Raw genomic sequence first — 53,863 nt, 5'->3', positions numbered from 1 at the left:
TTTAATGAAATACCTAAAAATATTATTAATTAGCCTGTCATGCTTATGGTTGACGGGATGCGGCCCCGATCCGAAAGCCTATCTTGGCGAAAATATTGCAATGTGGAATACGACCATCAGTGATATTGAAAACATGATTACGCAAATATCTAGTAATGACTCGCGCGAGTTTCTTGCGGATTACAATGATAATGTGCTTCGCCATAAAAAAGGTGTTCAGAACCGTCTGAAGATCTGGCATGAAATGGAAGAAAAAAAGGGTGTACCCGATGATGCCCGAGATCTCCAAAACGCAACATATCAGTATTTAGAACAAGTCATTAAATCAGATGAAAGCCTGGAGGCACTCACTGTACTGGCCGGTGATAAAAATATTAAAGATGATGAATTCCAGATAAAAAAAGAACAACTCTCACAATCTTTTGAGGAAATCAGCCAGCAAGCTGATGTGTTAAGCAAAGAGCAAGAAAAATTTGCAAAAGCGCATAACATTGAAATCACAATCGCTCGCTGGTCTGCGTATCATTAATAACAGATTAAAACAAATTGCCGGACTCAGTCCGGCATCACAGCAACAACAAATCTACTCTTTACTCAATTCCGCACGCGCATGCGCAGATGAAATATATTGCCCCACGATTTGCGATAGCGTTACAGCATCGAGCTTAACTTTCTTCCCCTCTTCTTCACAGCAAGGGCTGCTGACAACGACGACGACCCGGCTTTCCTGAGGTTCATAACGGAATATCTGCATAAAGCGTTTGGTGGTGATATTCAGCTTATCGCCATTACGCACATAAAGATGGAGCATCGCGACGCCGGAAATGACGACGACCTCATAACGTTCTACGAATTCGAGCGGGAGTGGCTGCGGAAGATAGATGCTGGTAATGCTTTGCGGCGTCAATGTGAACAACGGCTGACGAGACCGCTGTAATGACACGTTCCCCAGCATACCCAGCGGGACACCTATCAGCATTAAGAGCCAGCATATCGCGCTAAGGTGTAGAAAGATGGCCAGATAGCCGCAGCCAAATATCAGCACAATACCCACGATCATCATGGTCCAGGCCATCGATGAGGAAGACCATATAGCTTTAGCTTCTGTCGCCAGTGCTGCTTCTGCCTCTATTTCCTCGCGTATCTCGGCGCGCAATGGTTCAATCTCCTGAGATATCTCGCAAGATAATGCGCTGGCAACGGGCGCGAATAACGCGGGGAAGAAGAGGTTCTCTTCTGGTACAACGGCACGAGAGGCGCGTGACAGCAGCGATTCATCGAGGGAAAGATTCAGGGCAGTGATACGCGTGCGGGTCGTGGGATGGCTATCCATGGGATGCGCAATTTCACTGTCGATGCTGGCAAGGACATCAAGCGGCCCCAGCTTTTGTAACGCAGAGATCAGCCCTTCCGTCCAATTGGCACTGATCTTCCGCCCGCGAAGAACGTCCTCCAGAAAGCGCTCAACGGGCTCATTCAGCGCCGATATTCTCAGCAATGCGCAGGCGAAGGCCGAAGAGGATGATACGCGAGCTCCGGTTTCATCGGCGGCCAGTTCCCGGAGGCGGCTCCAGTGGTTCACCGTCTCATGGAATGTTTGTAAAAACCACATTGCCATATCCAGGGCGGAATACAGCACAAGGCGATCTATCCAGGCATCCTGCATGTTTTTGGCCATCTGTTGCAGGCTATTTTGCATGCCCGCGTAGAGGGGGGCGAAGCGCAAGCTGTACTGCGTATCCTCGCCGGTAAAGTGACCTAACTCATGCCCCACGACAGCGGCAATCTCCGCTTCATTAAGGAGTGACAGATACGTCAGCGGTAAATAGAGTGTATTCCCCGTTAAGCGCTCGCCCTTTTCAATTTGGACAGGGTTAGCCGTAACATAAAAACAGTCAAAAAACCCCACGACAATGTTATCTGGTGGCGTAAGCTGCGCCTGAGAGGTAAGGATCCGAACCCACTGCCAGAGTTCAGGCGCCTGCATTTCTGGCAGATTGACGCCTATCACCCGCGAATCTTCAGGCTCAAACAGGGCAAAGCATTTACGCACAGAAAAGAAACTTTTAATGATCATCCAGAGTATGGCAAATACCGCTAACACCATGGCGAAGAGCAATTTTATCCCGCCGCCATTCATCTCTACGTGACCCATTGTCCAGATAATTTCAGAAAGCACTAAGGCAACGGTCGCGAGGCCGCAAAAAAGAATGTCTCCAACCATCATAAAGGGCAGCAGTCGTCGGCAGAAATTAAACTTTTGGATGAGCACATCCTGGGAACGTCGCGAAGTGCGCGCACTGGCCTTACACACCATAACCGCGCTTCCCAGAATAAACATCGCCACCAGACTTAACAGAAGCGCCAGCATGGCTAATCCAAACTGGATAACTTCTATATCATCAGTATTATCACTTGCCCGCCAGCATTTCCATAATCCATATATAAAGAGAAACAGCGGGGTATAAAAAAGATTAAGAACCCTTTTTCTTTCCATAGAAAAACTCATCCATTTAAATTAAGAATATTATTAAGTAATTTAATTGCAATGCGATATATATTTAATGAATAAATCACTTTGTAAAATTTATTACAAATTAGCAAGGCGGTGAAATTAATTTTTTATTATAAAAGAAAAGAGTTGAAAGGGAAGAAAAACAAAAAGTGGCTGGAAACACAAATCGTAATCTGCGCTTCCAGCCATTCTATTACTCGATACCTTTGCTACGCAGGTAATCTTCGTAATTACCGCTGAAGTCAATGACGCGCTCCGGCGTAATTTCAATTACACGCGTCGCCAAAGAGCTAACAAACTCGCGGTCGTGAGAAACGAAGATCAGCGTGCCTGGATACATTTCCAGCGCCATATTCAGGGATTCAATGGATTCCATATCCAGGTGGTTGGTCGGTTCATCCATCACCAGCACGTTCGGTTTTTGCATCATCAGTTTACCGAACAGCATGCGGCCTTTTTCACCACCGGAAAGCACTTTCGCCGGTTTCTTGATATCGTCCTGGCTGAACAGCAGACGACCCAGAATACTGCGCACCGCTTGTTCGTCATCGCCTTCCTGTTTCCACTGGCTCATCCATTCGAAGACGGTCAGATCATTTTCAAATTCGAATTCATGATCCTGCGCGTAGTAGCTAATTTGTGCGTTTTCAGACCATTTCACCGTGCCTTGATCCGGCGTTAAGTCGCCGACCAGGGTTTTCATCAGCGTAGATTTACCCACGCCGTTGGTGCCGAGAATAGCCAGTTTCTCACCCACTTCCAGCAGCAGGTTAACGCCTTTAAACAGCGGGCCGTTATCAAAGCCTTTGCTGAGCGCTTCCACTTCCAGCGCGTTGCGGAACAGCTTTTTATCCTGCTCAAAACGAATGAACGGGTTCTGGCGGCTCGATGCTTTGACTTCGTCGAGCTTGATTTTGTCAATCTGACGCGCGCGGGACGTTGCCTGGCGAGATTTAGAAGCGTTGGCGCTGAAGCGGCTGACGAAGGATTGCAGGTCAGCAATCTGCGCTTTCTTCTTGGCGTTGTCGGCCAGCAGACGTTCGCGCGCCTGGGTGGCGGCAGTCATATATTCGTCGTAGTTACCGGCGTAGACGCGCAGCTCACCGTAGTCGAGATCCGCCATGTGGGTGCAGACCATGTTCAGGAAGTGACGGTCGTGCGAAATGATGATCATGGTGCTGTCGCGCTCGTTCAGCACCTGCTCCAGCCAGCGAATGGTGTCGATGTCCAGGTTGTTGGTCGGTTCATCGAGCAGCAGAATGTCCGGGTTAGAGAACAGTGCCTGGGCCAGGAGCACACGCAGCTTCCAGCCTGGTGCCACTTCGCTCATCGGGCCGTAATGCTGTTCCAGCGGAATACCCACGCCCAGCAGCAGTTCACCGGCGCGCGCTTCAGCGGAATAGCCGTCCATTTCGCCGTATTTCACTTCAAGATCGGCCACTTTATAGCCGTCTTCTTCGCTCATTTCGGGCAGTGAGTAGATGCGATCGCGCTCTTGTTTAACTTCCCACAGCTCACCGTGCCCCATGATGACTGTATCCAGCACGCTGAACTCTTCGAAGGCGAACTGATCCTGACGCAGCTTACCGATGCGTTCGTTCGGGTCGAGAGAGACGTTGCCGAGCGTCGGTTCAAGATCGCCGCCGAGGATTTTCATAAAGGTGGATTTGCCGCTCCCGTTAGCGCCAATCAGGCCGTAACGGTTGCCGCCGCCAAATTTGACGGAGATGTTTTCGAACAGCGGCTTACTGCCAAACTGCATGGTAACGTTGCTGGTAACTAACACGGAAGTATCCTGAGGAATGTGACAAACCGCCTATTATGCCACAATTCCGAATTAAAATCGCCCGCCTTCGTAACGGGCTAAACTGTCACCTAAGTGAAAAAAATGTGATTTCGTACACATCTGAATTCCCTGTTGCCGGGAATGCACATATAATGCGCTTCCATCATACATCCGATTTTCCAACCACAGCCTGAGTGGCACTGATATCTCGAACAACATGAACATGAAATTAACAACACTTTTCGCTGCGGCGCTTGCAGTCGTTGGCTTCTGTAAAACCGCTTCCGCAGTGACATATCCGTTGCCGACGGATGGTAGTCGTGTCATTGGTCAGAATCAGGTGATCACCATCCCTGAGAACAATAAGCAGCCGCTGGAATACTTTGCGGCGCAGTATCAGATGGGTCTTTCCAATATGCTGGAAGCTAACCCGGGCGTGGATACGTATCTGCCGAAAGGCGGCACTGTGCTCACTATTCCGCAGCAACTGATTCTGCCGGATACCGTACATGAAGGCATTATCATCAACAGCGCGGAAATGCGTCTGTACTACTACCCAAAAGGCACTAACACGGTCATCGTGCTGCCAATCGGTATTGGCCAGTTAGGAAAAGACACCCCGATTAACTGGACGACCAAAGTAGAACGTAAGAAAGCGGGCCCGACCTGGACACCGACAGCGAAAATGCACGCGGAATATCGCGCGGCGGGTAACCCGCTGCCGGCCGTGGTTCCGGCTGGCCCGGATAACCCGATGGGACTGTACGCGCTGTACATCGGCCGCCTGTACGCCATTCATGGTACCAACGCCAACTTTGGTATCGGTCTGCGCGTGAGCCACGGTTGTGTGCGTCTGCGTAACGAAGACATCAAATTCCTGTTCGAGAGCGTGCCGGTCGGTACCCGCGTACAGTTTATCGATGAACCTGTGAAAGCGACCACGGAACCAGATGGCAGCCGCTTTATCGAAGTACACAACCCGCTGTCCGTGACCGAAGCACAGTTTGAAGGCGGTGAAATTGTTCCGGTAACGCTGAATTCTGCGGTGCAGAAAGTGACCTCTCAGTCTGATGTAGACCAGGATGTGCTGAATCAGGCGATTCAGAGCCGTGCGGGTATCCCGATTCGTCTGAACTGATTAGGTTCAGATACAAAAATGGCGAAGCGGATGCTTCGCCATTTTTTTTGGGGTTAGTGCGTTTTTTTTCCCTCACCCTAACCCTCTCCCACAGGGAGAGGGGACCGTTCGTGCCCGCTTTTCTCCCTCTCCCTGTGGGAGAGGGCCGGGGTGAGGGCATCAGCGCACAACTATCACCCATTATTCACCATCACAAACCCGCCGTGGTCGTAACGATAATGGCAGTGCGCGTACTCCAGCGGCGTACCGTCTTCCAGATAAATAACCTGCTCCAGTTCCAGTACCGGGTCGGTCTCATCGCAGTTGAGATACTCTCTGTCGCGCGCATCCGGCTTACAGGCTCGCACTACGCGATAGGAACCCATCATCTTTAAGCCCAGCGTTTCCCGCACGTAGCGGAATACCGAACTTTCGAGATGTGATTTATTCAGCCCCGGCACCAAAGATACCGGCATTACTGTCATATCCAGTGAAATCGGTTCACCGTTAACCAAGCGCAACCGAATAAAATCGTATACCGGCGCGTCGGCGTTAATCAGCAACGAGGCCTGCTCGTTTTCATCCGGGAACCGCACCTCAAAGGCAATCACCTGGCTTGTCACCTCGCCAAGGTGCCGCCAGGTTTCGGTTGCGCCAAAGTAGTCACTGCCCGAGACATCCCACTGCGAAAGCTGGCGGAAGTTTTTGCGCACAAACGTCCCCTGCCCCTGACGCGCGTAAATCATACCTTCAACTATCAGCTGGCGCATCGCCTGCTGAATCGTCATGCGGCTGGTCTTGAACTCAGCCGCCAGCGCCAGTTGATCGGGCAACGGCTCCGTCGCCGGATAACGCTGACTTAAAATGCGCTGCTTAATTTCCTGCGCGATGGAGAGGTACTTCGCCGCCATCTTCCACTCCTTTTTTGGTGTTACATCTCTTCGCCGTTGCTGTGGATCACCCGCTTCAACCACGCATAGCTTTTCTTCGGCACGCGGCGCAAATCCTTCAAATCATGGTTTTCACGGTTCACATACACCACGCCATAACGCTTACGCATGTCGCCCTGAGAGCTGAGAATATCAATTAACCCCCACCCCAGATAGCCTATCACCTGTGCGCCATCCTCAAAAATGGCCTCTTTCATGGCGTTGATATGATCGCGATGATAGGCGATGCGGTAATCATCAGCGACGGGTGTTTCGCCGTCCCAGGATTCAATCACCCCGATGCCGTTCTCAATCGGGAAGACCGGGAGACGCCAGTCGTTATAGTAGCGCGTAATGATACTCCGAAATCCGAGGGGATCGATTTGCCAGTTCCATTCCGTGGCTTTCAGGTGGGGGTTTGGTGTATCGCCAAAGAGCATATAGTGATTGACGGCGGTGCCTTCCGGAATGGGATCGCTACTCAACGTGCGGCTCGCATAGTAGCTAAAGGCCATATAATCATTTTTGAGCGTCGAAAGCGCCGCGAGATCTTCATCGTGATAAATGTCCCCCAGACCTTCACGCTCGACAAACGCCATCACTTCCGGGCTGTAACCCTGCCCCGCAAACGCACGTAACAGATTCTGATTGAAATATTCGTCGAGCTGACGGGCACAAAACACATCGCGCGGTTTGCAGGTTGCAGGGTACACCTGGGCGTGCGCCAGCATGCCGCCCATCAGCTTTCCTGGTTTGGTTTCATGCAGATAGTGGGTGAGATGCGCGTGCGCCATCATCACGTGGTGCTGGATTTGGTAAAGCTCCCGTAACGTTTTCTCGCCCTGCATATAACCCGAAATCAAAAACGCTTCAGGCATATGGTAAAGATTCTGTTCATTAAAGGTGAGCCACCAGGTCACCTGGTCGCCAAAGCAGTCGATCATTTTTTTGCCGTAGCGGATGAACGCCTCCATCACCCGACGGTCGGTAAAGCCGTTATATTTTTTCGCCAGCGCCAGCGGCATGTCAAAGTGATAGAGGCAAATCATCGGCGCGATGCCGCGCGCCAGAAGCCCATCGATAAAGCGTTGATAAAACGCGATACCTTCTTCATTAAACTCACCATCGCCATCCGGGCAAACGCGACTCCAGGCAATCTGGAAGCGGTAACAGTTCATGCCCAGATCCTGCATTAAATCAAAATCCTCTTCGAAGCGGTGGTAGCTATCGGTCGCGACCTTCCAGTCCGAGGCATTCTCTTTCGGCTCGCGAATGTCATACACCGACATCCCCTTACCGCCCTCGTTCCATGCGCCTTCGGTTTGCATGCTGGAAACGGAGTTTCCCCAAAGAAAATCAGCTGGCAGTTTGTTTATCATGACGCCCTCAAAAATATGACTAGTCAAATAATATATATGACTAGTCATATTAGAAAGCGGTACAGGACGCAACGAAAAGGCTCACGTTTTGTGAGCCTGTCCGAAAATCAACGTTGACCGAGAAGATGGAGCAAGCCGTAACCGACCAACGCCGCCCATACCAGCATGGGCAGAGAATAGAGATGGAAACGCCACCAGATACGGCGATCGTTCGCCATGCGTAGCGCAATCAGGTTGGCAAGCGACCCGGGCAGCAATCCAAAACCACCAACGTTCACCGCCCAGGCAAGCAGAATGGAAGGCGGCACATAATTAAGCAGCAAAATCGTTGACGGCACGTTGCTGATTACCTGCGAAAGACCGATCGCCGTGAGCCATAAAGAACCGTCCGACAGTTGCCCGACACCATGCAGCGAATGCTGCAAAGCAGGCAGTTGCGTAAGCAGATGCACATCAATAAACATCGCCATAAAGACCAGCAGCAGCGTCCAGTCGACGCTGTAAACCACACGCCGCTCAAGCAACAGAAAACCCGCCGCCACGCACACCAGCCCCCACAGTTCGAGTTTTATCTCCAGTGCTGCGAGGAAAACCAGATAGAAGGCCAGGCAACTCCACACAAGCTTTGGCCGCCATGACGGTGAGGCGTCGCTACTTTGAAAATGCAGTTTTTTCGCCGGGAAGCAGAACCAGCAAAGCACGAGCAGCGTTGCCATCATCGCCAGCGCCAGCGGCAACATTTGCAACGTAAAGGCCGGGAAGCTCAGGCCGGAGCGGCCCCACAGCAAAATGTTCTGCGGATTGCCGATAGGCGTCAGCAGTGAACCGGCGTTCACCGCCAGCGCCTCGAAAATAATCAACCGGTTAACCGGAATGGCGCACCACTTTTTCAGCGTCAGGGTGAGCGGCACAATGATAAACAGCGCCACATCGTTGGTCAGAAAGGTCGATAGCAACGCGGCCGCCAGCACCATAAAGACAGCCAGCTGTCGCTCGGTAACAAAACGACGCGCCATCTTACGCCCGAGCACGTCAAAATAACCGCTCTGCTCAACGCCTTTGGTGAGCAGCATTAACCCGCTCAGGGTAATAATGGTGTGCCAGTCAATCGCCGCAGGCCAACGCGCCGGGGCAAACGGAACCAGAAAAGTCAGGATGACGCCAATGAGCAGCAGCAGGTGCAGAAAACGATCGCGCGCCAGCGACCGAATAAAAGGAGGTGTCATTCAATGTACTGCCCATGTTTTTCGGTAAACTGTCGGAACATGTCCAGCGTCTCTTCGCTGACATGATGTTCAATGCCTTCGGCATCGCGGCGGGCAGTATCCTGGCTGACGCCCAGCGCCAGTAAAAAGCTCTCAACGACCTGATGACGCTCGCGGCTCTCCTGCGCCAGCTTCTCACCTTCAGGAGTCAAAAACACCCCGCGCCAGGGGATCTGCTCAATCAACCCTACACCCGCCAGGCGTTTTAACATTTTCGCCACAGTTGGTTGTGACACACCCAACCGCGCGGCCATATCCACCTGACGCGCCTCACCCACTTCACGGATCAAATCGGAAATCAGCTCAACGTAGTCATCAATCAGCTCACGACGGTGCGCTTCCCGCACCTGACGAAACCCTTCAACGTGTTCTTCCACATTCACCAGCTGCGTCACTTTTTTTGTTGTTGGCTTACCTGCGCGGCGGTTCATAACACTTCCTCATCGGTGTGACGCGTCAAAGCATCTTAAAAATTGTCTCCATTGTAATGGATCGTGCTCTGAGTACAAAAATTTAACGTTTAGCCATAGCTATAAAATATAGCCTGTGCTATATCTGTATGTAATGCAATCACTCATCACGGAACGACGAGCGCAAAAGCAGGAGGTTAACATGAACGAATTCAAGAGGTGTTTACGCGTGTTTAGTCACTCTCCTTTTAAAGTCCGCTTAATGCTGGTTAACATGCTGTGCGATATGATTAACAGCAAACCGCAGCAGGACAACAAATCACACTAATGCGGCGTCGCGGTACGCCGCTTCATTTTTTTGAGTCATTTTTCTGACTGACTCGCTCGTCATGAGCAAAACCCCACATTTCTTCCGCTTTTGTAATCATCTTCGCAAAACATTTTGTTATGGGTAGTTGACCAAAAACAGCGTGCGCTTTATCTTCGTGCGGCCCTGCACTTTTGCGGCTCGCAGATGCGAAGCTTACCCTTCTCTTTACGCAATAATGTCCGGCAAAAAGCCCCTTGACGCCAGGGGACGCACATGGCGTTTTTATAGTTGCGATTTATGAATGTCACGCTGAAAGAAACTCTCGCCGCCCGTGGAATTACGCTGAGTCCGTGGACGGGCCTCTATTTCCTGCAATCACTGCTGATCAACCTGGCGCTGGGTTACCCCTTCAGCCTGTTGTATGCGGTGGCCTTTACCTGCGTGCTCCATTTATTGTGGCGAGCCGCGCCGAAAGTACAGAAAACTGTATTGGGTCTTTATTCACTGGTGGCGGCGCTCTATTTCCCGTTCAGCCAGGCCTACGGCGCGCCGAACTTTAATACTCTGTTGGCGCTGCATTCGACGAATGTCGAAGAATCCACCGAAATGTTTACCATCTTCCCATGGTACAGCTATCTGGTGGCGTTATTCATTTTTGCGCTGGGTGTGATTGCCGTGCGCCGCAAGGCCAGCCCGGTAAAACGCTGGGGTAAAATGGAAACCCTGTGTCTGCTATTCAGCGTCGGCACCTTTTTCGTGCAGCCGATTCAAAACCTGGCATGGGGCGGCGTTTTTAAACTTAAAGATACCGGCTACCCGGCATTTCGCTTTGTGAAGGATGTCATCGTTAACAATAACGAGGTGATTGACGAACAGCAGCGGATGGCACAGTTCGCGCAAATGAAAGATACCTGGACGGTGACAGCCGTGAAGCCGAAATATCACACCTATGTGGTGGTGATTGGCGAGAGCGCGCGTCGCGATGCTATGGGCGCGTTTGGCGGCCATTGGGACAACACACCGTTTGCCAGTTCGGTGAATGGCTATCTGTTTAACGATTATATTGCCGCCAGCGGTTCAACGCAGAAATCGCTGGGGCTGACCCTTAACCGCGTCGTCGATGGCAAACCGCAGTATCAGGATAATTTTGTTACCCTGGCTAACCGTGCAGGTTTCCAGACCTGGTGGTTCTCAAACCAGGGGCAAATCGGTGAATACGACACCGCCATCGCCAGCATCGCGAAACGGGCAGATGAAGTGCAGTTCCTCAAAAGCGGCGATTTTGAAGCCGATAAGAACACCCAGGACACGGCGCTGCTGAAAATGACCGCACAGGTCTTCGCGTCGCAGCGTACACAGCCGCAGCTTATTGTGCTGCATTTGATGGGTTCTCATCCGCAGGCCTGCGACCGCACACACGGAAAATACGACGTCTTTGTGCAATCGAAAGAGACCTCCTGCTATCTCTACACCATGACGCAAACCGACGATCTGCTGCGCCAGCTTTACGATCAGCTACGCAACAGCGGCGACAGCTTCTCGCTGGTGTACTTCTCCGATCACGGGCTGGCATTTAAAGAGCGCGGCAAAGAGGTGCAGTATCTGGCACACGACGATAAGTTCCAGCAGAACTTCCAGGTGCCCTTTATGGTGCTGTCGAGTGATGACAAAGCGCATAAGGTGATTAAAGCGCGACGTTCGGCGAACGATTTCCTCGGTTTCTTCGCCCAGTGGACGGGCATCAAAGCGAAAGAAATTAGCCAGCGCTATCGTTTTATCTCTGAACAGAAAGCCGGGCCGGTGTACATCACCAACTTCCAGCTCCAGAAGGTAGATTACAACCATCTGGGTACGGATCTGTTTACGACGAAGAGTCGTTAAAACACGCCGGATGGCGCTTCGCTTATCAGGCCTACGAATCGATACAGTTGTAGCCGGGCAAGCGCAGCACCTCCGGCAAAATACAGGCAAAAAAAATCCGCCACAAGGGCGGATTTTTCATATCACCGAAGTGATTAGAAGCGGTAACCAACACCGGCAATCCAGGTGCCAACGTCAACGCTACGAATACGAGACTGCTCATAAGAGAAGTCCAGAGCAACGTTTTCGATCGGGTTGAACTGCAGGCCCGCACCGTAAGAGAAACCGTAGTCGCTGGTGTCGTGTTTGTTCGGCAGATCAGCAGTCTGGAATTTACCGTAACCAACACCTACTACGCCGTAGATGCTTGCCCAGTCGTTCAGACGGTAAGCAGGACCTGCGGTGATGCCGTAGTACTGTGATTTATGGTAGTTGTTGTCGCTGGAGCTACGGTCTTTTTCGGTGTAAGTAAAGGAACCGATAACGCCCAGCGGTTGGTCGTCCATTTCATAGCGGTATTTCAGGTTGAAACCGTTAGCTTTGTTAGCAACGCCCTGCATATCGCTCTGAGCGTAACCGCCAGTAACGGTAGAAGTTGCAGCTACTGCAGTACCTGCGGATACAGCCAGAACAGCGGCCAGTGCTGAAAGACATGCAATTTTTTTCATAACCACCTCAAATGTGCTTCAAGTAAATCCGTAAGTTTTAAATATATCAAAAATTGTTAGGAAACTCTTTCGAACTTGTGATGTCTAAACCTTCCTTTGATGTAACTAAAAATTTCCGGGCTTGGTTATCTCATTCAAACATCACAGGTTTTCCCGAAATACCAGACTAGTATCACACAGTGATTTCATCACAATATTCCAGATAATTCCTAGTTTGACAGATTAATAATCCATCGACTAAGGACATTCTAACGGTTCGCGGGCGATTTTTTTTCAACAATTCCTCAACCGTAGCCTGGTATTTCATTTACACTGCTTTTTTTACTCCGTTTGACACAAATTGACAGGAAAAAGATGTCTGGTTTGCTCCGTAAATCTCCCGCATGGATGCCCGTGTTGGTTCTCATCGTGTCGATGCTTTCCATTCAGAGCGGTGCATCGCTCGCTAAGTCACTGTTTCCATTGATTGGCGCGCCGGGTGTCACCGCCCTGCGTCTGGCGCTTGGCACGCTGATTCTGGTTATCATCTTTAAGCCGTGGCGACTGCGTTTTGCAAAAGAGCAGCGTCTGCCGCTACTTTTATATGGCCTGTCGCTGGGGGCGATGAACTACATGTTCTATCTCTCTATTCAGCGTATTCCACTGGGGATTGCCGTTGCCCTGGAGTTCACCGGGCCGCTGGCCGTCGCGCTGTTCGCCTCTCGCCGCGCGGTGGACTTTATCTGGGTTATCCTTGCCGTGCTTGGCCTTTGGTTCCTTCTACCGCTGGGCCAGGACGTGGCGCACGTCGATCTCACTGGCGCCCTGCTGGCACTGGGGGCAGGCGCAGGCTGGGCCATCTATATTCTGAGCGGCCAACGTGCCGGCGCGGAGCATGGCCCGGCGACGGTGGCGATGGGTTCATTAATTGCGGCAGTGATTTTTGTGCCGCTTGGGGTATTACAGTCTGTTGATGTGAGCTGGCACTGGTCAATTCTGCCGATCGGCCTGGCCATTGCTGTGCTCTCAACGGCCCTACCCTATTCACTCGAAATGCTGGCCCTGACTCGCTTGCCAACACGCACCTTCGGCACACTGATGAGCCTCGAACCTGGCCTCGCCGCCATTTCAGGCATGATCTTCCTCGGCGAGACGCTGACGGGCACGCAAACTTTAGCGCTGGCCGCCATTATTGCCGCGTCGATGGGGTCTACGCTGACAATGCGGCGCGATACAAAAATTCAGAAAGTAGATGTGAGTTAAAGCTTAATGTCGCTATTAGACCGATAGGCAGAGTCAGAATTTTCTATCCGGAACTCGGTGCTATACTTATTGCCAGTTAATACTGGAACGCAAAACATCAAGAGGATATGAGATTATGAGTACCGCTAAACTGGTCAAATCAAAAGCATCCAATCTGCTTTATACCCGCAACGATGTCGCTGACAGCGAGAAAAAAGCCACTGTCGAGTTGCTGAATCGCCAGGTGATCCAGTTCATTGACCTGTCTCTGATTACCAAACAGGCCCACTGGAATATGCGCGGAGCTAACTTTATTGCCGTTCATGAAATGTTGGATGGCTTCAGGACTGCGCTGACCGATCACCTGGATACTATGGCTGAACGTGCTGTGCAGCTGGGCGGCGTGGCACTGGGAACAACGCAGGTCATCAACAGCAAAACCCCGCTGAAAAGCTATCCGCTGGACATCCACACCGTTCAGGATCACCTGAAAGAACTGGCTGACCGTTACGCTATCGTCGCTAATGACGTGCGTAAAGCGATTGAAGAAGCGAAGGATGAAGACACTGCGGATATCTTCACCGCGGCTTCACGTGACCTGGATAAATTCCTGTGGTTTATCGAAGCTAACATTGAATAATCATAGGTTATTCTTATGACCCTCTCATCACCCTGATGAGGGGGTTGCACCATCCGGGTGCGCCTTCCTGTTAAAGTCTCTCGCCAAAGTAAACTATTTGTAATAATCACCTCACACAATCGTTAATAAAAGATTGTTTTGTCACCGTCACTTGCGTTAAAAAACAGCATGAATCGTGAACCCGTCACGCTGCACCATAGCAAAGCCCCATTATGGTGCAATCAGGCCTGACGATCGCCGAAATCGTGCATCACTGTCTTCAACTTTTGTTATAAAACAATAAGTTGAAAACTTGGCATGATTTTTTCATAACTCGTACGTTCTCGCAGGGGATTGCCCCGTGGATATAAAAGGAAATGTTATGAAGTCTCTGTTTAAAGTTTCCCTGGCTGCACTTACCCTGGCATTTGCCGTTTCCTCTCAGGCTGCTGAGAAGAAACTGATTGTGGCAACCGATACGGCGTTCGTTCCGTTTGAGTTCAAACAGGGTGATAAATACGTGGGGTTCGACGTTGACCTGTGGGCCGCTGTCGCTAAAGAGTTGAAGCTGGACTACACCCTGAAACCAATGGATTTCAGCGGCATCATCCCGGCGCTGCAAACTAAAAACGTTGACCTGGCGCTGGCCGGGATCACTATCACAGAAGAACGCAAAAAAGCGGTCGATTTCTCTGACGGTTACTACAAAAGCGGCCTGCTGGTGATGGTGAAAGCCAACAACAATGACGTGAAAAGCGTGAAGGATCTGGACGGAAAAGTGGTTGCCGTGAAGAGCGGTACCGGCTCCGTGGATTACGCAAAAGCCAATATCAAAACTAAAGATCTGCGCCAGTTCCCGAATATCGATAACGCGTACATGGAACTCGGCACCAACCGTGCTGACGCCGTGCTGCACGATACCCCGAATATTCTCTATTTCATCAAAACCGCAGGCAACGGCCAGTTTAAAGCGGTAGGTGATTCACTGGAAGCGCAGGACTACGGCATTGCCTTCTCCAAAGGCAACGATGAGTTGCGTGAAAAAGTGAACGGCGCGCTGAAAACCCTGCGCGAAAACGGCACTTATAACGAAATCTACAAAAAATGGTTCGGTACTGAGCCTAAATAAGATTGACTGAGATTATCGTGCCCGGTTGCGCACTGCGCACCGGGCACGTTTTTTAGCACACCCTTTTAGTGGGCTATTGTTCTTCCACCACGGTAACAGGAACACATTATGCAGTTTGACTGGAGCGTCATCTGGCCGGCCATTCCAATTTTGCTGGATGGCGCCAAAATGACTCTGTGGATTTCGATCCTTGGCCTCGCCGGAGGTATTGTTATCGGTCTGTTGGCCGGTTTAGCACGAACCTATGGCGGCTGGATTTCAAACCACATTGCCCTTGTTTTTATCGAAGTGATTCGCGGCACGCCCATCGTCGTGCAGGTGATGTATATCTACTTCGCCCTGCCGATGGCCTTCCCGGACATCCGCATCGATACCTTCACCGCCGCCGTGATCACCATCATGATCAACTCCGGTGCCTATATTGCGGAAATCACCCGAGGTTCAGTTCTCTCGATTCACAAAGGCTTCAGTGAAGCCGGGCTGGCGCTGGGGCTGTCTCGTCGCGAAACCATTCGCCATGTGATTATGCCGCTGGCGCTCCGTCGTATGCTGCCAGCGTTGGGTAACCAGCTGATTATCAGTATCAAAGACACCTCGCTGTTTATCGTTATCGGCGCTGCCGAATTGACCCGCAGCGGCCAGGAAATTATCGCCGGTAACTTCCGCGCGCTGGAGATCTGGACCGCCGTCGGCGTTATCTACCTGATCATTACTCAGGTGCTGAACATCGTGCTTCGCATTCTTGAAAGAAGGATGAAAATCCTGTGATTGAATTTAAAAACGTTTCCAAGCACTTTGGCAAAACCCAGGTGCTGCACAATATCGATCTCAACGTGAAACAGGGCGAAGTCGTGGTGATCATCGGGCCATCCGGTTCCGGTAAATCCACCCTGCTGCGCTGCATAAATAAGCTTGAAGAGATCACCAGCGGCGATTTGATTGTCGATGGACTGAAGGTCAACGATCCGAAAGTGGATGAACGCCTGATTCGTCAGGAAGCCGGCATGGTGTTCCAGCAGTTCTACCTCTTCCCGCATCTCACGGCGCTGGAGAATGTGATGTTCGGCCCGCTGCGCGTACGCGGTACGCAAAAGGCAGATGCGGAAAAACTGGCGAAAGAGTTGCTGGCGAAAGTGGGCCTCGCGGAACGCGCGCATCATTACCCGTCTGAACTCTCCGGCGGCCAGCAGCAGCGCGTGGCAATCGCCCGTGCACTGGCGGTAAAACCAAAGATGATGCTGTTCGATGAACCAACCTCTGCGCTTGACCCGGAATTGCGTCATGAAGTACTAAAAGTGATGCAGGATCTGGCCGAAGAAGGCATGACGATGGTTATCGTGACCCATGAGATTGGCTTTGCCGAGAAAGTCGCGTCGCGGCTGATCTTTATCGATAAAGGCCGTATTGCGGAAGATGGCGACCCGCAGACACTGGTAAAAAACCCGCCGAGCCAGCGTTTGCAGGAGTTTTTGCAGCACGTATCGTAATTATCCCCCTCACCCTGGCCCTCTCCCTCAAGGGAGAGGGAACTGTCCGTGCAAGCGGTGAGGCCGGGGCGATTATTCTCCCTCTCCCCGTGGGAGAGGGTCGGGAGGAGGGCAACAACGCGCACCGAGTCCCGGTATTTCTCCCAAAATCCTTCCCCCTTCTCCTCGCAATCTATACTTAACCCTTTGTGATTGTTGCTTTCGGAGGGACTCGTGCCATACATCCTGCTGTTTTTGCTCGCCCTTATTAGCACGCCGCTGCATGCAGTGACCATCCCCGGCGTCACATCAACGCCCAGCGACACTGCGGCCAGCGAACCCGATGCCGCGCAGAAAAAAGCGGCCTATTCTGCGCTTGCCGATGTGCTGGAAAACGACACATCGCGTAAAGAACTGATTGAGCAGCTTCGACAAGCCGCAGCCACACCGCCCCCGGAAACCGCGCTCACCCTCACGCCTCCGGAAGTGAAAGAGGAAAAAACGGTACTGGAAAACGTTACGGATGTGACGCGTCACTACGGCGGCGAGTTCGCTACCCGCTTCGCCCAGCTATGGCGCAACATCTCTACCGCACCGCACAAACCGTTTCACACCGCGACCTTCTTCAATGCCGTGACCCATTTTCTGATGCTGGCAGCGCTGGTCTTTGCTTTTTATGGCCTGGTACGTCTGTGCGCCCTGCCGCTGTATCGCAAAATGGGGCGCTGGGGGCGGCACAAGAACCGTGACCGCAGTAACTGGTTGCAGCTTCCGGCGATGATTACCGGTGCACTAATTATCGACTTACTGCTACTGGCGCTGACGCTGTTTATTGGCCAGCTACTGAGCGACAATTTAAATGGCGGCAACAGCACCATCGCTTTCCAGCAGAGCCTTTTCCTCAACGCTTTTGCACTGATTGAGTTTTTCAAAGCCTTATTGCGTCTGATTTTCTGCCCGCGCGTGCCGGATCTTCGTCCCTTTGCAATCACCGATGAAACTGCGCATTACTGGAACTTACGCCTCAGCGCACTGAGCAGTTTGATTGGCTACGGTTTGGTTGTCGCCGTGCCAATTATTTCCAATCAGGTCAACGTACAGGCGGGCGCGATGGCAAACGTCATCATTATGCTGTCCATCACACTGTGGGCGTTGTATCTGATTTTCCACAATAAAAAAGCGATTACCGACGGCTTACTACAGGTTGCTGACCGCTCGCTGGCATTTTTCAGCCTGTTCATCCGCGCCTTTGCGCTGGTGTGGCACTGGCTGGCGAGCGCTTACTTCATTGTGTTGTTCTTCTTTTCACTGTTCGACCCGGGCAACAGCCTGAAGTTTATGATGGGCGCGTCAGTGAAGAGCCTGGCGATTATGGGCATCGCCGCCTTTATTTCTGGCATCCTGTCACGCTGGATAGCCAAGACCATCACCCTGTCGCCGGAGACACAACGTAATTACCCGGAACTGCAAAAGCGGCTTAATGGCTGGCTGTCCGGCGCACTGAAAACCGCGCGCACGTTGGTTGTCTGTGTGGCGGTCATGCTGCTGCTCAGCGCCTGGGGCTTATTCGATTTCTGGAGCTGGCTTCACCAGGGAGCGGGTGAGAAAACGGTGGATGTGCTTATCCGCATCGCCTTAATTCTCTTCTTCTCCGCCGTCGGCTGGACGGTGCTTGCCAGCCTGATTGAGAACCGTCTGGCCTCGGATATTCATGGCCGACCGCTGCCCAGCGCGCGCACGCGTACGCTTCTTACGCTGTTCCGTAACGCGTTAGCGGTGGTGATCAGCACCATTACGGTGATGATCCTGCTCTCTGAGATAGGCGTTAACATTGCACCGCTGCTGGCGGGTGCCGGGGCGCTGGGGCTGGCTATCTCATTCGGTGCACAGACACTGGTAAAAGATATTATTACCGGAGTGTTTATTCAGTTTGAGAATGGCATGAATACCGGCGATCTGGTCACCATTGGGCCGCTCACGGGTACGGTGGAACGCATGTCAATTCGTTCTGTGGGCGTCCGCCAGGATACCGGGGCGTATCACATTATTCCGTGGTCATCGATAACCACCTTCGCCAACTTTGTACGCGGGATCGGTTCTGTGGTCGCGAACTACGATGTTGACCGGCATGAAGAGACGGAAAAAGCCAATCAGGCGCTCAAGGATGCGGTGGATGAGGTCATGCAGATGGAGGATATTCGTGGCCTGATTATTGGCGAGCCGTCGTTTGCCGGGATCGTCGGGCTCACCAATACCGCCTTTACGCTGCGCGTCACCTTTACCACGCTGCCGCTGAAACAGTGGTCGGTGCGCTTCGCGCTGGACAGCATGGTGAAAAAACACTTTGATCTTGCGGGGGTGCGCCCACCGGTGCAGACGTATCAGGTGCTACCAGCCCCCACCAACGCAGCCCCGCCGGACGCGGGACTGCCGCCTGCTGAACCGACGCTTTAACGTTTACGCGCCAGGAAGCGGCGGCGCTGCTCGTCGTTCATAAAGGTCCAGGCAATGAAGCGACTCTGCTTCTGCCCCTGGGCCATCTCTTTTTTCACGACTTTTACCGCACCGACATCCGTCAATGCGCGGTAAAGTGGCGGCAGGTTTTCCCCTTTCGACACCAGCGAGGTAAACCACATCACCTGACGCGCGTAGTCGCGGCTTTCGGCAATCATTTTTTTGATAAATGCCACTTCGCCGCCTTCGCACCACAGCTCCTGCTGCTGACCGCCAAAGTTCAGCGCGTCATCTCGCTCCTGGCCAAGATTGCGCCGTTTTCGCTCGCTTCCTGCCCGTGCAGATGCGGCAGAATCATGGAACGGCGGGTTGCACAGCGTGGCATCGTACTGCTCATTCTTATGGATAATGCCATTGAACATGGATTCATTGTCTTTTTGTCGACGCAAACGAATCATGCGGGTCAGCGACGGGTTAGCGCTGACAATCGCCTGCGCACTGGCAAACGCCTGAGGATGCGTTTCGCTGCCGGTAAAGCGCCAGCGGTACTCATGCGCGCCAATCAGCGGATAAATACAGTTCGCGCCCACGCCGATATCCAGCACATTTGCGCCCTGCACCACATTGCCGCTCTCATCGGTCAGCAGATCGGCCAGATGGTGGATGTAATCCGCACGCCCCGGAACCGGCGGGCACAGGAAACCGTCAGGAATATCCCATGCACTCACGCCATAAAAATGCGCCAGCAGCGCTTTATTCAGGGTCTTCACCGCCTGCGGATCGGCAAAATTAATGGTCTGCTCACCGGCCGGATTCAGAGTGATAAAATCACCCAGTTCCGGGCACGATTGACACAATGCGGTAAGATCGTAGCGATTATGGTGACGGTTACGCGGGTGTAGACCCGGTTTTTGGGCATTCATGACTTTCTCCTGTCTTAAGCGGCGTAAGATACCCGTTGACGGCGGCGCGGTAAATAAGGGAGTCTGGAATACCTTTGTAAATAACAGGTACGCTATGTATTTCTACGAACCCTCACAGGGACATGGGCTGCCGCATGACCCGCTAAACGCCATTGTCGGGCCGCGCCCAATCGGCTGGATATCCTCGCAGGATGCGCAGGGAAAACGTAATCTCGCGCCCTACAGCTTTTTCAACTGCTTTAACTATCGTCCGCCCGTTATCGGCTTTGCCAGTAGTGGCTGGAAAGATAGCGTGCAGAATATCATGGAAACCAAACAGTTCGTCTGGAACCTGACCACGCAGGATCTCGCCATCGCGATGAATGAAACCTCCGCGACGTTGCCGCACGGGGAGGATGAATTTGTTCGCGCAGGCTTAACCGCCGCCCCCAGTCGCCTGGTTGATGCCCCACGCGTGGCGGAGAGCCCGGTCAATTTCGAGTGTCGCTTATCGCAATGCATTCAGCTCACCTCAGCCGACGGCACTGCCATTGATACCTGGCTGGTGCTGGGCGAAGTGGTTGGGATTCATATCGATGAGTCTCTGCTCGAGGAGGGCATCTATCAAACTGCCCGGGCAAAACCGGTGCTGCGGGCCGGCGGCCCATCCGCCTACTACACCATCGATGAAGCACATCGTTTCGATCTCATCCGCCCGGACGCTCGCCGATAGCTTTAAAATCAGCCACTTGTATGTGGCTGATTTGTCAGTATTTCGTCAACTTAATTCATTCAAAAAAGCCACCTGTCTTGCGCGATTTTTTGCGGATAACGCCTCTTCACCACCGCCTACACTTACAGAGTTACCCCGTCGTAACTGGAGGATGTACTTATGAAGAAGTGTCTCGCCCTGCTTGTCGCAGGCGCGTTTGCCGTCGTTACCTTCTCTGCCATCGCCGCTCCGCAACCCCTTGATGGTGATAACACCGGGCAACTCCGCCCGGCCGGTACCGTCTCTGCCTCCGGCGCCAGTTCCCTTGACGATCTCCAGGCAAAACTGGCGGAAAAAGCCCAGAAAGAGGGGGCGAAAGGGTTCGTGGTTGAATCCGCAAGCGGCAATAACAAGATGTTTGGTACAGCGACTATTTATAAATAATGGCTTCACACATCCATTTCCCTGCCCGATAGCCCCCGCGTCGGGCAGTTTCATATCATTTCCCAAAACCAAATATGTTTAACGCGTTAATCTTGTCCGAGCGCCATCTTCAATACAATACGTTGATAAAATACGCGTATAATAAAACTAATTGTATTTAGTTTTCACTTCGCCCTGCAGGAATACATTAATATTATTAAATAATCCACCACCGTGACTTCTCAGCGTATACAACTCGTCGCTAAACGACACGACAATTCACAGCTTGTAAATGATAAAAATTTAACACTATGGGATGACGCCCCCCGCAACAGTGTATTTACGTTCAGGGAAGGAATTTATATACTTCCTGCACAAAGGATTTATTCAACGTCATACAAGGCACATAACAATGTTTTCTCAAAAAAAGTTCATCCCTGCATTGCTTCTTATCGCTCCTCTGTTTGCTACCGCCACACATGCCGAAGTACAAACCGGCTGTGCCGCTAAAAAGCAGGAAATTGAAAGACAAATTGATTACGCCAAAACGCACGGCAACCAACACCGTGTAAATGGCCTTGAAAAGGCGTTGAGCGAGGTCAATCGTAATTGTACTGATAGTTCTTTGCGTAAAGATCGCGAGCAAAAAATTAAAGAAAAAGAGCGTAAAGTTGCAGAACGCACCGAGGAATTAAAGGAAGCCCGTGAGACGGGAAATCAGGAAAAAATCGGCAAAAAAAGTAAGAAACTGGAAGAAGCGAAAGCTGAACTTGCCGAAGCACGTGCAGCATTAAATAAATAACGCCCAAAAATAACCCCATCATACTCCGATGGGGTTATTTTATTATCTTCTTCTATAGCGGCTATCGCTGCAAAGCACCGCCACGTGTCGCAATCACTTTCTGATACCAGTAGAAACTTTTCTTACGGCTACGGTTAAGCGTACCGGAACCGTCCTGCGCTAAATCAACGTAAATAAACCCGTAGCGTTTAGTCACTTCTGCTTTCGAGGCACTGATAATATCAATCGGCCCCCATGAGGTGTATCCCATAACCTCAACGCCGTCCTGAATAGCTTCCTGCACCTGCACCAGATGATCGTTCAAATAACTGATTCGGTAATCGTCATTGATTTCACCGTTAGCCTCCGGTTTATCCTGCGCACCCAACCCATTTTCGACGATAAAGAGCGGTTTCTGATAGCGATCCCATAAGACATTTAGCAGTGTTCGCAGACCGATGGGATCAATTTGCCATCCCCATTCCGAGCTTTCCAGATGCGGGTTCGGCACCATATCCAGAATATTTCCTTTGAGCTTTTCAACCAGCTCGCTGTCTGCCGTTACGCAGCCGGTCATGTAATAGCTAAAAGAGATAAAATCGACGGTATGGCTGAGTGCAGCGTTATCTTCTTCGGTGACATTTAGCGCGATATCATTTTCACGGAAATAACGCTGCATATACCCCGGATAACGCCCACGACATTGTACATCGCCGAAGAACTGCCACTGGCGATTATCCTGCAACGTAGCGAAGACATCTTCCGGTTTACAGGTAAGTGGATACATTAAACCGCCCAGCAACATATTACCGATTTTAGCTTCAGGGATAATTTCGTGGCAGGCTTTCACCGCCAGGCCACTGGCAACCAGCTGATGATGGATTGCCTGATAGACTTCCGCTTTACTGCACCCTTTTTGCAGGCCGACACCAGTCAAAGGCGCGTGCAGTGACATATTGATCTCATTAAAAGTCAGCCACAGTTTGACTTTATGCTGGTAACGAGTAAATACCGTCCGGGCATAACGTTCGAAGAACGTAATAACCTTACGATTTCCCCAACCGCCATAATTTTCCACCAGCCCCCACGGCATTTCATAGTGTGACAAGGTGACCAGCGGTTGAATATTGTGTGCCAGTAGCTCATCAAACAGTTTGTCATACCACGCAAGGCCCGCCTCGTTCGGCTCATTTTCATCGCCCATCGGGAATATACGCGTCCAGGCAATCGACACGCGTAAGCAGGTAAAGCCCATTTCCGCGAACAGAGATATATCTTCTGGATAGCGATGATAAAAATCGATGGCGATGTCTTTAATACTGCTGATCCCTTCGCGGCTTTTTACCGGCTCACTGAATATGCCCTGTGGCAGCATGTCAGAGGTGGAAATACCTTTGCCATCTTCCTGCCATGCGCCTTCAACCTGATTAGCGGCTAACGCACCGCCCCATAAAAACTCTTCCGGAAATATTGTGCTCATCTTATCTACCTTAATTTCAGCGTTTGACAGAGAGGAAAGGATCGCCCGCATTGACATAAGGGGTTTCGTTCTTTTGCTCCAGCCCCTGATAGTCATCGCTATTGCTCATAATGACCGGTGTACACAGGTCAAAACCTTTTGCCAGAATGGCATCACGATCGAAGGTAATAAGCAGATCGCCTGGCGCAATCCTGTCCCCTTCTTTTATGTGTGCGGTGAAGTGTTCACCGTTGAGTTTTACCGTATCAATACCAACGTGAATGAGAATTTCAATTCCCGAGTCACTGAGTAAACCAATCGCGTGGCGAGTGGCAAAAAGGCTGGCGACTTCGCCGCTAAAAGGTGCGACGACGCGGCCTTCCGATGGAATAATGGCGGCTCCTGCCCCCATCAAACCGCTGGCGAATGTGGCATCCGGCACCTCATTAAGCGGCAGACTTACGCCGCTAAGCGGAGCCAGCACGGTGTTTTCATCGACAATTGCGCTCACGCTAACCGGTTTGGCACTTTCTGCGGTTTTCTCTGCAGGAAGGCCAACAAAATATGTCATCACGACACTGAAAATAAAGGCGACGGCCACACCCATCATCGCGCCCCAGACGGTAAAGTCGATTCCCGTTGGGGGAATAATTTGCGCCACCGTAAAGATGCTCGCCAGGCCAAAGGAGTAAACCTGGCTCAGGCTGAATCCCACGACCGCGCCGCCAAGGGCACCGCCCACGCAGCCAAAAATAAAGGGACGACGGTATGGGAGTGTCACCCCGTAAACGGCAGGTTCAGTAATACCAAAAACGCCAGCAATCGTTGCCGAACCCGACAATGCCTTCAGGCGCTGTTCGCGAGTTTTCAGGAAGACACCCAGCGCCGCACCGACCTGACCAAACACCGCAGGCAGTAATATCGCCAGCATCGGGTCATGACCGAAGACCGCCATGTTGTTCATCATCAGCGGAATAAGCCCCCAGTGCAGGCCAAAAATCACACATACCTGCCACAGACCGCCAAGGATCCCTCCCGCCAGCCACGGCGCAAATTTGTATATCGCCTGGAAGCCCGTCGCGAGCAGTTCGCCAAGCCCCGACGCGAGCGGCCCAATCGCCAAAAACGTCAGCGGAATGGTAATCGCCAGACACGCCAGCGGAGTTAAGAAGTTTTTAACCGCCGCCGGGAAAAGGGTGTTGCAGCGTTTTTCCAGCCAGCAGGAGAACCACGCGGCACAAATCACCGGAATTACCGACGACGTGTAATTGATAAGCACCACCGGGATGCCCAGGAAATGTAGTGCCGCGTTATCGCCGCTCAGGCTAAACGCTTCGACCATCATCGGATGCACCAGCGCGCCGCCGATGACCATCGTAATAAAGGGATTACCGCCAAACTTTTTCCCGGCGGTATAGCCCAGCACAATAGGCAGGAAATAAAACAGGGTGTCGCTGGCGGCAAACAGAATGCGCCAGGTACCTCCGGTTTCACTGAGCCAACCAAAAGCAACGCTGAGCGCCAGAAAACCTTTCATGATACCGCAGGCAGCCAGTACGCCAAGGAACGGAGTGAAAATACCGGAAACCATGTCGATAAACGCCGCCAGCACTCCGGTCTTTTTATCTGACTTCTCTTTGTCAGCAGGCGCATCGTCTGTGATGCCCCCGGCCTGGCATACGGCCTGCCAGACATCATGAACGTGGTTACCGACCACGACCTGAAACTGCCCGCCGCTTTCCACCACCATAATGACATCCGGGTTCTTCTTCAGCGCGTCGGCATCCGCTTTGCCGTCATCCTTCAGCTTAAAGCGTAGACGGGTGGCGCAATGCACCAGGCTACTCACGTTCTCGCGCCCTCCTACATGGCGGAGAATATCCTGTGCCAGATCTTCATATTTCATTTTCATCGACTTCATCCGTACTCAAATAAAAAAACCTGATCATCAGCGAAGCATCTCCACTGATGTATCAGGTTTTGCCTGCTTAAGCAGTAACAATCCTTTATGTCTCTTCCGGCGCGAGGTAAAACTATTTTTTCAACATCTTTTCATATTGCGCCTGATATTGCGGGGCGTTCCACGCGCCATCAATCAACGTATAGGTGATGTAACCTTTATTTAGCCAGCCCGAATCAGTGTCATCCAGAGTATTATTTAAAGATGCCGGATTAATCGTCTGCTTAGCGGTTCCGTCAGGCAAAATGTCATAGCCAATCTGTGGCGTAGGGAACATTTCATTTTCAACGAAGTGAACACCTCTAATTTGTTCTTTTGGCAGCGGCGGATAGTTAATACTTAACCCGGAGCCTTTCGGCAATAAAGCGCTGTCGGATACCGATTTGTCGTTAAGTTTCCCTACCACCTCAACGACGTAATCAATCGCATCAGGCCAGTATTTATGTGTACTTGGCCATTTGTTTTTCATTTCATCTTCGGTGTAGATGTAGCCAATGCTGGCGGCAATCGCCGGGAAACCATAGCGAATAGCGCGTGCGGCAGCGCTCACGGTACCGGAATTCACCTGCGCCATCCCGGTATTCGGGCCATCATTAACGCCAGAAATAACCAGATCGGGAGGATTATCTTTCAACAGCCCCTGCAGACCAAAATCAACGGAGTCCGCCGGCGTACCCGGGAAGCAGTAACGTTTATCGGCGACTTTTTTAACGTCAAAAACCTTACCGGTTTTGAACGTTATCGCAGAGCCAATACCGCTTTGATTGGTCGCCGGGGCAACCATCCAGGCGTCATAACCTTTTTGAGTAAGCTTTTCCTGAAGCTGGATGCTGCCGGGAGATTCACAGCCGTCATCATTCACAATCAGAATTTTTAGCGGATCGGCAGAAACTGTAAAACTTATCGCGGAAATCAGCGCGGCGGCAATTAACGTTATCTTCATCGTAGCTCCTGTTATCTCTGGGGGATAAATACAATGCAAAAAAAAACCTAAGGCCCCTGCTGCAACGTGTGCAGAAAGTGCCTTAGGTTTTGCCTGAATCAGTAACAATCCCGAGTTGCTAACGAAAATACGTCTTGTCGGTGATTACGTCCAGACGGTGAAATGGTTTTTTGTGATAACGATCACCTTTCTTTGCATATTACGCCATTCCGTGACGTGCTCTCAAAATTAAGAAGTGAGATATTCCTGATATGAGGAGGATCACATTTATATACTTCACCGTTATAAATCTGATGCACGAAATAAATATTAGTGGTAATGTCCGCTGAAACTGGATTGTTACTGTTTCAACAGGCAAAACCTACGTTTTCTTCTCTCCCTCTCTATTGGGAACAAGAAGAGCACGTAGGTTTTTTTTTGGCTAAAAAAGGACGACGCAACAATGAAAAGATGGTTACTCAGTGTATTAATGGTGGTTACCGCCACTGCAAGCCCAACGATCCTGGCGCAGGTTAATGATAAAAACAGCCAGGATGAGGCTATTAATATCTATTTTGCTCGCCATGGTAAAACACTGCTTAATACGTTAGATCGCGTTCAGGGGTGGGCCGATTCACCGCTCACCCCAGAAGGTAAAGAGGTTGCCCGTTATTTAGGCGAAGGATTGAAAGACATTAAATTTGACCGTTTTTATTCCAGCGATGCCGGGCGCCAGCGCGAAACCATGGCGGTTATTCTTCAGCAGGCTGGCGTAACAAATTATCATCTCACCGAGCTGGAAGGTTTACGCGAAGCCTTTTTTGGTAGTTTTGAAGGTGGCTATAACAAAGATATGGCCAATGCTGGCGCGCATGAATTAGGATTGAGCGATGCGAAAGCACTGTTTACCGCGATGAAATCAGGTACGCTGCCGGTAAAAGACAACCAAAATGCGCTGGCGAAGGCAGATCCGCAGCATTTGGCTGAAAACTATGAGCAGGTGAAAACCCGCACCCAGGCAGCGCTGGACACCATTGTTGAAACGGCGAAAAAAGAAGGCGACAAAAATATTCTGGCGATCTCGTCCGGGACATCAATGCAGATAATGATCTCCGATCTGACCGATAATCCGGCCAAAAATCTGCCGCTCACCAATGCCGCAGTCGTCAAAATCACCTATAAAGATGGCAAATATAGCGTACCCGAAATTGGCACGATGAAGTATGTCGAGGCCGGTAAAAAGGCGCTCAGCAACAAATAAACGCTTTCTCTTTTTTATTTTGGCCGTTTGCAGTGTCTCCTCTGTCTCAATTGCTGCGACGGTCCTTTTTTCAGGAACGGATGATGCTTAAGTATATTACTCTCACGTTGTTAACGTGCGGGCTTTCTTCGCCCGTTTGGGCAAGCGAGAACGCTTTCTTGAATGATGCATTTTTCACAGACTCACAGCTCACGCTATCAGCAAAGAACTACTGGAAATACCTGAAAGAAGAAAACGCTAACCCCAAGCATGTACATAACGCATGGGGCCAGGGCTTTGCCGCAGATTTTCAATCTGGCTATTTCGCCGATATCATTGGTTTTGATGTCACTTATTATAGCGCCATCAAATTAGGGGCCAGTGATTATTTTAACTCGCGCGGCGTACTCTATAATAATGGAACGGGTAACAATAAAAACAATGCTGAAGGATATTCAAAGTTCGGACAACGAAACATTAAGCTGAAATATGCTATTGAGGATTTGCAGCTCAATGCGCGTTGGGGATGGCAGATGCTGAAAAACTATGGCGTCATCTCGACGTCAACACGTCTCTCCCCGACGACCTACTCAGGCATTAGTGGAGGTATAAATTATGGACAGCTTACCCTACGCGGTGCGTGGATGGAAAATTCCATGGACCGAAACTCGCCGGATAAAAAACAGTTTCAGACCAACACCGGCAAAGATATTGGCTATCTGACAAGCGGTGAAATTCTCTGGAAAAGTGACGGGTTCGATGCGCAGTATGCCTGGGGAGAAAGCAAAAACTATTTACAACGCCACATCCTGTTCACGCAACTTCGTCCGACCTCTGACTGGACAATCGGCACACAAATTTATGGCACGCATGCGCAGGAAGCGTACCGCGCAATGCCAGCAAATAAGCGAGATTTTGATAATAACGCCTGGCACTTCGCCGTGGATGCCACCTGGAAAGGCGAGCGCTGGAGCAGTAAATCGGGAATCGGTTATACCGACGCTCAAAAAGCCAACGAAGTGGGATTTTATCCACGTCATATGAGTAAGAATTCGCGCGGCACCTTTATCTCGATGGCTTATGCGGGTGACGATTATCTGCGTGACGGCGAACTGATGTTTGCCAACATGACTGAATATCGCTTAACGCCTAATCTGGGCGTGGGTCTGGCTGGGAATATTGGGCAGTTTAATTATAAAGGCAATCACGTACGCAGCGGGGAGCTCAATGCTTTTACCCGTTGGGCACCCACTGATGCGTACTTCAAAAACTTCACCTTTTGGGCGATGTTCGGGCCTGGCTGGTCGTATAAAGCGAGCGGGAAAACACCTGTACTCACTAACGGTCATTATACCCGCACCCATACATTATCGGCAGAAGTCATTATGGAATATCGATTCAGGTTATTCTGATCTCGAAGAGGAACGCGGCGGATCAATCTCACGTTTTTTGCCCTTAGGTTTTTAAAGGGAATCATTCGGTGATAGATTGCGCCGCGGATTGTGACAGCTTTAGCTAACAAAACCTGATTTCCAGCGATTATTATGGATCAGGTTTTTTGATTTTTGAGGATCCGATGATCATCGCAAAAATATTGAATAATAATGTCGTGGTTATTCTGGATGCGCAACAACGAGAACAGGTCGTTATGGGGCGCGGTTTAGCCTTTCAGAAACGCGCAGGAGACACACTGGATACCTCGCGTATCGAAAAGGTTTTTGCCTTACAGAGTGACGAATTGACCCGACGCCTGGGCGAACTGCTAAGCCAAATTCCGCTAGAAGTGATTACGACCTGCGACCGTATTATTGACCTGGCGCGTAGTCGGTTAGGAAAGCTGCAGGAAAGCCTTTATATCACCCTGACCGATCACTGCCACTACGCCATCGAGAGACAAAAGAAAGGTTTAGCGATTAAGAATGCCCTGCTGTGGGAAACGCAACGTCTTTATCCGCGCGAGTTTGAACTGGGTAATGAGGCCAGGGCCATAATAGCCCAGCGGCTTGGCGTCGAGCTACCGGAAGATGAAGCGGGCTTTATTGCATTGCACCTGGTGACCGGGCAGCTTAACAGTGAAATGCCGGAAGTCATGCATATCACCCAGGTGATGCAGGAGATTCTACAGTTAGTGAAATATCAGCTGCGGCTGGAATATGACACCAGCACGTTAAGCTATCAACGGTTTGTCACCCACCTGAAATTTTTTGCCCAACGTATGCTGTCGCGTAACGTTGTGCCTGATGATGATGAAACCCTGCACGACGCCGTAAAAGAGAACTACGCCCTCGCCTGGAAGTGTGCGGAAAAAATCGCGCTGCATATCCGTAATACGTATCAGCGCGAACTCACCACCGAAGAGATTATGTTTTTAACCATTCATATTGAACGGGTTCGCAAAGATACGCTTCGCCACAACGAACACAGTTGTTGAATATTCCACCTTGTGATTTTCATTTCTCATTATCTTCTCTGCTCTTTTGGCAGGGAAGATAATCAAAGTTACCCCTTTCGCAAATGTCCGATTTTCGAATCGGCTATCACACGCAGCGTTCGGCTAAAAGCCCTTACACTCCCTGAGCCTTATGTATAAAAAAAGGAGCAAATGTAAATTTTTGTATTTATTTTTCCATAAATGAGTGTTAGAAAGTTACGCGTTTGATAATGCTTCTCACAATCATTATCAAACGTATTTGTAAAACCTGCCGTGACCGGGGCAAAGAAGTGCTCTGCTGTCATCGTAAAAACAGCTCGTTAAAAATTATAAGACGCTCATTTATATGGATAATAATCGCAATTTACCGTTCAACAGTTTTAGTTCACTCACTTTCTTTACGGGCCTGTGTATCGGTTTAACACCGGTTGGTCAGGCAGCCGCCGCCGACAGTAAAGATCAAAAATCCGCTGATACGCTGGTGGTGGAGGCGCAGGCACCTTCCCTCTACGCGCCGCAGAAATCCGCCGACCCGAAATTCAGCCGCCCGATTGCGGATACTACGCGTACCGTTACCGTGATTTCCGATCAGGTGTTAAAAGATCAGGGCGTGAATAACCTGACCGATGCGCTGAAGAATGTGCCTGGCGTGGGTGCCTTCTTCGCCGGGGAAAACGGCAGTTCGTCAACCGGTGACGCCATTTATATGCGTGGCGCGGATACTTCAAACAGTATCTATGTCGATGGCGTACGCGATATCGGCAGCGTCTCGCGCGATACGTTCAATACCGAGCAGGTGGAAGTGATCAAAGGCCCGTCGGGCAGCGACTATGGGCGCAGTGCACCAACCGGTTCGATCAATATGATCAGCAAGCAGCCGCGCCTGGATTCCGGGATCGACGCCTCCGCCAGCATCGGCAGCGCGTGGTTCCGCCGCGGCACGCTCGATATTAACGAAGCGATCGGCGAAACCTCCGCCGTGCGTCTGAACGTGATGGGCGAGAAAACCCACGATGCGGGCCGTGATAAAGTACAGAATGAACGCTACGGCGTTGCGCCTTCCGTGGCCTTCGGTCTGGGGACAGAAAACCGTCTTTACCTGAACTATCTGCACGTTACCCAGCACAATACCCCGGATGGCGGTATCCCGACTATCGGCCTGCCGGGTTACTCAGCGCCAAACGCGGCAACCTCTGCGCTGAACGGTTCCGGCAAGGTGAACACCAGCAACTTCTATGGTACGGATTCCGATTACGACGACTCCACCACTGATACCGCCACTATGCGCTTCGAGCATGATTTCAATGACACCACGACCATCCGAAACACCACTCGCTGGTCGCGTGTGAAGCAGGACTACCTGATGACGGCGGTGATGGGCGGTGCCAGCAATATCGGCATGCCGGATCCAAACAACGTCGGTAGCTGGACCTGGACGCGCACGCCGAACACCAAGGATGTCAGCAACAAGATCCTCACCAACCAGACCAACCTGACCTCGAAATTTTATACCGGTGCGGTCGGTCACGATATCAGTACTGGCGTTGAGTTCACCCGCGAGACGCAAACCAACTATGGCGTGAACGCGATCACCGCCCCGCCGGTGAATATCTACAGCCCGAACAGCAATATCAACGTCGGCAGCCTGCATCGTAGCGGCGCGAACGCTAATGGCCAAACCGACACATTCGGCATCTACGCCTTTGATACGCTGCAAATTACCCATGATTTCGAGCTGAACGGCGGCATTCGTCTGGATAACTACCACACTGAATACGACAGTTCGACGGCCTGCGGCGGTTCTGGCCGTGGTGCGCTCACCTGCCCGACCGGCACGCCGAAAGGCTCGCCAATTAAAACTGTCGATACGGCGAAATCAGGCAACCTGGTGAACTGGAAAGCCGGTGCGCTCTATCACCTGACTGAACAGGGCAATATCTATGTGAACTACGCGATTTCCCAGCAGCCTCCGGGCGGCAGTAACTTCGCGCTGGCCCAGGGCGGAACCGGAAATAGCGCCAACCGCACCGACTTCAAACCGCAAAAAGCGAAAACCAGCGAAGTGGGCACCAAGTGGCAGCTGTTTGATAAGCGCCTGCTGTTGACCGCCGCGCTGTTCCGCACCGACATCGAAAATGAAGTCGCTCAGAATGACGACGGCACCTATTCGCAGTACGGTAAAAAGCGTGTCGAAGGTTACGAGCTGTCTGTCGCGGGTAACATTACGCCGGAGTGGCAGATTATTGGTGGTTACACGCAGCAAAAAGCATCGATTCGGGAAGGCGCGAACGTGGCGCAGGACGGAAGTTCTGCCCTGCCTTACACCCCAGAGCACGCTTTTACCCTGTGGTCGCAGTATCAGGCAACGGACGATATTTCCGTGGGCGCTGGCGCACGCTATGTGGGCAGCATGCATCGTGGCAGCGATGGTGCCGTCGGCACACCGTCTTATACCGAAGGCTACTGGGTCGCGGATGCCAAAGTGGGTTATCGCATCAACCGCAATCTCGATTTGCAACTGAACGTCTACAACCTGTTTGATACGGATTATGTCGCCTCGATTAATAAGAGCGGCTACCGTTACCATCCCGGCGAGCCGAGAACGTTCCTGTTAACCGCGAACGTGCATTTCTAATCACATTACCGGGGCGCTGCGCTTCTTCGGCCTACTGTAGGCCTGATAAGCGTAGCGCATCAGGCAAGGAGAACCTCATCATGATGTACCACATTCCGGGCGTGCTGAACGGCGATGAACTTCACCTGTTAGTGGAAGATGCCAACCGCGCCCCCTGGATTGACGGGCGCGCCACGGTTGGCACCCAGGGCGCGCAGGTTAAAAACAATCAGCAAATTGACACCCAGAACCCGCTCTACGCCGCGCTTCAGGCACGAGTCCTGGCCGCGCTGAATCAGCATTCGCTCTTTTTTGCCGCCGCGCTACCGAAGACGATCTCCACCCCGCTGTTTAACCGCTATCAGCAGCAGGACACCTACGGCTTTCACGTGGATGGCGCCGTGCGCAGTCACCCGCAAAGCGGCTGGATGCGCACTGACCTTTCCGCCACACTCTTTTTAAGCGACCCGGAAAGCTACGACGGTGGCGAACTGGTAGTGAACGATACCTATGGGCAGCACAGCGTGAAGCTTCCGGCAGGCGACCTGGTTCTTTACCCTTCCAGCAGCCTTCACTGCGTAACGCCGGTGACGCGCGGCGTGCGTATTGCTTCGTTTATGTGGATCCAGTCAATGATTCGTGACGATAAGCGCCGGGCGATGCTGTTTGACCTCGACCGCAATATTCAAACGCTAAAAACCCGACACGGGGAATCCGAAGAAGTGCTGTCTCTGCTTAATCTCTATCATAACCTGCTGCGTGAATGGTCGGAGATTTAGGCCTTGTCTGTACGCGAGACGTCCCCATATTGAGTATAATTAGCTCAATAAATAATCAGGAGGTGGACAATGGCTTCAGGTTGGGCAAACGACGGTGCCGTGCAGGATCAAATCGATAGCACCATTGAAGATGCCGTGGCGCGGGCAAGAAGTGGTCTGCCTAAGGGAGAAAGCCGCAAATTTTGTGAAGAATGCGGGGAACCGATTCCAGAAGCGCGTCGGCAGGCAATCCCAGGTGTGCAGTTATGCGTCACCTGCCAGCAGGAGAAAGATTTACATAACTCTACATTTGCAGGATATAATCGCAGAGGATCGAAAGATAGCCAGCTTCGTTGACAGTTCTCTACCTGAGAATACAGCGCAAACGGTTATCTTTACGACCACCTTTTTCGGCTAAAAAAGTCGCAAAAAGTGCCATAATTCATCGAGCAGGTTATTATCCCCCTCCGAAACCATTAATAGCGAAAATAATTTATTAATAATCAGTAAATTAATAGTTGTTCAAAATTATTGATGAAGGCTATCAATTCTCTTCGATTTATTCTTTCGCAATAAAACGTGATACTCATCACATCGACAGAACATCGTCCCCTAACAAATAACCTGCGAGAGATTGAAAATGAAAACTATCAAATATGCTGTTGCTGCTATTGCCCTGTCTACCCTGTCCTTTGGTGCTTTCGCTGCGGAATCCGTAAGCGCAGCTCAGGCTCAGAACATGAACAAAATCGGTGTGGTTTCTGCGGAAGGTGCATCGACTCTGGATGGTCTGGAAGCAAAACTGGCTGCGAAAGCAGAAGCGGCTGGCGCATCTGCTTACAGCATCACCTCTGCTAACACCAACAACAAAGTTAGCGGTACTGCGGTTATCTATAAATAACCGAAAGATTTAACTGCCAGAAGTTGTACCCCGCCAGCTTAACCCACTGGCGGTTGCTGTAACCCTCATTGAACTTGTTGATACCCTTTTTGACGCCCGGCATGCCACGCCGGGTTTTTTTTGTCTTTTTCGGGCACTTAATAAGACTCCGCCACCTTCGCCAGCCCTGCATCCAGTGAGGCTACCTCCCCTGCCGCCAGCAGGCAGCACGCCATCTGGATTTTCAGCGATTGCGGCACCGGCTCGCTTCCTGCCACGCAGCGTTCAATCCAGCGCGCAGTCACTTCCGGATCTTTACCTTCAGGTAAGACTTCGCTTGCTGTTTCCGTCTGCCGTTCGCTCACAATGCGTGTACCCTGCGCATCGATCAGCGTGATTTGCGGGCAACGCTGCGGGTTAGCATACACTTCGCCTTCTGTGCCGTGCATCAACAGCCCACGACCACCGATATCCGAGAAAAATTTCGCCACCTTCCCAACATATTCCGGATGCGAGACGCTCGACAGGCGCAGCGCGGCATCTTCGGCAAACGGCGTCGCCAGCTTCGCCAGCGTGTGCGCACTGTTACGCACGCCCATTCGCCAGCGCATAGCAAGCTGTTTTTCAAGCGACGGACACAGCACCCCCACCGGGATATACACCGGCTGATGACCATCCAGTTTGGCCTGCGCCTGACCCGCATGGCGGGTAGGTTCAATGCCCAGCAATTCAAAAATCGTTTCGCTGATAACCCGGGTCGGATCTTCGCTCACGCCGTGCACCACCACCGGGAAGCCAATTTTGTGCAGGAGGATTGCTAACAGCGGCGTGAGGTTGGCCTGTTTACGCGCGCCGTTATAACTCGGGATCACAATCGGCATCGGTTTACCCACCGGCGGCGTCAGGCGCAGGGTATGCTGCTGCATCGCCTCGTAGAAGCCCAGCATCTCTGCCTCGCCTTCACCTTTAATGCGCAGCGCAATCAAAATGCCGCCCATTTCGAGATCCGGCACATCGCCATTCAGCATATGGGTATAGAGACTGCGCGCGGTATCCTGATCCAGATCGCGGGCATGGTTCTTACCCCGGCCAATCTCTTTAATCACATTGCGTAAATCCATCAGATGCTCCTTGTCCGGTGTCGCGTGCCGATTAGCGTTTTTTGCGACGGGTCGTTTTAGCTTTGGTTTTTACTTTAACATCGGGCACCGCGGGTTGCTCAATAGGAAATACCGGTAGCGCATTCAACAGGCGCTGGCCGTAGTTTTTGGTCAACAGGCGTTTATCGTAAATCACCACTTCGCCCCAGCAGCCATGGCTACGAATCAGTCGTCCCACCTGTTGAATCAGGTTAAATGATGCGCTGGGCAGGCTTTGCACTTCAAACGGATAACGGTTCAGGCTTTTCAGCCATTCACCTTCGGTAATCACCACCGGGCTGTCGATGGGCGGGAAGGCGATTTTGTGGATATGCACCTGGCTTAGCAGTTCGCCTTTTAAATCGAGCCCTTCTGCAAATGATTGTAGCCCCACCAGCACACTACGCTCGCCGTTTTCAACGCGTTTGCGATGTAATTCCACCAGCCGATAACGCGGTTGGTCGCCCTGCACCAACAGCAAAAGGCGCAAATCAGTCACGTGCTCCAGAAAACGCTGCATCGCGCGGTTGCTGGCAAACAGCACCAGCATACCTTTGTGTTTTTTACTTTCCAGCGCCTCGCGGAAATAGGCCGCCATTTCAGCAATGTGCAACTCTTCGTTTTCCATTAACGGCTCGTAGCGCATTTGTGGAATGACGATTTTACCCTGCTCAACGTGATTAAACGGCGAGTCGAGCGCGACGAAGCGATCGCCCGCTTTTTCTTTCAGGCCGCTCATCTCCTGCAAACGCGAGAAACTATTGAGAGACCGCAGGGTCGCGGAAGTCACTACGATGTGCGGCACGCTGCGCCAAAGTAAACGTTCAAGCTGATCGCTGACGCGGATACCCACGCAGTTAAACCACAGATGCATCTGACCATCACGCGTGTCGCGCGTCGCCCACTTAGAGACCGGCGCGCCGGAGGCTTGCGCCAGCGACGCCAGACGCCAGAGCTTGCTTTGCGCCTCAAACATGCCCAGTGCGCGGTTCATTTGCAGGATAACGCGATGCAAACGCACGATATCGTGCGAACCCGTTTTCTCACTGAGATCGTTTAAAAACAGTTCCGCCAGCCCACGCAGCATTTCGGTGAGCTTTGCCAGCCGCTGGACTATTTCCATGATCTCTTCGGGTAACTCGCCCATCGCAAAACGGTGTTCTGCTTCCTGGGTCGCCGGAAGATATAAATTCAGAATGTTGTTGAGTGAAGCAATCAGCTCATAAAGTTCTTCACAGTGAGTGGTCAAACGCTCCGGGATAGCCAGTGGCGGCGTCGTTTTCGGGCGAAACTGCTCCATACAGGTCGCGACCAGCTTGACGAAAAGATCGAGCTGCAAGCGATACCAGGGCGCAGTAATTTCCGCGCTCATCTCCAGCGCATCACGTGCGACATCTGGCAGATGATGTCCTTCATCCAAAACAAGCAGCAGGTTTTTCGGCTCCGGCAGCACCGCTTCGCTTTCCATTGCGGCCATCACCAGCGCGTGGTTAGCGACCACCACTTCCGCTTCCTGGATCTCGCGCCGCGCGACGAAGAACGGGCACTCGCGATAATAGAGGCAATTGCGGTTCAGGCAGCTTGCTTTATCGGTGCTCAGGCGTCGCCATAAATCATCGTTAATCGCGATATCCGTATGATCGCGCAGGCCATCCCATTTATAGCTATCCAGGTCGGCCTTCAGTTTCGCACAACGTTTCTGCTCCTCCTGATTGTTCGGCGTGAGGTCGTCATCCAGAAACGCGAGCAGATCCTGCTGATTGGGCTCGGTGCTCGCCAGCCCGTTGAGGTTACGCGGGCAAACGTAGCGCCCGCGACCAAAGGCGGCGGTAAACTTAAGATCGGGGATGATTTTGCGCAGTAGCGGGAGATCTTTACTGTAGATCTGATCCTGCAACGCGACGTTGGCGGTACTGACGACCAGTGTTTTTTGCTCTTCCCAGGCAATCGCAATGCCGGGAATGAGATAAGAAAGGGTTTTCCCGACGCCGGTCGGCGCTTCGATAGCCAGATGCCGCCCCTCTTCCCCGGCGAGCGTTTTTGCCACGTCAGCAATCATCTGCCGCTGCGGCGCACGGGGAATAAAGTCCGGGATCTGTTCCTGAAGCGCCTTATACCAGGCGGCGATTTGCGCTTTCAGCGCAGCGGTCAATGCCATGAGAAAACCTGAAATACTGTATAAACAGCCACTATTGTGGCACTTTCCTGCGCGGTCGGCAAAAAATAAAGCCTGGCTTGCGGCCAGGCTTCAGAGATGGCAGATGCGCTTTGCTTATCTGCCCTACAACACATAAACCGTTATTGGGCTGCAGACGGTTTACGCGGACGGCGGCGACGCTGTTGTTCGCCTGCGGGTTTGGCATCGCCAATGCGGCGAGATTGTTTCGGTTTAGCGTCAGACTTCGACGCGCCACCTTCGCTACGGCGCGGCTGTTGCTGACCGCGGCCCTGGCTTTGGCCCTGCCCTTGCGGACGACCACCTTGCCCACGTCCACCGCCGTTACCGCCGCGCTGCTGGCGACCATTCTGAATCGGTTCTGCTTTAATGGATGGATCTGGCTCATAGCCCGGCAGCGCAATACGTGGGATCTCTTTTTTCAGCAGTTTTTCGATATCGCGCAGCAGTTTGTGTTCATCAACACACACCAGCGACAACGCTTCCCCGGTTGCCGCCGCACGGCCGGTACGGCCAATACGGTGAACGTAATCTTCCGGTACGTTTGGCAGTTCATAGTTCACCACGTGCGGCAGTTCTTCGATATCCAGGCCACGGGCCGCGATATCGGTCGCCACCAGCACGCGGATATCGCCGGATTTAAAATCAGCCAGCGCACGCGTACGCGCACCCTGCGATTTGTTACCGTGAATAGCCGCACTGCGGATGCCATCTTTATTCAACTGTTCTGCCAGGTGGTTTGCCCCGTGTTTGGTACGGGTGAACACCAGCACCTGACGCCAGTCGCCCTGACCGATCATCTGGGACAGCAGTTCCCGTTTACGTTTCTTATCCACAAAGTGAACGTGCTGAGTCACCTGCTCGGAGGCGGTATTACGGCGCGCGACTTCGATTTCCAGCGGGTTATGCAGCAGCTTTTCTGCCAGTGCTTTAATGTCGTCAGAGAAGGTCGCAGAGAACAGCAGGTTCTGGCGTTTTGCAGGCAGTTTTGCCAGCACGCGGCGAATATCGTGAATGAAGCCCATGTCGAGCATACGGTCTGCTTCATCCAGCACCAGAATTTCGATGTTATCCAGTTTTACCGCGTTTTGATGTTCCAGGTCGAGCAAACGGCCCGGCGTGGCCACCAGGACATCGACACCACCGCGCAGTTTCATCATCTGCGGATTGATGCTCACGCCGCCAAACACCACCAGCGAACGAATGTTCAGGTACTGGCTGTAGTCGCGCACGTTTTCGCCAATTTGCGCGGCGAGTTCACGGGTTGGCGTGAGGATCAGCGCGCGTACCGGGCGACGCCCTTTCGCATGTGGCTGGGTAGTGATCAGATGTTGTAACAGCGGCAGCGTAAAGCCAGCCGTTTTACCAGTACCGGTCTGGGCACTGGCCATCAGGTCACGGCCCTGTAACACCGCAGGAATCGCCTGCTGCTGAATGGGGGTGGGTTCGCGATAGCCCTGCTCTGCAACGGCACGCAAAATTTCAGGGCTAAGCCCTAATGAATCGAAAGACATATTTACTCCACACCCACCCCGACCGCATGCGGTGTAGTTTTCGAGGGGATAAAAAACCAGATAATGACAAAAACCACAATGTCATGAAGGGCCGGAGTGTAGCAGATTTTGTGACCTGGCGCATAAAATATCTCTCCAGTCAGGCGGCCTGCGAGGCGGTGAAAATTCTGTGTTTTCGCCGTTTATTGCGTATACGACTGGACAAGCTCAAAAAACGGTCATAGTGTTAATCAATCGATTGATTAATTTTATGTGACGCGATGAATACGACTCCCATCACCACCAAAGGCGAACAGGCCAAAAGCCAACTCATCGCTGCCGCCCTCGCGCAGTTTGGCGAGTATGGCCTGCATGCCACCACCCGCGACATCGCCGCGCAGGCCGGGCAAAACATTGCGGCGATAACCTACTATTTCGGCTCAAAGGACGACTTATACCTCGCCTGCGCCCAGTGGATTGCTGATTTTATCGGTGAGAACTTTCGCCCACACGTTCAGGCTGCCGAGGCGCTTTTCGCCCAACCAGAGCCTGATAAAGCCGCCATTCATGAACTGATTTTGCGTGCCTGCAAGAACATGATCTTACTGCTGACCCAGGACGATACGGTCAACCTCAGTAAGTTTATTTCACGCGAACAGTTTTCGCCCACCGCCGCCTACCAACATATCCACGACCGGGTGATTGCGCCGATGCATACGCATCTAACACATCTGATTGCCGCCTACACCGGGCGCGATCCGCACGACACGCAAACCATTCTGCACACGCACGCTCTGCTCGGTGAAATCCTCGCCTTCCGGCTTGGGCGCGAAACCATTTTATTGCGTGCCGGTTGGGCGCGATTTGACGACGACAAAGCGGAACAGATTTTCCAGGTGGTGAGCTGCCACATCGATTTCATTTTGCAGGGACTAACGCAAAGGAGCCTGAAACAATGAAAAAGCCGGTCATTATTGCACTGGTACTGGTGCTGATTGTTGCCGCCATTGGCGGAACCTGGTGGTATCAGAGCCGCCAGGACAATGGGCTGACACTCTACGGTAACGTAGATATTCGCACGGTGAATATGAGCTTCCGCGTCGGGGGCCGTCTACAGTCATTAACCGTGGATGAAGGCGATACGATTAAAGCCGGGCAAACGCTGGGACAGCTCGATAAAGCACCCTATGAAAACGCGCTGATGCAGGCGAAAGCCAACGTCTCTACCGCCCAGGCGCAGTATGACCTGATGATGGCGGGTTACCGGGCAGAAGAGATTGCCCAGGCCGCCGCCGCGGTTAAACAGGCGCAGGCCGCTTATGACTACGCGCAGAACTTTTACGCACGTCAGCAGGGGTTATGGAAAAGCCGTACTATTTCCGCCAACGATCTGGAAAATGCGCGCTCATCGCGTGACCAGGCGCTGGCAACGCTGAAATCGGCACAGGATAAACTGAGCCAGTACCGCGCCGGGAATCGTCCGCAGGAAATTGCCCAGGCGAAAGCCAATCTTGAACAGGCGCAGGCGCAGCTGGCGCAATCGACGCTCGATTTGCACGACACCACGCTGGTGGCTCCGTCGGACGGCACGTTGCTTACTCGCGCGGTAGAACCTGGCAGCATGCTTAATGCGGGCAGCACCGCCCTCACCCTTTCCCTGACGCGCCCGGTGTGGGTTCGCGCTTATGTTGACGAAAAGAATCTGAATCAGGCGCAACCGGGACGAGAAATATTGCTCTATACCGATGGTCGTCCGGATAAGCCTTACCACGGCAAAATCGGCTTCGTGTCCCCCACCGCAGAATTTACGCCGAAAACTGTCGAAACGCCGGATCTGCGTACCGATCTGGTTTACCGCCTGCGTATTATCGTCACTGATGCCGACGATACCCTGCGTCAGGGGATGCCTGTCACCCTGAAGTTCAACGATGAGTCGCGCCATGAGTGAAGAGATCATTCAGCTCGACGGGCTGGTGAAGCGCTTTGCCGGGATGGATAAACCCGCCGTCGCGCCGCTGAACTGTACCATTCACTCTGGTTATGTTACTGGGCTGGTGGGGCCGGACGGCGCGGGGAAAACCACCCTGATGCGCATGCTGGCGGGCTTGCTGAAACCCGACGAAGGAACGGCTTCTGTTCTGGGGCTCGATCCTATTGAAAACGACAGCGAGCTACACAGCATGCTGGGCTACATGCCGCAGAAATTTGGCCTGTACGAAGATTTAACGGTGATGGAGAACCTCAATCTTTATGCCGACCTGCGCAGCGTCACCGGCGACGCGCGACAAAAAACCTTTGCGCGTCTGCTGGAGTTCACCGCGCTGGGCCCATTTACCGGGCGACTGGCAGGGAAACTTTCCGGCGGGATGAAACAAAAACTGGGGCTTGCCTGTACGCTGGTGGGCGAACCGAAAGTATTGCTGCTCGATGAACCGGGCGTGGGCGTAGACCCCATCTCACGCCGCGAACTGTGGCAGATGGTGCATGAACTGGCGGGCGACGGGATGCTGATTTTGTGGAGCACCTCCTACCTCGACGAAGCCGAGCAGTGTCGCGACGTGCTGCTGATGAACGAAGGCGAATTGCTCTATCAGGGCGAACCGACGGCGCTCACCAAAACCATGGCCGGGCGCAGTTTCCTGATGAGTAGTCCTGCTGAAAACAACCGCCGCCTGTTACAACGCACGCTGAAATTACCGCAGGTCAGCGACGGGATGATTCAGGGGCGTTCTGTGCGTGTCATCGTCAAAAAAGAGGCCACCGCCGACGATATTCGCCACGCGCCGGACATGCCCGAAATTGAGATTAACGAAACCACGCCGCGCTTTGAAGACGCCTTTATTGACCTGCTGGGCGGGGCGGGAACCTCTGAATCACCGCTGGGGGCTATTCTGCATACGGTTGAAGGCTCGCCGGACGAAACGGTGATTGAGGCCAAACAGCTCACCAAAAAATTCGGGGATTTCGCCGCCACCGACCACGTGGATTTCGCCGTTAAACGCGGGGAAATTTTTGGCCTGCTCGGCCCTAACGGTGCCGGGAAATCGACCACCTTTAAAATGATGTGCGGCCTGCTGGTGCCGACATCCGGCAAAGCGCTGGTGCTGAATATGGATCTGAAAGTGAGTTCAGGAAAAGCGCGCCAGCATTTAGGTTATATGGCGCAAAAATTCTCGCTCTACGGCAACCTGACCGTGGAACAGAACCTGCGCTTTTTCTCTGGCGTCTATGGCCTGCGCGGGCGAGCGCAGAATGACAAAATCGCCCGCATGAGCGAGGCCTTCGGCCTGAAAAGCATCGCCAGCCACGCCACGGATTCGCTGCCGCTCGGCTTTAAGCAGCGTCTGGCGCTCGCCTGCTCGCTAATGCACGAGCCGGATATTCTGTTCCTCGATGAACCCACCTCCGGCGTTGACCCCATCACCCGACGCGAATTCTGGCTGCATATCAACAGCATGGTGGAGAAAGGTGTGACCGTGATGGTCACCACCCACTTTATGGATGAAGCCGAGTATTGCGACCGGATCGGCCTGGTCTATCGCGGTAAACTGATTGCCAGCGGCACGCCGGATGACCTGAAAGCGCAGGCCGCTGACGAGGAACACACCGACCCCACCATGGAGCAGGCTTTTATCACCTTGATCCACAACTGGGATAAGGAGCACGCCGATGCGCACTAGCCCCCTTTCCTGGCGCCGCGTACGCGCGCTGTGCGTGAAAGAGACGCGGCAGATTATCCGCGACCCCAGTAGCTGGCTGATTGCAGTGGTGATCCCCCTGCTGCTGCTGTTTATCTTTGGCTACGGTATCAACCTCGACTCCAGCAAACTGCGGGTGGGCATTTTGCTGGAACAGCAAAGTGAAGAGGCGCTTGATTTTACCCACGCCATGACCGGCTCGCCCTATATCGATGCCACCATCAGCGATAACCGCCAGCAACTGGTTGAGATGATGCAGGCCGGGCGTATTCGCGGGTTAGTGGTCATCCCGGTGAATTTCGACAGCCAGATGGCACGCGACAATGAAACCGCGCCAATTCAGGTGATCACCGATGGCAGCGAGCCGAACACCGCCAACTTTGTGCAGGGCTATACGCAAGGTATCTGGCAGCTATGGCAGGCACAACGTGCGGAAGACAAAGGGCAGGAATTCACACCGCTCATTGATGTTCAAACGCGCTATTGGTTTAACCCGGCCGCCATCAGCCAGCACTTTATCATTCCCGGCGCAGTGACCATCATCATGACGGTGATTGGGGCGATCCTCACGTCGCTGGTGGTGGCGCGCGAATGGGAGCGCGGCACGATGGAAGCGCTGCTGTCAACCGAAGTGACCCGCGTCGAACTGCTGTTGTGTAAGCTGATCCCCTACTACTTCCTTGGCATGCTGGCAATGCTGCTTTGTATGCTGGTGTCGGTGTTTATCCTTGGTGTGCCCTATCGCGGCTCACTGCTGGTGCTGTTTTTCATCACCAGCCTGTTTTTACTTAGCACGCTGGGGATGGGGCTGTTGATTTCAACCATCACCCGTAACCAGTTTAACGCCGCACAGGTAGCGCTGAATGCCGCGTTTCTGCCGTCGATTATGCTGTCCGGGTTTATTTTTCAGATAGACAGTATGCCTGCGGCGATTCGTATCGTGACCTATATCATCCCGGCCCGTTACTTCGTGAGCACGCTGCAAAGTCTGTTCCTGGCGGGCAATATCCCGGTGGTGCTGGTGATTAATACCCTGTTTCTGATTGCCTCGGCGGTGATGTTTATCGGCCTGACGTGGCTCAAAACGAAACGTCGACTGGATTGATTTTTGCCGGATGCGCTGAGGAATAAACTATGTTTTATCGTTTATGGACATTAATCCGCAAAGAGCTGCAATCGCTGCTGCGCGAGCCGCAGACTCGCGCCATTTTGATTCTGCCGGTGCTGATTCAGGTGATTCTTTTCCCTTTTGCCGCGACGCTTGAGGTGACCAACGCCACCATCGCTATCTATAACGAAGATAACGGCAAACACGCGGTTGAGTTAACGCAACGCTTCGCCCGCGCCAAAGCGTTCACTCATGTTCTGCTGCTAAAAAGCCCGCAGGAGATCCAACCCACTATCGACACCCAGAAAGCGTTGCTGCTGGTGCGTTTCCCGGCGGATTTTTCGCGTAATCTGGATACCTTCCAGCAGGCACCTATGCAGTTGATTCTTGACGGGCGAAACTCGAACAGCGCGCAAATCGCGGCCAACTACCTGCAGCAGATCGTCAAAGATTATCAGCAGGAGTTAACCGACGGCCAGGCGAAACCCAACAACAGCGAGCTGGTGGTGCGTAACTGGTATAACCCGAACCTGGACTATAAATGGTTTGTCGTACCGTCGCTGATCGCCATGATCACCACCATTGGCGTGATGATCGTAACGTCGCTCTCCGTCGCCCGCGAACGTGAACAAGGCACGCTGGATCAGCTTCTGGTTTCACCGCTGGCGACCTGGCAGATCTTTATCGGCAAAGCCGTTCCGGCGCTGATTGTCGCGACCTTCCAGGCCACCATCGTGCTGGGTATCGGCATTTGGGCGTATCAGATTCCCTTCGCCGGCTCGCTGGCGCTGTTCTACTTCACCATGATTATCTACGGGTTATCGCTGGTAGGGTTTGGTCTGCTGATTTCATCCCTGTGCGAAACGCAGCAGCAGGCGTTTATCGGTGTGTTCGTCTTTATGATGCCGGCGATTCTGCTGTCGGGATACGTGTCGCCCGTGGAGAACATGCCGGTATGGTTGCAGAATCTGACGTGGATTAACCCGATTCGTCACTTTACGGATATCACCAAGCAAATTTATCTGAAGGATGCGAGCTTAACGATTGTGTGGGGAAGTTTGTGGCCGCTACTGGTGATAGCGGCCACGACAGGCTCAGTGGCGTACGCGATGTTTCGCCGGAAGATCGCCTGAGTTGCGTTTTTTCTCTTTGACTAACAAAGAGACCAACGCTGGCCCGGCGAGGATCGCCAGCCCCGCAAGGGCCAGCAGGAAGTTATTGTGTAACACTCGCGACAGCAGCCATAAGGCGATAATTGCCGCACCAAAATACCAGGTGGTGGTGAGTTCTTCGAGTACATCGCCCACATCACGCCAGCGCTGTTCACGGTGGCGCTGGAATGCCAGCATCAGTATCACCGTTACGCTGTAGAGCACACACAGGCCCAGGCCGACGCGGACTAATGCACCGCCCATCCAGCCCATAACCAGCACCGCCACCACCAGCAAATGCAACATAATCTGCCAGCAACTTAACCCTGTTGCGACACGAACGCGTTGTTGCCACTTCATGGCTTCTTCTCCTGAAGGATTTTATTTGCCTATTCAGAGTACGCCACTTTACGGAAAATTCCGTATCACCGCATCTTTTTGTGACGCCGACTACACTATTTAATCAGGAAGAAAAAGATAACGGGAGCCAAATGACCGCGAACAGCACGCCTTTTTCGGTAAAAATACTGACAATTAACACCCATAAGGGCTTTACGGCTTTTAACCGACGTTTTATTTTGCCAGAGCTTCGCGACGCCGTTCGCACCGTCGGCGCGGATATTGTTTGCCTGCAGGAAGTGCTGGGCGCGCATGAAGTGCATCCGCTGCACGTCGAAAACTGGCCCGATACCAGTCACTACGAATTTCTCGCTGACACGATGTGGAGCGATTATGCTTACGGGCGAAATGCGGTTTATCCGGAAGGGCATCACGGTAACGCGGTGCTCTCACGCTATCCTATTGAACATTTTGAAAATCACGATGTTTCCATCGGTAATAGCGAAAAACGTGGGCTGCTCTATTGTCGAATTACGCCCCCGCATCTTAATACGCCGATTCACGTGATTTGCGTACACCTTGGGCTCGGCGAAAAGCAGCGTCAGGCGCAGATTGTGATGCTGGCCGATTTTGTCAATGCGCTGCCGCAGGGCGAACCGGTTCTGGTGGCCGGCGATTTCAATGACTGGCGACAGAAAGCTAACCATCCATTAAAGGCGAAGGCCGGGCTGGAAGAGATTTTTACCCGCGCCAGGGGTAGACCAGCGCGCACCTTTCCGGTGAGTTTGCCGCTATTGCGACTGGATCGTATCTACGTGAAAAATGCAAATGCCAGTAAACCGACCAAACTTGCTTTACGTGGCTGGCGACACCTTTCAGACCATGCGCCCCTTAGCGCGGAGATCCATCTATGAAATGCGCCTGGCGAGAAGGCAACCAGATTACCCTGCTGGAGAATGGCGATCAGTACTATCCCGCTGTCTTTAAAGCCATTGATCAGGCACAGAGTAAAGTGATCCTCGAAACCTTTATCTGGTTTGAGGACGACGTGGGTAAGCAGTTACATGCCGTGCTGCTGCGTGCCGCGAAACGCGGAGTGCAGATAGAAGCGCTGCTGGACGGCTATGGTTCCCCCGATTTGAGCGACGAGTTTGTTAACGCTCTGACCGAAGCTGGCGTCATTTTCCGCTATTACGATCCCGGCCCGCGTCTTTTTGGAATGCGCACCAACCTCTTTCGCCGTATGCACCGCAAAATCGTTGTGGTGGATGCGCGTATCGCCTTTATTGGCGGCATAAACTACTCCGCCGAACATATGTCGGACTACGGGCCTGAAGCCAAACAAGATTACGCGGTACGTGTGGAAGGCCCGGTAGTCGATGACATCGTTCAGTTTGAACTGGAAAACCTGCCCGAAAATGCCCCGGTACGCCGCTGGTGGCGCCGTCATCATCGCGCAGAAGAGAACCGCAAACCCGGTGAAGCGCAGGCACTGCTGGTGTGGCGCGACAATGGCGAGCACCGTACCGATATCGAACGTCACTATCTGCGGATGCTGGCGACCGCCAAACGCGAAGTGATCATTGCCAATGCCTACTTCTTCCCTGGCTATCGCCTGCTGCACGCCATGCGCCGTGCCGCGCGCCGTGGCGTGCGGGTGAAACTGGTGGTTCAGGGCAATCCGGATATGGCCATCGTCAAAGTGGGCGCGGTGCTGCTCTATCGATACCTGGTCAACAGCGGCGTGCATATCTACGAATACCAACGCCGGCCGTTGCACGGCAAAGTGGCGTTGATGGACGATCATTGGGCGACGGTAGGTTCCAGCAATCTCGATCCGTTAAGTTTGTCGCTGAATCTTGAAGCCAATCTGATGATTCATGACCGTCAGTTTAACCAAACGCTGCGTGACAATCTCAATACCTTAATTAGCCGCGATTCACAGCGCGTGGACGAAAGTATGGTGCCTAAGCGCAGCTGGATAAACCTCGGCATTGGCGTAGTGGTGTTCCACTTCCTGCGCCATTTCCCGGCAATGGCCGGTTGGCTACCCGCACATACGCCAAAACTGGCGGAAGTGCCTCCCCCTGCACAGCCCACGATGGAAACGCAGGATCGCGTCGAACCGGAGAACTCGGGAGCCCGGCAATGAAATGGATGAGTAAAAAACAGTGGAAGTGGACTAAACGTGCCCTGACCTGGCTATTTCTGATTGCCGTCGCGGTACTGCTGGTGCTTTACGCGCGCAAAATTGACTGGCACGAAGTGTGGAACGTCATCCGCGATTATAACCGTCTGGCGCTTCTGGGCGCGGTAGGCCTGGTGATATTCAATTATCTGCTGTATGGCTGCTACGACCTGCTGGCGCGCGTCTGGTGCGGGCATAAGCTGGCTAAACGCCAGGTTATGCTGGTGTCGTTTATCTGCTATGCCTTCAACCTGACGCTCAGCACCTGGGTCGGCGGTATTGGCATGCGCTACCGCCTCTACTCGCGGCTTGGCCTGAAGCCCGGCACCATCACCCGCATCTTTTCCCTGAGTATTTCGACCAATTGGCTGGGGTATTTATTACTGGCGGGCGTGATGTTTACCGGTGGCGCCATCGACCTGCCCCCACACTGGTACATTAACGACACGACTCTTCGACTGCTCGGCGCGGTGCTATTGGCAACGGTACTGATTTATCTGGGATTTTGCGCGTTTGCCAAAAAGCGCCACTATTCCATCAAAGGGCAAAAGCTGGTGCTTCCCACCTGGAAATTCGCCCTCGCCCAGATGGCCATTTCCAGTCTGAACTGGATGGCAATGGGGGCAACCATCTGGCTGCTAATGGGCCAGGCCGTTGATTATTTCTTTGTGCTCGGCGTACTGCTGGTGAGCAGCGTAGTGGCGGTGATTGTGCATATTCCGGCAGGTATCGGGGTGCTGGAAGCGGTATTTGTCGCGCTGCTGGCCAGCGAAGAAGTCTCTTCCGGCACCATTATCGCGGCGCTACTGGTGTGGCGTGTGCTGTATTACTTTATTCCGCTGATGCTGGCGCTGGTGTGTTATCTGGGGCTTGAGAGTCAGGCGAAAAGGATTCGGGAGAGGAATGAAAACGCAGGCAAAAGTTATTAGCAAAAATCCCGGCACTCGTCCGGGATTTTTCGGTGATTAACCGTTAACGGCGGTTGCCAAATATCCGCAGTAGCATCAGGAACAGGTTGATGAAATCGAGATACAGCGTTAACGCGCCAAGAATGGCGGTTTTACGCAGGCTGGATGTATCACGCACATCGATTTGTTCACCGATATTTTTTAGTTTTTGCGTGTCATACGCAGTCAGGCCAACAAATACCACAACGCCAATATAAGTCACCGCCCACATCAGCGCGGTGCTTTTCAGCCAGAAGTTAACCAGCGAGGCCAGAATGATACCAATCAGCGCCATAAAGAGCATATTTCCCAGGCCGCTGAGATCGCGTTTGGTGGTGTAGCCATAGAGGCTCATGATGCCGAACATCCCGCCGCTCACCACAAAGGTACTGGCGATGGAGGAGTAGGTGTAAACGATGAAAATACTGGAAAGCGTCAACCCGGTAAGCGCCGAATAGAGCATAAACAGCGTGGTGGCGACGCCCGCGCTCAAGCGTTGCACCATCCCTGAAAGCACAAAAACCAGCGCCAGTTGCGCGATGATCAGGCCAAAGAAAGTGATTTTGCTGGAGAAGACAAACATCATCACCGCAGGAGTGTTCGCCGCATACCAGGCGATAAACGCCGTCAGCAGCAATCCGCAGGTCATCCAGCCATACACTTGTGCCATATACGTTTGCAGCCCGGAACGGGACTGTACGATTGAATCAGAACGAGGGAATCGATCCATGAGAAGCTCCTGATGATATAAGGAATACCTCAAGGATATCGCAAATATTGCTGGTGTGCATCGACGGAGAGTAAACGTATAGGTATACCCTCCTACAGGGTGTGGGTGAAACCGCCGGATGCGGCTACGCCTTATCCGGCCTAAGGGTCAGGTGTCGTTATGCCAGCGCCCTGCCGCTTGCTTGTCGCTGTCGCGAGCTTCCACCCAGCGGTCGCCTTCCGGCGTGGCTTCGCGCTTCCAGAACGGCGCACGCGTTTTCAAATAGTCCATGATGAACTCGGTGGCTTCAAAACCGCTGCTGCGGTGCGCGCTGGTAACCCCCACAAAGACTATCTCATCGCCCGGCCAGAGTTCGCCGATGCGGTGAATGACCGTGACACGCCCCAGCGGCCAGCGGCCGCGCGCTTCTTCAACGATCTCCGCCAGCGCTTTTTCGGTCATGCCGGGATAATGCTCCAGCGTCAGCGCTTTCACGCTGTCGCCAAGGTTGTGATTACGCACCTTGCCGGTAAACGTCACCACCGCGCCATCTTCATCACGTTCGGCAAGCCAGACATACTCATCGCCCACATTAAACGTTTCGTGGCCGACGCGAATACGCGTTTCGCTCATCATCAACCTCCGGTTACCGGCGGGAAAAATGCCACTTCATCGCCATCAGCAACGATTGTCTCAAAACTGACCAGCGTCTGATTGACCGCCGCCAAGAGTTTCCCCTCTTCCAGCGCCAGCGCCCAGCGACCTTCCTGTGCCGCCAGATGCTGACGGATGTCCTCAACCGTGGCAAACTCCGCCGGAAGCTGCAACGCGTCCGTGCCGACCAATTCGCGAACCTGAGCAAAAAACAGAACCTTAATCATCGCTATCCACCCTGAAATCACCCGATTTGCCGCCGCTTTTCGCCAGCAGGCGCACCGGGCCAATGACCATATCTTTTTGTACCGCTTTGCACATATCGTAAATCGTCAGCGCGGCCACCGATGCGGCCGTTAACGCCTCCATCTCTACGCCGGTTTTACCGGTCAGACGGCAGAGCGTTTCAATACGCACACGGTTTTGCTCCGGCTCGGCCTGAAGATTCACTTCCACTTTGCTGAGCATCAGCGGATGACAAAGCGGGATAAGATCCCAGGTGCGCTTGGCAGCCTGAATCCCTGCAATACGGGCGGTGGCGAACACATCGCCTTTGTGATGGCTACCGTCGATGATCATCGATAAGGTTTCCGGCAGCATGGTGACGAACGCTTCAGCGCGGGCTTCGCGTACGGTTTCGGCCTTGGCAGACACATCCACCATATGGGCTTCGCCCGCCGCGTTGATATGGGTCAGTTGCGACATCGTTTATTTCTTCAGATGAGGGTAGAAGTTACACGGACGGGTGCGGGAATCGAGTTGCGCCGCAATAATATTTTCCCACGCGGTGCGGCACGCTTTGGTCGAACCCGGCATGGCGAAAATCAGCGTCCGGTTGGCCATCCCGGCAATGGCGCGGGATTGCAGCGTGGCGGTGCCAATCTCTTCAAAAGAGAGCATGCGAAATACTTCGCCGAAGCCTTCGATTTCACGATCGAACAGTGGAAGCAGTGCTTCCGGTGCCTGGTCGCCGTCGGTCAGGCCGGTGCCACCGGTAATAAGCACCACCTGCACGTCATCGCGCGCAATCCATTCAGAAACTTTCGCGCGAATCGCGTAGCGGTTCTCTTTAACCATCGCTTTGTCGACGACTGTGTGGCCCGCCTCCTGCGCGGAATCACGCAGATAATGGCCAGAGGTGTCATCCTCTTCACCACGACGGCTGGAAATAGTAAGAATAGCGATACGGGTGGGGAAAAATTCAGTGCTCGCCTGACTCATTTAACACTCCTTGAAAACGAATTAGCCACCAATCCAGGACAGGTTCTGGGTGATCCCGGTGTTGCCCTGGTGCAGGAAGTGGGTCTGCTTCTTATGGGTTAACGCTTCTGCGATGCGCGCCTCAAGTTCCTGCTGCTGGGCGTCGGCCACTAACAGGTCACGAAGGTCTACGCCGCCCTCGCCGAAAAGGCATAAATGCAGTTTGCCCACGGAAGAGACGCGCAGACGGTTACAGGTAGCGCAAAAGTCTTTTTCATACGGCATGATTAAGCCGATTTCCCCTTCATAGTCGGGATGACAAAAGACCTGCGCCGGGCCGTCGCTGCGCTGTCGGATCTGATGTATCCAGCCGCGTTTGAGCAGTTGGTCACGCAGCACCATCCCGGAGATATGGTGTTTACGGAACAGGTCGCCGCCGTCGCCGGTTTCCATCAGTTCGATAAATCGGAGTTGAATGCGGCGCGGTTTGATCCACGCCAGAAAGGTGTCGAGCTGGTGATGGTTTACATCGCGCATCAGCACGGTGTTGACCTTCACCTTTTCAAAGCCGGCAGTGAAGGCGGCGTCGATACCGTCCATCACCTGGCGGAATTTGTCCTGACCGGTAATCGCGTGAAACTGACGCGCATCAAGGCTGTCGACGCTGACGTTCAGCGCCGTCAGGCCCGCTTCGCGCCAGGCGGCAACATCGCGCGCCATACGGTAACCATTGGTGGTCACGGCAATCTGTTTGATGGCCGCGTTTTCTCTTACTGCTGCGATGATGTCGACAAAGTCGCGACGCAGGCTCGGCTCGCCGCCGGTGAGACGCACTTTTTCGGTACCCAGCGCGGAGAACGCACGGGTAACCCGCCGCACTTCATCCAGCGACAAAAAGCCATTGTTAGTGACTTCGCCCGGCTTGTAGCCGTTGGGCAGACAGTAGGTACAACGGAAGTTGCACACATCGGTTATCGACAGACGCAGATAAAAGAACCTGCGCGCGAACGCATCAGTAAGTTGTGAAGCCATAGACACCTTTCCAAATACGGGAGGCGAGGTCATTTCTTCCTTCGCCCTGGTGATGTTCAGTAAAGCCTGGAGCATCACGGCCAAAACGCCTTATCTTTCGACTTAGGCACAGAGGCTAGAGTGTTTTTCAGCAATGTTGCTGAAAGGGATTATGCCGATAGTAGCGCGAGATGGACAACTTCGCCATTTTCGCTTTCGCTATATAAAGTGGTACATAGCGACATGATCGTGCACTTTCCCTACAGAATACGCATAAATCAGGCTTTTGCATTGATATACGTCATTTTGCCCGGCGTGCGGCATCGTCTTTTGGGAGTAGTTACGCTAATGTAAGCAGATGTTCCAACATAAGGAAGTTGTATGCGCAATCGCACTCTGGCCGATCTCGATCGCGTCGTCGCCCTTGGGGGTGGACATGGATTAGGGCGGGTGATGTCTTCACTCTCCTCTCTCGGCTCTCGTTTAACCGGTATCGTTACTACCACTGATAATGGTGGCTCGACCGGCCGTATTCGTCGCTCTGAAGGCGGCATCGCCTGGGGCGACATGCGTAACTGCATTAACCAGTTGATCACCGAACCCAGCGTAGCGTCCGCCATGTTTGAGTACCGTTTTGGCGGCAATGGCGAACTTTCCGGTCATAACCTCGGAAATTTAATGTTAAAGGCGCTGGACCACCTGAGCGTTCGGCCTTTAGAGGCGATCAATTTAATAAGAAATCTGCTTAAAGTTGAAGCGTCGTTAATTCCCATGTCGGAACAACCTGTCGATCTGATGGCGATTGATCAGGAGGGTCATGAAGTCTACGGGGAAGTGAATATCGATCAACTGCCGTTGCCACCGCAGCAACTGATGCTTACACCTTCGGTTAGTGCGACGCGTGAAGCGGTGCAGGCGATTGGCGAAGCGGATCTTATCTTAATCGGCCCCGGCAGTTTTTATACCAGCCTGCTGCCCGCCTTATTGTTGAGCGATGTGGCTCAGGCGCTGCGCCGTACGCCTGCGCCAATGGTCTATATCGGTAATTTAGGCCGCGAGCTCAGCCCGGCGGCAGCCAGCCTGACCCTTGCGAAAAAACTCGACATTCTTGAGCATTATGTTGGGAAACCGGTGATTGATGCGGTAGTCGTTGGGCCGAAAGTCGATACCACTGGCATTGGCAGTCGTGTCGTCATTCAGGAGCCGCTGGAAGCCAGCGATATCCGCTATCGTCACGATCGTCAGCTATTGCACGACGCTCTGGAAAAGGCGCTTCAGGCGTTAGGCTAGCGTTCCTTAAAATCTTAAGGTTGTCTTAAAAAATACCCGGCACCATAGCGAGCATCATTTATCCAGGAAGATCGCTATGTTGCGCTATTTACGCTATCGCCCCGCCGTTAGCCGCTTAACTTATATTCTGCTTTTTGCGCTTTATATTGCGCTGGCACTGAACGTTGCGTTTTATCGCCAGGCCTGGACCCTACTCCCCGTAAATAGCGTCCATAACGCGCTGGTGTTCTTTACCATGCCACTGGTCGCCTTTTCGGTGATGGTGATTTGTCTGGCGCTGGCCTCCTTCCTGCGGCTGGAAAAAGTACTGGCGACGCTGTTTATTTTACTCAGCGCATCGGCGCAATATTTTATATTGACCTTCGGCGTGATTATCGACCGGTCGATGATTACCAATATTCTCGATACCACTCCGGCGGAAAGTTATGCTCTGATGTCGGGCAAGATGATTCTTACGCTGCTTTTTACCGCTGCACTTTTCGTCGCGCTTGCGTGGTGGATAAAAATAAAACCGGCAACACGAAAATGGCGCGAGGCCGGGCTGCGAGGC

51 protein-coding genes and 1 riboswitch (1 of these 52 cut by a window edge) are annotated in these 53,863 nt (G+C 52.7%); of the genes, 30 read left to right on the top strand and 21 right to left on the bottom strand.

Going from position 1 to position 53,863, the window contains the following annotated elements; translation table 11 throughout:
- Positions 1 to 529: hypothetical protein (locus DBY68_RS22890; RefSeq protein WP_158529106.1), on the top strand; the 529-nt coding region annotated here is incomplete at its 5' end.
- 54 nt (positions 530 to 583) lie between these two features.
- Here DBY68_RS22890 and DBY68_RS06885 read toward each other — a convergent pair.
- Entirely contained in the window at positions 584 to 2,371 is a 1,788-nt protein-coding gene (locus DBY68_RS06885) for a M48 family metallopeptidase (protein WP_158529105.1), read from the bottom strand.
- Between the two features lie 337 nt (positions 2,372 to 2,708).
- Positions 2,709 to 4,301 carry an ABC-F family ATPase gene (locus DBY68_RS06880; protein ID WP_108473790.1) on the bottom strand — a complete coding sequence of 531 codons (1,593 nt, stop codon included), beginning with the start codon at positions 4,299 to 4,301 and terminating at the stop codon, positions 2,709 to 2,711.
- 217 nt (positions 4,302 to 4,518) lie between these two features.
- Between DBY68_RS06880 and ldtB the strand changes: the two genes are divergently transcribed.
- On the top strand, positions 4,519 to 5,439 hold the full coding sequence (gene ldtB, locus DBY68_RS06875) for a L,D-transpeptidase (protein WP_108473791.1): 921 nt from the start codon (positions 4,519 to 4,521) through the stop codon (positions 5,437 to 5,439).
- A gap of 173 nt (positions 5,440 to 5,612) precedes the next feature.
- On the opposite strand, the gene DBY68_RS06870 is transcribed toward ldtB, so the two are convergent.
- The 4 genes from DBY68_RS06870 to mntR all read right to left on the bottom strand — a co-directional run bounded on the left by DBY68_RS06870 (position 5,613) and on the right by mntR (position 9,422).
- Positions 5,613 to 6,329 carry a GntR family transcriptional regulator gene (locus DBY68_RS06870; RefSeq protein ID WP_108473792.1) on the bottom strand — a complete coding sequence of 239 codons (717 nt, stop codon included), beginning with the start codon at positions 6,327 to 6,329 and terminating at the stop codon, positions 5,613 to 5,615.
- A gap of 20 nt (positions 6,330 to 6,349) precedes the next feature.
- Positions 6,350 to 7,726, bottom strand: coding sequence for a glycoside hydrolase family 1 protein (locus DBY68_RS06865; protein WP_108473793.1), 1,377 nt, complete (start codon positions 7,724 to 7,726; stop codon positions 6,350 to 6,352).
- A 107-nt stretch (positions 7,727 to 7,833) separates the two neighbouring features.
- Positions 7,834 to 8,952, bottom strand: a complete 1,119-nt coding sequence (locus DBY68_RS06860) for an anion transporter (RefSeq protein ID WP_108473794.1) — start codon at positions 8,950 to 8,952, stop codon at positions 7,834 to 7,836.
- On the bottom strand, positions 8,949 to 9,422 hold the full coding sequence (gene mntR, locus DBY68_RS06855) for a manganese-binding transcriptional regulator MntR (RefSeq protein ID WP_108473795.1): 474 nt from the start codon (positions 9,420 to 9,422) through the stop codon (positions 8,949 to 8,951). The genes DBY68_RS06860 and mntR overlap by 4 nt, the downstream gene beginning before the upstream one ends.
- Before the next feature lie 181 nt (positions 9,423 to 9,603).
- On the opposite strand from mntR, the gene mntS reads away from it, so the two are divergent.
- Positions 9,604 to 9,729 (top strand): manganase accumulation protein MntS, encoded by a 126-nt coding sequence (gene mntS, locus DBY68_RS06850; protein ID WP_108473796.1) that lies wholly within the window; start codon positions 9,604 to 9,606, stop codon positions 9,727 to 9,729.
- Positions 9,730 to 10,008: 279 nt separating this feature from the next.
- Positions 10,009 to 11,592, top strand: coding sequence for a phosphoethanolamine transferase (locus tag DBY68_RS06845; protein ID WP_108473797.1), 1,584 nt, complete (start codon positions 10,009 to 10,011; stop codon positions 11,590 to 11,592).
- A gap of 134 nt (positions 11,593 to 11,726) precedes the next feature.
- Here the strand turns inward: DBY68_RS06845 and ompX are convergent, their stop codons facing one another.
- Entirely contained in the window at positions 11,727 to 12,239 is a 513-nt protein-coding gene (gene ompX, locus DBY68_RS06840) for an outer membrane protein OmpX (RefSeq protein ID WP_015965202.1), read from the bottom strand.
- A gap of 354 nt (positions 12,240 to 12,593) precedes the next feature.
- Between ompX and rhtA the strand changes: the two genes are divergently transcribed.
- The 6 genes from rhtA (at position 12,594) to ybiO (ending at position 19,128) form a co-directional block, all read left to right on the top strand.
- The gene (rhtA, locus tag DBY68_RS06835; protein ID WP_108473798.1) at positions 12,594 to 13,481 is read left to right on the top strand and encodes a threonine/homoserine exporter RhtA; all 888 of its coding nucleotides are present in this window, start codon (positions 12,594 to 12,596) and stop codon (positions 13,479 to 13,481) included.
- A gap of 115 nt (positions 13,482 to 13,596) precedes the next feature.
- Entirely contained in the window at positions 13,597 to 14,100 is a 504-nt protein-coding gene (dps, locus tag DBY68_RS06830) for a DNA starvation/stationary phase protection protein Dps (RefSeq protein WP_108473799.1), read from the top strand.
- Between the two features lie 361 nt (positions 14,101 to 14,461).
- The gene (glnH, locus tag DBY68_RS06825) at positions 14,462 to 15,208 is read left to right on the top strand and encodes a glutamine ABC transporter substrate-binding protein GlnH (protein WP_108473800.1); all 747 of its coding nucleotides are present in this window, start codon (positions 14,462 to 14,464) and stop codon (positions 15,206 to 15,208) included.
- 108 nt (positions 15,209 to 15,316) lie between these two features.
- Positions 15,317 to 15,976, top strand: a complete 660-nt coding sequence (gene glnP / locus DBY68_RS06820; RefSeq protein ID WP_108473801.1) for a glutamine ABC transporter permease GlnP — start codon at positions 15,317 to 15,319, stop codon at positions 15,974 to 15,976.
- Positions 15,973 to 16,695 (top strand): glutamine ABC transporter ATP-binding protein GlnQ, encoded by a 723-nt coding sequence (gene glnQ / locus DBY68_RS06815; protein WP_108473802.1) that lies wholly within the window; start codon positions 15,973 to 15,975, stop codon positions 16,693 to 16,695. Before glnP ends, glnQ begins: the two co-directional genes overlap by 4 nt.
- Positions 16,696 to 16,908: 213 nt before the next feature.
- Positions 16,909 to 19,128, top strand: a complete 2,220-nt coding sequence (gene ybiO, locus DBY68_RS06810; RefSeq protein ID WP_108473803.1) for a mechanosensitive channel protein — start codon at positions 16,909 to 16,911, stop codon at positions 19,126 to 19,128.
- Here ybiO and rlmF read toward each other — a convergent pair.
- Positions 19,125 to 20,051 (bottom strand): 23S rRNA (adenine(1618)-N(6))-methyltransferase RlmF, encoded by a 927-nt coding sequence (rlmF, locus tag DBY68_RS06805; RefSeq protein WP_158529104.1) that lies wholly within the window; start codon positions 20,049 to 20,051, stop codon positions 19,125 to 19,127. The two genes, ybiO and rlmF, sit on opposite strands and share 4 nt — an antisense overlap.
- A 94-nt stretch (positions 20,052 to 20,145) precedes the next feature.
- Between rlmF and DBY68_RS06800 the strand changes: the two genes are divergently transcribed.
- The 3 genes from DBY68_RS06800 (at position 20,146) to DBY68_RS06790 (ending at position 21,967) form a co-directional block, all read left to right on the top strand.
- A complete protein-coding gene (locus tag DBY68_RS06800; protein WP_108473805.1) occupies positions 20,146 to 20,763 on the top strand; it encodes a flavin reductase family protein in 618 nt (205 codons plus the stop codon).
- A gap of 159 nt (positions 20,764 to 20,922) precedes the next feature.
- Entirely contained in the window at positions 20,923 to 21,186 is a 264-nt protein-coding gene (gene mcbA / locus DBY68_RS06795) for a DUF1471 family periplasmic protein McbA (RefSeq protein ID WP_108473806.1), read from the top strand.
- A 391-nt stretch (positions 21,187 to 21,577) separates the two neighbouring features.
- Positions 21,578 to 21,967: a DUF1090 domain-containing protein gene (locus DBY68_RS06790; RefSeq protein WP_108473807.1), complete on the top strand. Its 390-nt coding sequence runs from the start codon at positions 21,578 to 21,580 to the stop codon at positions 21,965 to 21,967.
- A 61-nt stretch (positions 21,968 to 22,028) separates the two neighbouring features.
- Here the strand turns inward: DBY68_RS06790 and ascB are convergent, their stop codons facing one another.
- The 3 genes from ascB to surE form a co-directional block, all read right to left on the bottom strand.
- Positions 22,029 to 23,426, bottom strand: a complete 1,398-nt coding sequence (gene ascB / locus DBY68_RS06785) for a 6-phospho-beta-glucosidase (RefSeq protein WP_108473808.1) — start codon at positions 23,424 to 23,426, stop codon at positions 22,029 to 22,031.
- A 16-nt stretch (positions 23,427 to 23,442) separates the two neighbouring features.
- The gene (gene bglF / locus DBY68_RS06780) at positions 23,443 to 25,311 is read right to left on the bottom strand and encodes a PTS beta-glucoside transporter subunit IIABC (RefSeq protein ID WP_108474094.1); all 1,869 of its coding nucleotides are present in this window, start codon (positions 25,309 to 25,311) and stop codon (positions 23,443 to 23,445) included.
- A gap of 127 nt (positions 25,312 to 25,438) precedes the next feature.
- Positions 25,439 to 26,308 carry a 5'/3'-nucleotidase SurE gene (surE, locus tag DBY68_RS06775; protein WP_108473809.1) on the bottom strand — a complete coding sequence of 290 codons (870 nt, stop codon included), beginning with the start codon at positions 26,306 to 26,308 and terminating at the stop codon, positions 25,439 to 25,441.
- A 442-nt stretch (positions 26,309 to 26,750) separates the two neighbouring features.
- Between surE and DBY68_RS06770 the strand changes: the two genes are divergently transcribed.
- The 7 genes from DBY68_RS06770 (at position 26,751) to ybiJ (ending at position 34,231) form a co-directional block, all read left to right on the top strand.
- Entirely contained in the window at positions 26,751 to 27,548 is a 798-nt protein-coding gene (locus DBY68_RS06770) for a histidine phosphatase family protein (protein WP_108473810.1), read from the top strand.
- Between the two features lie 83 nt (positions 27,549 to 27,631).
- Positions 27,632 to 28,939 carry an OprD family outer membrane porin gene (locus DBY68_RS06765; RefSeq protein ID WP_108473811.1) on the top strand — a complete coding sequence of 436 codons (1,308 nt, stop codon included), beginning with the start codon at positions 27,632 to 27,634 and terminating at the stop codon, positions 28,937 to 28,939.
- A 164-nt stretch (positions 28,940 to 29,103) separates the two neighbouring features.
- Complete coding sequence (bglG, locus tag DBY68_RS06760) at positions 29,104 to 29,958, top strand: BglG family transcription antiterminator LicT (RefSeq protein ID WP_108474095.1); 855 nt, start codon at positions 29,104 to 29,106, stop codon at positions 29,956 to 29,958.
- 346 nt (positions 29,959 to 30,304) lie between these two features.
- Complete coding sequence (locus DBY68_RS06755) at positions 30,305 to 32,593, top strand: catecholate siderophore receptor Fiu (protein WP_108473812.1); 2,289 nt, start codon at positions 30,305 to 30,307, stop codon at positions 32,591 to 32,593.
- An 80-nt stretch (positions 32,594 to 32,673) separates the two neighbouring features.
- A complete protein-coding gene (ybiX, locus tag DBY68_RS06750) occupies positions 32,674 to 33,351 on the top strand; it encodes a PKHD-type hydroxylase YbiX (RefSeq protein WP_108473813.1) in 678 nt (225 codons plus the stop codon).
- Between the two features lie 69 nt (positions 33,352 to 33,420).
- The gene (locus DBY68_RS06745) at positions 33,421 to 33,687 is read left to right on the top strand and encodes a DksA/TraR family C4-type zinc finger protein (RefSeq protein ID WP_108473814.1); all 267 of its coding nucleotides are present in this window, start codon (positions 33,421 to 33,423) and stop codon (positions 33,685 to 33,687) included.
- A gap of 283 nt (positions 33,688 to 33,970) precedes the next feature.
- On the top strand, positions 33,971 to 34,231 hold the full coding sequence (ybiJ, locus tag DBY68_RS06740) for a DUF1471 family protein YbiJ (RefSeq protein ID WP_108473815.1): 261 nt from the start codon (positions 33,971 to 33,973) through the stop codon (positions 34,229 to 34,231).
- 137 nt (positions 34,232 to 34,368) lie between these two features.
- Here the strand turns inward: ybiJ and ybiB are convergent, their stop codons facing one another.
- The 3 genes from ybiB to rhlE form a co-directional block, all read right to left on the bottom strand.
- Entirely contained in the window at positions 34,369 to 35,331 is a 963-nt protein-coding gene (ybiB, locus tag DBY68_RS06735; protein ID WP_108473816.1) for a DNA-binding protein YbiB, read from the bottom strand.
- Between the two features lie 31 nt (positions 35,332 to 35,362).
- On the bottom strand, positions 35,363 to 37,507 hold the full coding sequence (dinG, locus tag DBY68_RS06730) for an ATP-dependent DNA helicase DinG (RefSeq protein WP_108473817.1): 2,145 nt from the start codon (positions 37,505 to 37,507) through the stop codon (positions 35,363 to 35,365).
- A gap of 140 nt (positions 37,508 to 37,647) precedes the next feature.
- A complete protein-coding gene (gene rhlE, locus DBY68_RS06725; RefSeq protein ID WP_108473818.1) occupies positions 37,648 to 39,039 on the bottom strand; it encodes an ATP-dependent RNA helicase RhlE in 1,392 nt (463 codons plus the stop codon).
- A 260-nt stretch (positions 39,040 to 39,299) separates the two neighbouring features.
- Between rhlE and cecR the strand changes: the two genes are divergently transcribed.
- From cecR to DBY68_RS06700, 5 genes are read left to right on the top strand one after another with little or no spacing between them, the layout of a single operon-like run.
- The gene (cecR, locus tag DBY68_RS06720) at positions 39,300 to 39,977 is read left to right on the top strand and encodes a transcriptional regulator CecR (RefSeq protein ID WP_108473819.1); all 678 of its coding nucleotides are present in this window, start codon (positions 39,300 to 39,302) and stop codon (positions 39,975 to 39,977) included.
- Positions 39,974 to 40,966 carry a secretion protein HlyD gene (gene hlyD, locus DBY68_RS06715; protein WP_108473820.1) on the top strand — a complete coding sequence of 331 codons (993 nt, stop codon included), beginning with the start codon at positions 39,974 to 39,976 and terminating at the stop codon, positions 40,964 to 40,966. The genes cecR and hlyD overlap by 4 nt, the downstream gene beginning before the upstream one ends.
- Positions 40,959 to 42,698 (top strand): ATP-binding cassette domain-containing protein, encoded by a 1,740-nt coding sequence (locus DBY68_RS06710; protein WP_108474096.1) that lies wholly within the window; start codon positions 40,959 to 40,961, stop codon positions 42,696 to 42,698. The genes hlyD and DBY68_RS06710 overlap by 8 nt, the downstream gene beginning before the upstream one ends.
- Positions 42,688 to 43,821 carry an ABC transporter permease gene (locus tag DBY68_RS06705; protein WP_108473821.1) on the top strand — a complete coding sequence of 378 codons (1,134 nt, stop codon included), beginning with the start codon at positions 42,688 to 42,690 and terminating at the stop codon, positions 43,819 to 43,821. The genes DBY68_RS06710 and DBY68_RS06705 overlap by 11 nt, the downstream gene beginning before the upstream one ends.
- Positions 43,822 to 43,850: 29 nt before the next feature.
- Positions 43,851 to 44,957 carry an ABC transporter permease gene (locus DBY68_RS06700; RefSeq protein ID WP_015965244.1) on the top strand — a complete coding sequence of 369 codons (1,107 nt, stop codon included), beginning with the start codon at positions 43,851 to 43,853 and terminating at the stop codon, positions 44,955 to 44,957.
- On the opposite strand, the gene DBY68_RS06695 is transcribed toward DBY68_RS06700, so the two are convergent.
- Positions 44,919 to 45,335, bottom strand: a complete 417-nt coding sequence (locus DBY68_RS06695) for a YbhQ family protein (RefSeq protein WP_108473822.1) — start codon at positions 45,333 to 45,335, stop codon at positions 44,919 to 44,921. The genes DBY68_RS06700 and DBY68_RS06695 overlap by 39 nt on opposite strands.
- A gap of 131 nt (positions 45,336 to 45,466) precedes the next feature.
- Here DBY68_RS06695 and DBY68_RS06690 point away from each other — a divergent pair, with 131 nt between their 5' ends.
- Genes DBY68_RS06690 through DBY68_RS06680 form a run of 3 tightly spaced genes read left to right on the top strand, consistent with a single transcriptional unit; the run spans position 45,467 to position 48,431 of the window.
- On the top strand, positions 45,467 to 46,228 hold the full coding sequence (locus DBY68_RS06690) for an endonuclease/exonuclease/phosphatase family protein (protein WP_108473823.1): 762 nt from the start codon (positions 45,467 to 45,469) through the stop codon (positions 46,226 to 46,228).
- A complete protein-coding gene (clsB, locus tag DBY68_RS06685) occupies positions 46,225 to 47,466 on the top strand; it encodes a cardiolipin synthase ClsB (protein ID WP_108473824.1) in 1,242 nt (413 codons plus the stop codon). Before DBY68_RS06690 ends, clsB begins: the two co-directional genes overlap by 4 nt.
- 5 nt (positions 47,467 to 47,471) lie before the next feature.
- Positions 47,472 to 48,431: a YbhN family protein gene (locus DBY68_RS06680; RefSeq protein ID WP_108474097.1), complete on the top strand. Its 960-nt coding sequence runs from the start codon at positions 47,472 to 47,474 to the stop codon at positions 48,429 to 48,431.
- 43 nt (positions 48,432 to 48,474) lie between these two features.
- Here DBY68_RS06680 and DBY68_RS06675 read toward each other — a convergent pair whose 3' ends face one another.
- The 6 genes from DBY68_RS06675 to moaA all read right to left on the bottom strand — a co-directional run bounded on the left by DBY68_RS06675 (position 48,475) and on the right by moaA (position 52,044).
- Positions 48,475 to 49,179, bottom strand: a complete 705-nt coding sequence (locus DBY68_RS06675) for a Bax inhibitor-1/YccA family protein (protein ID WP_108473825.1) — start codon at positions 49,177 to 49,179, stop codon at positions 48,475 to 48,477.
- 147 nt (positions 49,180 to 49,326) lie between these two features.
- A complete protein-coding gene (gene moaE, locus DBY68_RS06670) occupies positions 49,327 to 49,791 on the bottom strand; it encodes a molybdopterin synthase catalytic subunit MoaE (protein ID WP_108473826.1) in 465 nt (154 codons plus the stop codon).
- 2 nt (positions 49,792 to 49,793) lie between these two features.
- On the bottom strand, positions 49,794 to 50,039 hold the full coding sequence (gene moaD / locus DBY68_RS06665; protein WP_108473827.1) for a molybdopterin synthase sulfur carrier subunit: 246 nt from the start codon (positions 50,037 to 50,039) through the stop codon (positions 49,794 to 49,796).
- Positions 50,032 to 50,517 carry a cyclic pyranopterin monophosphate synthase MoaC gene (gene moaC / locus DBY68_RS06660; RefSeq protein ID WP_108473828.1) on the bottom strand — a complete coding sequence of 162 codons (486 nt, stop codon included), beginning with the start codon at positions 50,515 to 50,517 and terminating at the stop codon, positions 50,032 to 50,034. The genes moaD and moaC overlap by 8 nt, the downstream gene beginning before the upstream one ends.
- A 3-nt stretch (positions 50,518 to 50,520) precedes the next feature.
- Positions 50,521 to 51,033 carry a molybdenum cofactor biosynthesis protein B gene (moaB, locus tag DBY68_RS06655; protein WP_108473829.1) on the bottom strand — a complete coding sequence of 171 codons (513 nt, stop codon included), beginning with the start codon at positions 51,031 to 51,033 and terminating at the stop codon, positions 50,521 to 50,523.
- Between the two features lie 21 nt (positions 51,034 to 51,054).
- On the bottom strand, positions 51,055 to 52,044 hold the full coding sequence (gene moaA / locus DBY68_RS06650; protein WP_108473830.1) for a GTP 3',8-cyclase MoaA: 990 nt from the start codon (positions 52,042 to 52,044) through the stop codon (positions 51,055 to 51,057).
- Positions 52,032 to 52,179: riboswitch (molybdenum cofactor riboswitch) on the bottom strand. (Overlaps the previous gene by 13 nt.)
- Positions 52,180 to 52,404: 225 nt before the next feature.
- On the opposite strand from moaA, the gene yvcK reads away from it, so the two are divergent.
- Both yvcK and eptA read left to right on the top strand, forming a co-directional pair.
- Positions 52,405 to 53,313 (top strand): uridine diphosphate-N-acetylglucosamine-binding protein YvcK, encoded by a 909-nt coding sequence (gene yvcK / locus DBY68_RS06645; protein ID WP_108473831.1) that lies wholly within the window; start codon positions 52,405 to 52,407, stop codon positions 53,311 to 53,313.
- Between the two features lie 76 nt (positions 53,314 to 53,389).
- Positions 53,390 to 53,863, top strand: the beginning of a protein-coding gene (eptA, locus tag DBY68_RS06640; RefSeq protein WP_108473832.1) for a phosphoethanolamine transferase EptA. The gene runs 1,161 nt beyond the window's last position; the window shows 474 of its 1,635 coding nt (coding positions 1-474); the start codon lies at positions 53,390 to 53,392; its stop codon lies off the right edge, out of view.

Origin of the sequence: Pseudocitrobacter sp. RIT415, assembly GCF_003057695.2 — a bacterium.
In the GTDB taxonomy this organism is placed as follows: domain Bacteria; phylum Pseudomonadota; class Gammaproteobacteria; order Enterobacterales; family Enterobacteriaceae; genus Pseudocitrobacter; species Pseudocitrobacter faecalis.
Note: the sequence above shows the minus strand (reverse complement) of the source record. Positions and strands in the feature narration are given on the sequence as shown.

Excerpts from the sequence above, each read along its gene's own strand:
- glnH (WP_108473800.1), top strand. The coding sequence starts at position 14,462 with ATGAAGTCTCTGTTTAAAGTTTCCCTGGCTGCACTTACCCTGGCATTT.
- DBY68_RS06885 (WP_158529105.1), bottom strand. The coding sequence starts at position 2,371 with ATGCTGGCGCTTCTGTTAAGTCTGGTGGCGATGTTTATTCTGGGAAGC.
- ldtB (WP_108473791.1), top strand. The coding sequence starts at position 4,519 with ATGAACATGAAATTAACAACACTTTTCGCTGCGGCGCTTGCAGTCGTT.
- mcbA (WP_108473806.1), top strand. The coding sequence starts at position 20,923 with ATGAAGAAGTGTCTCGCCCTGCTTGTCGCAGGCGCGTTTGCCGTCGTT.
- mntS (WP_108473796.1), top strand. The coding sequence starts at position 9,604 with ATGAACGAATTCAAGAGGTGTTTACGCGTGTTTAGTCACTCTCCTTTT.
- hlyD (WP_108473820.1), top strand. The coding sequence starts at position 39,974 with ATGAAAAAGCCGGTCATTATTGCACTGGTACTGGTGCTGATTGTTGCC.
- ybiJ (WP_108473815.1), top strand. The coding sequence starts at position 33,971 with ATGAAAACTATCAAATATGCTGTTGCTGCTATTGCCCTGTCTACCCTG.
- DBY68_RS06800 (WP_108473805.1), top strand. The coding sequence starts at position 20,146 with ATGTATTTCTACGAACCCTCACAGGGACATGGGCTGCCGCATGACCCG.
- DBY68_RS06710 (WP_108474096.1), top strand. The coding sequence starts at position 40,959 with ATGAGTGAAGAGATCATTCAGCTCGACGGGCTGGTGAAGCGCTTTGCC.
- DBY68_RS06865 (WP_108473793.1), bottom strand. The coding sequence starts at position 7,726 with ATGATAAACAAACTGCCAGCTGATTTTCTTTGGGGAAACTCCGTTTCC.
- DBY68_RS06675 (WP_108473825.1), bottom strand. The coding sequence starts at position 49,179 with ATGGATCGATTCCCTCGTTCTGATTCAATCGTACAGTCCCGTTCCGGG.
- ybiB (WP_108473816.1), bottom strand. The coding sequence starts at position 35,331 with ATGGATTTACGCAATGTGATTAAAGAGATTGGCCGGGGTAAGAACCAT.
- rhtA (WP_108473798.1), top strand. The coding sequence starts at position 12,594 with ATGTCTGGTTTGCTCCGTAAATCTCCCGCATGGATGCCCGTGTTGGTT.
- yvcK (WP_108473831.1), top strand. The coding sequence starts at position 52,405 with ATGCGCAATCGCACTCTGGCCGATCTCGATCGCGTCGTCGCCCTTGGG.
- dinG (WP_108473817.1), bottom strand. The coding sequence starts at position 37,507 with ATGGCATTGACCGCTGCGCTGAAAGCGCAAATCGCCGCCTGGTATAAG.
- DBY68_RS06870 (WP_108473792.1), bottom strand. The coding sequence starts at position 6,329 with ATGGCGGCGAAGTACCTCTCCATCGCGCAGGAAATTAAGCAGCGCATT.
- dps (WP_108473799.1), top strand. The coding sequence starts at position 13,597 with ATGAGTACCGCTAAACTGGTCAAATCAAAAGCATCCAATCTGCTTTAT.
- moaB (WP_108473829.1), bottom strand. The coding sequence starts at position 51,033 with ATGAGTCAGGCGAGCACTGAATTTTTCCCCACCCGTATCGCTATTCTT.
- DBY68_RS06745 (WP_108473814.1), top strand. The coding sequence starts at position 33,421 with ATGGCTTCAGGTTGGGCAAACGACGGTGCCGTGCAGGATCAAATCGAT.
- clsB (WP_108473824.1), top strand. The coding sequence starts at position 46,225 with ATGAAATGCGCCTGGCGAGAAGGCAACCAGATTACCCTGCTGGAGAAT.
- DBY68_RS06700 (WP_015965244.1), top strand. The coding sequence starts at position 43,851 with ATGTTTTATCGTTTATGGACATTAATCCGCAAAGAGCTGCAATCGCTG.
- DBY68_RS06680 (WP_108474097.1), top strand. The coding sequence starts at position 47,472 with ATGAGTAAAAAACAGTGGAAGTGGACTAAACGTGCCCTGACCTGGCTA.
- moaC (WP_108473828.1), bottom strand. The coding sequence starts at position 50,517 with ATGTCGCAACTGACCCATATCAACGCGGCGGGCGAAGCCCATATGGTG.
- DBY68_RS06770 (WP_108473810.1), top strand. The coding sequence starts at position 26,751 with ATGAAAAGATGGTTACTCAGTGTATTAATGGTGGTTACCGCCACTGCA.
- moaA (WP_108473830.1), bottom strand. The coding sequence starts at position 52,044 with ATGGCTTCACAACTTACTGATGCGTTCGCGCGCAGGTTCTTTTATCTG.
- surE (WP_108473809.1), bottom strand. The coding sequence starts at position 26,308 with ATGAAGATAACGTTAATTGCCGCCGCGCTGATTTCCGCGATAAGTTTT.
- DBY68_RS06860 (WP_108473794.1), bottom strand. The coding sequence starts at position 8,952 with ATGACACCTCCTTTTATTCGGTCGCTGGCGCGCGATCGTTTTCTGCAC.
- DBY68_RS06695 (WP_108473822.1), bottom strand. The coding sequence starts at position 45,335 with ATGAAGTGGCAACAACGCGTTCGTGTCGCAACAGGGTTAAGTTGCTGG.
- DBY68_RS06845 (WP_108473797.1), top strand. The coding sequence starts at position 10,009 with ATGAATGTCACGCTGAAAGAAACTCTCGCCGCCCGTGGAATTACGCTG.
- rhlE (WP_108473818.1), bottom strand. The coding sequence starts at position 39,039 with ATGTCTTTCGATTCATTAGGGCTTAGCCCTGAAATTTTGCGTGCCGTT.
- DBY68_RS06755 (WP_108473812.1), top strand. The coding sequence starts at position 30,305 with ATGGATAATAATCGCAATTTACCGTTCAACAGTTTTAGTTCACTCACT.
- DBY68_RS06765 (WP_108473811.1), top strand. The coding sequence starts at position 27,632 with ATGCTTAAGTATATTACTCTCACGTTGTTAACGTGCGGGCTTTCTTCG.
- rlmF (WP_158529104.1), bottom strand. The coding sequence starts at position 20,051 with ATGAATGCCCAAAAACCGGGTCTACACCCGCGTAACCGTCACCATAAT.
- glnP (WP_108473801.1), top strand. The coding sequence starts at position 15,317 with ATGCAGTTTGACTGGAGCGTCATCTGGCCGGCCATTCCAATTTTGCTG.
- ascB (WP_108473808.1), bottom strand. The coding sequence starts at position 23,426 with ATGAGCACAATATTTCCGGAAGAGTTTTTATGGGGCGGTGCGTTAGCC.
- cecR (WP_108473819.1), top strand. The coding sequence starts at position 39,300 with ATGAATACGACTCCCATCACCACCAAAGGCGAACAGGCCAAAAGCCAA.
- mntR (WP_108473795.1), bottom strand. The coding sequence starts at position 9,422 with ATGAACCGCCGCGCAGGTAAGCCAACAACAAAAAAAGTGACGCAGCTG.
- ybiX (WP_108473813.1), top strand. The coding sequence starts at position 32,674 with ATGATGTACCACATTCCGGGCGTGCTGAACGGCGATGAACTTCACCTG.
- ompX (WP_015965202.1), bottom strand. The coding sequence starts at position 12,239 with ATGAAAAAAATTGCATGTCTTTCAGCACTGGCCGCTGTTCTGGCTGTA.
- moaD (WP_108473827.1), bottom strand. The coding sequence starts at position 50,039 with ATGATTAAGGTTCTGTTTTTTGCTCAGGTTCGCGAATTGGTCGGCACG.
- DBY68_RS06705 (WP_108473821.1), top strand. The coding sequence starts at position 42,688 with ATGCGCACTAGCCCCCTTTCCTGGCGCCGCGTACGCGCGCTGTGCGTG.
- moaE (WP_108473826.1), bottom strand. The coding sequence starts at position 49,791 with ATGAGCGAAACGCGTATTCGCGTCGGCCACGAAACGTTTAATGTGGGC.
- DBY68_RS06690 (WP_108473823.1), top strand. The coding sequence starts at position 45,467 with ATGACCGCGAACAGCACGCCTTTTTCGGTAAAAATACTGACAATTAAC.
- bglF (WP_108474094.1), bottom strand. The coding sequence starts at position 25,311 with ATGAAATATGAAGATCTGGCACAGGATATTCTCCGCCATGTAGGAGGG.
- bglG (WP_108474095.1), top strand. The coding sequence starts at position 29,104 with ATGATCATCGCAAAAATATTGAATAATAATGTCGTGGTTATTCTGGAT.
- DBY68_RS06790 (WP_108473807.1), top strand. The coding sequence starts at position 21,578 with ATGTTTTCTCAAAAAAAGTTCATCCCTGCATTGCTTCTTATCGCTCCT.